Annotated in this window: 48 protein-coding genes, 1 other RNA gene, 1 pseudogene and 1 riboswitch (2 of these 51 running past the window's edge); of the genes and pseudogenes, 38 read left to right on the top strand and 12 right to left on the bottom strand. The window is 60.0% G+C overall.

Annotation, left to right across the window (positions count from 1 at the left end; genetic code table 11):
* Together G8764_RS22965 and pyk are read right to left on the bottom strand one after the other, a co-directional pair.
* Positions 1–747, bottom strand: the 5' portion of a protein-coding gene (locus tag G8764_RS22965; protein WP_166165005.1) for a methyltransferase. 402 nt of this gene lie to the left of the window's left edge; the window shows 747 of its 1,149 coding nt (coding positions 1–747); it begins with the start codon at positions 745–747; the stop codon falls past the left edge of the window.
* Positions 748–799: 52 nt separating this feature from the next.
* Positions 800–2,200 (bottom strand): pyruvate kinase, encoded by a 1,401-nt coding sequence (gene pyk, locus G8764_RS12705; RefSeq protein WP_166165004.1) that lies wholly within the window; start codon positions 2,198–2,200, stop codon positions 800–802.
* Between the two features lie 348 nt (positions 2,201–2,548).
* Here pyk and G8764_RS12700 point away from each other — a divergent pair, with 348 nt between their 5' ends.
* The 6 genes from G8764_RS12700 to G8764_RS12675 all read left to right on the top strand — a co-directional run bounded on the left by G8764_RS12700 (position 2,549) and on the right by G8764_RS12675 (position 8,295).
* On the top strand, positions 2,549–4,543 hold the full coding sequence (locus G8764_RS12700; RefSeq protein ID WP_166165003.1) for an FAD-dependent oxidoreductase: 1,995 nt from the start codon (positions 2,549–2,551) through the stop codon (positions 4,541–4,543).
* A 42-nt stretch (positions 4,544–4,585) separates the two neighbouring features.
* Positions 4,586–5,899, top strand: a complete 1,314-nt coding sequence (locus G8764_RS12695; protein ID WP_207951857.1) for a cytochrome c3 family protein — start codon at positions 4,586–4,588, stop codon at positions 5,897–5,899.
* A 39-nt stretch (positions 5,900–5,938) separates the two neighbouring features.
* On the top strand, positions 5,939–6,511 hold the full coding sequence (locus G8764_RS12690; protein WP_166165002.1) for a Tll0287-like domain-containing protein: 573 nt from the start codon (positions 5,939–5,941) through the stop codon (positions 6,509–6,511).
* 163 nt (positions 6,512–6,674) lie between these two features.
* Positions 6,675–6,926, top strand: coding sequence for a c-type cytochrome (locus G8764_RS12685; protein WP_166165001.1), 252 nt, complete (start codon positions 6,675–6,677; stop codon positions 6,924–6,926).
* A gap of 36 nt (positions 6,927–6,962) precedes the next feature.
* The gene (locus G8764_RS12680; RefSeq protein ID WP_166165000.1) at positions 6,963–7,316 is read left to right on the top strand and encodes a group I truncated hemoglobin; all 354 of its coding nucleotides are present in this window, start codon (positions 6,963–6,965) and stop codon (positions 7,314–7,316) included.
* Between the two features lie 4 nt (positions 7,317–7,320).
* The gene (locus tag G8764_RS12675) at positions 7,321–8,295 is read left to right on the top strand and encodes an FAD-binding oxidoreductase (RefSeq protein WP_166164999.1); all 975 of its coding nucleotides are present in this window, start codon (positions 7,321–7,323) and stop codon (positions 8,293–8,295) included.
* A 291-nt stretch (positions 8,296–8,586) separates the two neighbouring features.
* Here G8764_RS12675 and ubiG read toward each other — a convergent pair whose 3' ends face one another.
* Positions 8,587–9,345, bottom strand: a complete 759-nt coding sequence (gene ubiG / locus G8764_RS12670) for a bifunctional 2-polyprenyl-6-hydroxyphenol methylase/3-demethylubiquinol 3-O-methyltransferase UbiG (RefSeq protein ID WP_166164998.1) — start codon at positions 9,343–9,345, stop codon at positions 8,587–8,589.
* Between the two features lie 1,661 nt (positions 9,346–11,006).
* Positions 11,007–11,100: riboswitch (TPP riboswitch) on the top strand.
* 111 nt (positions 11,101–11,211) lie between these two features.
* On the opposite strand from ubiG, the gene thiC reads away from it, so the two are divergent.
* From thiC to thiS, 5 genes are read left to right on the top strand one after another with little or no spacing between them, the layout of a single operon-like run.
* Complete coding sequence (gene thiC, locus G8764_RS12665; protein WP_166164997.1) at positions 11,212–13,122, top strand: phosphomethylpyrimidine synthase ThiC; 1,911 nt, start codon at positions 11,212–11,214, stop codon at positions 13,120–13,122.
* A 2-nt stretch (positions 13,123–13,124) separates the two neighbouring features.
* The gene (locus G8764_RS12660; protein WP_166164996.1) at positions 13,125–14,219 is read left to right on the top strand and encodes an FAD-dependent oxidoreductase; all 1,095 of its coding nucleotides are present in this window, start codon (positions 13,125–13,127) and stop codon (positions 14,217–14,219) included.
* Positions 14,216–15,043, top strand: coding sequence for a thiazole synthase (locus G8764_RS12655; protein ID WP_166164995.1), 828 nt, complete (start codon positions 14,216–14,218; stop codon positions 15,041–15,043). The genes G8764_RS12660 and G8764_RS12655 overlap by 4 nt, the downstream gene beginning before the upstream one ends.
* A gap of 7 nt (positions 15,044–15,050) precedes the next feature.
* The gene (gene thiD, locus G8764_RS12650) at positions 15,051–16,568 is read left to right on the top strand and encodes a bifunctional hydroxymethylpyrimidine kinase/phosphomethylpyrimidine kinase (protein ID WP_166164994.1); all 1,518 of its coding nucleotides are present in this window, start codon (positions 15,051–15,053) and stop codon (positions 16,566–16,568) included.
* Between the two features lie 8 nt (positions 16,569–16,576).
* Complete coding sequence (gene thiS / locus G8764_RS12645) at positions 16,577–16,777, top strand: sulfur carrier protein ThiS (RefSeq protein WP_207951856.1); 201 nt, start codon at positions 16,577–16,579, stop codon at positions 16,775–16,777.
* Positions 16,778–16,932: 155 nt separating this feature from the next.
* Here the strand turns inward: thiS and uvrA are convergent, their stop codons facing one another.
* Positions 16,933–19,758 (bottom strand): excinuclease ABC subunit UvrA, encoded by a 2,826-nt coding sequence (gene uvrA, locus G8764_RS12640; protein ID WP_166164993.1) that lies wholly within the window; start codon positions 19,756–19,758, stop codon positions 16,933–16,935.
* A 268-nt stretch (positions 19,759–20,026) separates the two neighbouring features.
* Between uvrA and G8764_RS22540 the strand changes: the two are divergent.
* Positions 20,027–21,630 (top strand): annotated as a pseudogene (locus G8764_RS22540) (methyl-accepting chemotaxis protein).
* A gap of 18 nt (positions 21,631–21,648) precedes the next feature.
* Here the strand turns inward: G8764_RS22540 and dinG are convergent.
* Together dinG and G8764_RS12620 are read right to left on the bottom strand one after the other, a co-directional pair.
* Complete coding sequence (gene dinG / locus G8764_RS12625; RefSeq protein ID WP_166164991.1) at positions 21,649–23,775, bottom strand: ATP-dependent DNA helicase DinG; 2,127 nt, start codon at positions 23,773–23,775, stop codon at positions 21,649–21,651.
* Positions 23,776–23,956: 181 nt separating this feature from the next.
* Positions 23,957–24,925 (bottom strand): polyprenyl synthetase family protein, encoded by a 969-nt coding sequence (locus tag G8764_RS12620; protein ID WP_166164990.1) that lies wholly within the window; start codon positions 24,923–24,925, stop codon positions 23,957–23,959.
* A gap of 359 nt (positions 24,926–25,284) precedes the next feature.
* Here G8764_RS12620 and rplU point away from each other — a divergent pair, with 359 nt between their 5' ends.
* The 5 genes from rplU to G8764_RS12595 all read left to right on the top strand — a co-directional run bounded on the left by rplU (position 25,285) and on the right by G8764_RS12595 (position 29,472).
* On the top strand, positions 25,285–25,596 hold the full coding sequence (gene rplU, locus G8764_RS12615) for a 50S ribosomal protein L21 (RefSeq protein ID WP_166164989.1): 312 nt from the start codon (positions 25,285–25,287) through the stop codon (positions 25,594–25,596).
* An 18-nt stretch (positions 25,597–25,614) separates the two neighbouring features.
* Positions 25,615–25,872 carry a 50S ribosomal protein L27 gene (gene rpmA / locus G8764_RS12610; protein ID WP_166164988.1) on the top strand — a complete coding sequence of 86 codons (258 nt, stop codon included), beginning with the start codon at positions 25,615–25,617 and terminating at the stop codon, positions 25,870–25,872.
* Positions 25,873–26,066: 194 nt separating this feature from the next.
* Complete coding sequence (cgtA, locus tag G8764_RS12605) at positions 26,067–27,272, top strand: Obg family GTPase CgtA (protein ID WP_166164987.1); 1,206 nt, start codon at positions 26,067–26,069, stop codon at positions 27,270–27,272.
* A gap of 11 nt (positions 27,273–27,283) precedes the next feature.
* Entirely contained in the window at positions 27,284–28,405 is a 1,122-nt protein-coding gene (proB, locus tag G8764_RS12600) for a glutamate 5-kinase (RefSeq protein ID WP_207951855.1), read from the top strand.
* Between the two features lie 14 nt (positions 28,406–28,419).
* The gene (locus G8764_RS12595) at positions 28,420–29,472 is read left to right on the top strand and encodes a pyridoxal phosphate-dependent aminotransferase (RefSeq protein WP_166164986.1); all 1,053 of its coding nucleotides are present in this window, start codon (positions 28,420–28,422) and stop codon (positions 29,470–29,472) included.
* Positions 29,473–29,578: 106 nt separating this feature from the next.
* Here G8764_RS12595 and rpsT read toward each other — a convergent pair whose 3' ends face one another.
* Complete coding sequence (gene rpsT, locus G8764_RS12590) at positions 29,579–29,845, bottom strand: 30S ribosomal protein S20 (protein WP_166164985.1); 267 nt, start codon at positions 29,843–29,845, stop codon at positions 29,579–29,581.
* Positions 29,846–30,119: 274 nt separating this feature from the next.
* Positions 30,120–30,476 (bottom strand): HopJ type III effector protein, encoded by a 357-nt coding sequence (locus G8764_RS12585; protein ID WP_166164984.1) that lies wholly within the window; start codon positions 30,474–30,476, stop codon positions 30,120–30,122.
* 278 nt (positions 30,477–30,754) lie between these two features.
* On the opposite strand from G8764_RS12585, the gene G8764_RS12580 reads away from it, so the two are divergent.
* Together G8764_RS12580 and G8764_RS12575 are read left to right on the top strand one after the other, a co-directional pair.
* Positions 30,755–31,183, top strand: coding sequence for a biopolymer transporter ExbD (locus G8764_RS12580; RefSeq protein WP_166164983.1), 429 nt, complete (start codon positions 30,755–30,757; stop codon positions 31,181–31,183).
* A gap of 249 nt (positions 31,184–31,432) precedes the next feature.
* Complete coding sequence (locus G8764_RS12575) at positions 31,433–31,660, top strand: acetyltransferase (protein ID WP_166164982.1); 228 nt, start codon at positions 31,433–31,435, stop codon at positions 31,658–31,660.
* A gap of 63 nt (positions 31,661–31,723) precedes the next feature.
* Here the strand turns inward: G8764_RS12575 and G8764_RS12570 are convergent, their stop codons facing one another.
* From G8764_RS12570 to G8764_RS12555, 4 genes are read right to left on the bottom strand one after another with little or no spacing between them, the layout of a single operon-like run.
* Positions 31,724–32,299 carry a BON domain-containing protein gene (locus G8764_RS12570; protein WP_166164981.1) on the bottom strand — a complete coding sequence of 192 codons (576 nt, stop codon included), beginning with the start codon at positions 32,297–32,299 and terminating at the stop codon, positions 31,724–31,726.
* A complete protein-coding gene (locus G8764_RS12565) occupies positions 32,296–32,883 on the bottom strand; it encodes an SIS domain-containing protein (protein ID WP_166164980.1) in 588 nt (195 codons plus the stop codon). Before G8764_RS12565 ends, G8764_RS12570 begins: the two co-directional genes overlap by 4 nt.
* Positions 32,884–32,931: 48 nt before the next feature.
* Positions 32,932–33,309 carry a YraN family protein gene (locus G8764_RS12560; protein ID WP_166164979.1) on the bottom strand — a complete coding sequence of 126 codons (378 nt, stop codon included), beginning with the start codon at positions 33,307–33,309 and terminating at the stop codon, positions 32,932–32,934.
* Between the two features lie 33 nt (positions 33,310–33,342).
* A complete protein-coding gene (locus G8764_RS12555; RefSeq protein WP_166164978.1) occupies positions 33,343–35,214 on the bottom strand; it encodes a penicillin-binding protein activator in 1,872 nt (623 codons plus the stop codon).
* A gap of 69 nt (positions 35,215–35,283) precedes the next feature.
* On the opposite strand from G8764_RS12555, the gene rsmI reads away from it, so the two are divergent.
* The 19 genes from rsmI to lpxC form a co-directional block, all read left to right on the top strand.
* A complete protein-coding gene (rsmI, locus tag G8764_RS12550; RefSeq protein ID WP_166164977.1) occupies positions 35,284–36,123 on the top strand; it encodes a 16S rRNA (cytidine(1402)-2'-O)-methyltransferase in 840 nt (279 codons plus the stop codon).
* Positions 36,124–36,511: 388 nt separating this feature from the next.
* Positions 36,512–38,926, top strand: coding sequence for a TonB-dependent receptor (locus tag G8764_RS12545; protein WP_166164976.1), 2,415 nt, complete (start codon positions 36,512–36,514; stop codon positions 38,924–38,926).
* A 122-nt stretch (positions 38,927–39,048) separates the two neighbouring features.
* Positions 39,049–39,413: RNase P RNA component class A (gene rnpB / locus G8764_RS12540), an RNA gene on the top strand.
* 968 nt (positions 39,414–40,381) lie between these two features.
* Complete coding sequence (gene mraZ, locus G8764_RS12535) at positions 40,382–40,837, top strand: division/cell wall cluster transcriptional repressor MraZ (protein WP_166164975.1); 456 nt, start codon at positions 40,382–40,384, stop codon at positions 40,835–40,837.
* Positions 40,838–40,846: 9 nt separating this feature from the next.
* On the top strand, positions 40,847–41,776 hold the full coding sequence (gene rsmH / locus G8764_RS12530; RefSeq protein ID WP_166164974.1) for a 16S rRNA (cytosine(1402)-N(4))-methyltransferase RsmH: 930 nt from the start codon (positions 40,847–40,849) through the stop codon (positions 41,774–41,776).
* 18 nt (positions 41,777–41,794) lie between these two features.
* Positions 41,795–42,079 (top strand): cell division protein FtsL, encoded by a 285-nt coding sequence (gene ftsL, locus G8764_RS12525; protein ID WP_166164973.1) that lies wholly within the window; start codon positions 41,795–41,797, stop codon positions 42,077–42,079.
* Positions 42,076–43,833 (top strand): peptidoglycan D,D-transpeptidase FtsI family protein, encoded by a 1,758-nt coding sequence (locus G8764_RS12520; RefSeq protein ID WP_166164972.1) that lies wholly within the window; start codon positions 42,076–42,078, stop codon positions 43,831–43,833. The genes ftsL and G8764_RS12520 overlap by 4 nt, the downstream gene beginning before the upstream one ends.
* Positions 43,833–45,404: a UDP-N-acetylmuramoyl-L-alanyl-D-glutamate--2,6-diaminopimelate ligase gene (locus G8764_RS12515; RefSeq protein WP_166165044.1), complete on the top strand. Its 1,572-nt coding sequence runs from the start codon at positions 43,833–43,835 to the stop codon at positions 45,402–45,404. The genes G8764_RS12520 and G8764_RS12515 overlap by 1 nt, the downstream gene beginning before the upstream one ends.
* Positions 45,397–46,812 (top strand): UDP-N-acetylmuramoyl-tripeptide--D-alanyl-D-alanine ligase, encoded by a 1,416-nt coding sequence (locus tag G8764_RS12510; protein WP_166164971.1) that lies wholly within the window; start codon positions 45,397–45,399, stop codon positions 46,810–46,812. Before G8764_RS12515 ends, G8764_RS12510 begins: the two co-directional genes overlap by 8 nt.
* Entirely contained in the window at positions 46,812–47,894 is a 1,083-nt protein-coding gene (gene mraY / locus G8764_RS12505) for a phospho-N-acetylmuramoyl-pentapeptide-transferase (protein WP_166164970.1), read from the top strand. The genes G8764_RS12510 and mraY overlap by 1 nt, the downstream gene beginning before the upstream one ends.
* Before the next feature lie 34 nt (positions 47,895–47,928).
* Positions 47,929–49,278 carry a UDP-N-acetylmuramoyl-L-alanine--D-glutamate ligase gene (gene murD, locus G8764_RS12500; protein WP_341806385.1) on the top strand — a complete coding sequence of 450 codons (1,350 nt, stop codon included), beginning with the start codon at positions 47,929–47,931 and terminating at the stop codon, positions 49,276–49,278.
* The gene (gene ftsW / locus G8764_RS12495) at positions 49,275–50,519 is read left to right on the top strand and encodes a putative lipid II flippase FtsW (RefSeq protein WP_166164969.1); all 1,245 of its coding nucleotides are present in this window, start codon (positions 49,275–49,277) and stop codon (positions 50,517–50,519) included. The genes murD and ftsW overlap by 4 nt, the downstream gene beginning before the upstream one ends.
* The gene (murG, locus tag G8764_RS12490; protein ID WP_166164968.1) at positions 50,516–51,616 is read left to right on the top strand and encodes an undecaprenyldiphospho-muramoylpentapeptide beta-N-acetylglucosaminyltransferase; all 1,101 of its coding nucleotides are present in this window, start codon (positions 50,516–50,518) and stop codon (positions 51,614–51,616) included. Before ftsW ends, murG begins: the two co-directional genes overlap by 4 nt.
* On the top strand, positions 51,609–53,030 hold the full coding sequence (gene murC / locus G8764_RS12485; RefSeq protein ID WP_166164967.1) for a UDP-N-acetylmuramate--L-alanine ligase: 1,422 nt from the start codon (positions 51,609–51,611) through the stop codon (positions 53,028–53,030). Before murG ends, murC begins: the two co-directional genes overlap by 8 nt.
* Before the next feature lie 59 nt (positions 53,031–53,089).
* Entirely contained in the window at positions 53,090–54,016 is a 927-nt protein-coding gene (locus G8764_RS12480) for a D-alanine--D-alanine ligase (RefSeq protein WP_341806384.1), read from the top strand.
* Positions 54,016–54,873 (top strand): cell division protein FtsQ/DivIB, encoded by an 858-nt coding sequence (locus tag G8764_RS12475; protein ID WP_166164965.1) that lies wholly within the window; start codon positions 54,016–54,018, stop codon positions 54,871–54,873. The genes G8764_RS12480 and G8764_RS12475 overlap by 1 nt, the downstream gene beginning before the upstream one ends.
* 84 nt (positions 54,874–54,957) lie before the next feature.
* Positions 54,958–56,196: a cell division protein FtsA gene (gene ftsA, locus G8764_RS12470; RefSeq protein WP_166164964.1), complete on the top strand. Its 1,239-nt coding sequence runs from the start codon at positions 54,958–54,960 to the stop codon at positions 56,194–56,196.
* Between the two features lie 94 nt (positions 56,197–56,290).
* Positions 56,291–57,445 carry a cell division protein FtsZ gene (gene ftsZ / locus G8764_RS12465; protein WP_166164963.1) on the top strand — a complete coding sequence of 385 codons (1,155 nt, stop codon included), beginning with the start codon at positions 56,291–56,293 and terminating at the stop codon, positions 57,443–57,445.
* A gap of 214 nt (positions 57,446–57,659) precedes the next feature.
* Positions 57,660–57,671 carry the beginning of a UDP-3-O-acyl-N-acetylglucosamine deacetylase gene (lpxC, locus tag G8764_RS12460; protein WP_166164962.1) on the top strand. Its footprint extends 903 nt past the window's final position, so only the first 12 of its 915 coding nucleotides appear in the window; the start codon lies at positions 57,660–57,662; its stop codon lies off the right edge, out of view.

The raw sequence follows: 57,671 nt of genomic DNA, 5'->3' as shown, positions 1-57,671 counted from the left end.
GTTGCCACACCCCAAATCGATAATTTCGCGCGTCGCGCCCAGGTCGGGCAGGTTTTGCAGCAGGAAACGGCTGCCGATATCCAGCCCTGCCCGGGAGAACACCGCGGCGTGGTTGCAGAGCGTGAGCTCGGTGTTTTCCAGCGCGTAGTAACTGGGATAGGGGGAGTCACCGCGCCAGTCCTGCGGCGCTGGCTGGCAAAAGATCAGGCGTGCCTTTTTCTGTGCCAGCGAGGTGTGGGTGGGGCCGAGTACCCTGGCAAACAGTTGCAAGGTGCTGTTGTGGATGGTCTTGGTCATGCCGGCGCCCACCACTTTGGCGCCGGGGCTCAACAGCGGCCGCAAACGGTAGAGCTGGTCTTCGAGCAGGGCCAGGCTTTTGGGGATTTTCACCAGCGCCAGCTCAATGGCCGCGGTGGGTGCTTGCAGGCTGTCCAGCAGCTGGATGTCGTCCGCCGGGATAGCGTTGGCAGCGAGATTGGCGCGGCAGCCGAGCTGTGCCAGCACCGAGTCGCTTTGGCTCCAAAGGGGCGTATGACTGAGGCTGACGGTCAGCGCGCCAAAGCTGTCGTTGACAATCAGGGTGGCGGCCGCGGTGCGCGGCAGGCCTTGCTGGTGCAACCACTGCAGCAGGTATTCATCGGCGGCATCCCAGGCCCGCAGTGGCTGCTGCTTGTCGGCACTGCCGGTGGGCCTGGGGTAGCGTTGCAGCGGGTAGCTTCCAAACGCGGTAGTGAAAATCTCGGGCACGGTGGGCACTTATTGAAAAGCGCCGATTATACCGCTGTCGCCCGCGGCCGTCTCAGGGGATTTGCCGCACTTGCACGGCGTCTACGCCCGAACCGGCAATAATGTCGGATACCACCACCACCTGGTCGCCACTCTCGAAACCGGCTTTTTCCTTGAGCATAGTAAAGGCATTGAGCAGGGTCTTTTCCGGATCCAGGCTGAACTCGGTGCGAAACGGATAGAGGTTGCGATTCAGCACCAGCTGGCGCCGGGTGCGGCTGTCATTGCTGAAGGCGTAGATGGGAGTGTGGTGGGGCTGGCAATTGGTGACCATATTGGCCATAAAGCCGCGCCGGGTGATGACCACAATGCCTTTCGCTCCCAGCGACTCTGCCAGGTCGACGGTGGCGGAGGCGAGGTGCTGCTTTTCGGTAAGCTTTTTCAGGTTGCGGGAAAAATCCAGCCCCTGTCCATGCTCGCTGGCTTTGGCAATCTTGACCAGGGTCTCGACACACTTGACCGGGTACTTGCCGACCGTGGTTTCGCCGGACAGCATGATGGCGTCGGCGCCCTCGTAAATGGCATTGGCAACATCGGTCACTTCGGCGCGGGTGGGGATCGGGTTTTCAATCATGGACTCCAGCAGGTGTGTGGCGACGATGACCCGCTTGCCGTTTTCGATGCACAGGCGCACCATGCGGCGCTGTTCATTGGGCAGCAGTTCGATGCTGATTTCCACCCCGAGGTCACCGCGGGCAACCATGACCCCGTCGGCCGCGTGGATGATGTCTTCCAGGTTGGTGAGCCCTTCCTGGTCTTCAATTTTGGCAATGATTTTGGTTTTGCTGGCTTTCTTGCCCAGCAGTTCACGCAGCTCCTCCACATCACTTGCCCGGCGCACGAAGGAAAGGGCGATAAAATCCAGCTCCTGCTCCACGGCGAACTCGATATCGCGCCGGTCTTTTTCGGTAATGGCCGGCAAGTTGACCCGAATGCCGGGCAAGTTGACGTGGCGCTTGCTCTTCAGCACGCCGCCATCGATGACCTTGCAGCGCAATTGACGATCCAGTTTCTCCAGTACTTGCAAGTTGATCAGGCCGTTATCCACGGTAATCACATCGCCGGTGCTGACGCTGTTGACCAGGTCGTCGTAGTTGATGTGGATGGAGGTCTCCTCGACATTTTCGCTGCCGCGCACCGTAATGGTGACCTCTGACCCGGTGTGCAGCTTCAGTTCTTCGGCGATATCGCCGGTGCGAATCTCTGGTCCCTGGGTGTCGAGCAGGATGGGTACCGGGAACTTGACCTTTTTATTGAGCGTGCGGATCGAGCGGATGACCCGGGCGTGGGATTCGTGATCGCCGTGGGACATATTCAGTCGCACTATGTTCATGCCCGCGTGGTAGAGCTTTTCCAGCATCTCGTAGGATTCGGTGACAGGACCGATGGTGCAAATGATCTTGGTTTTACGCATAAAACAATACCAGCCTGGTGGTGAACGAAAATTGAAGTGCAGCCTACACCCGCGGTGGTGCCGGTTTCAACAGGGATGCCCGCTACCGGGCAATTAAAGTCGCTGCGGAGCAAATTGTTGCACCAAAACAGTGGTCGCCGTGCAGCGCGAAAAATTAATTGGCGCGATTTTTGTTGAAGTGTGGTGCAAATTCTCGACAATGCGCCTCTTTCTGAAGCGCGATTTCCGCCTATTCCGCCCGAAATGACCGACAAAAGACAGTGGCACAATTCGTGCTGTGCACAATATCGGGGTCTTTGCGTAAGTCAGTTTGCCGCAGCCCGGGAGCCATTGGGGAACACTGTTTATATGTTGGTCGATGTTCAATTAGACAAGCGGGATGAGATTTGCGGCTGGCAAGGACTGCCCTTGGGCAAGACCATTGTGGTCGGCAGTGGCCCGGTCGGCATGCGCCTGGTGGACGAAATCTTGCGCCGCCAGCCCGCGGCCCGTGTGCATCTGTTTGGCAATGAACCGTTTCAGCCCTACAACCGGGTGTTGTTGTCGGCGTTACTGGCGGGGGAGAAAAGTGCCCGGGCCATCGAGATACCCGTGCCTGATCCAGGTCTCCATCCCAATTTCGAATTTACCGTTGCCGCCATCAAGCGCATTTTTCCCGCCCAACAATACGTCGAGGATGCCCTTGGCGGCCGGCACTACTTCGATCACCTGGTGCTGGCAACCGGTGCGCGGGCGCACGTACCCAATATACCCGGCAACCAGAGCCGCGGTGTTTACACCTTTCGCAGCATGAAAGATACCGAGGCGCTCTATTCGCGCATGGCCAGTGCGCGCCACGTGGTCGTGGTCGGCGGCGGCGTGCTCGGTATTGAAGCGGCGCGCGGCTTGTCGCGGCTCAATACCCAGGTGACCCTGGTCCAGCAGGGCAGTCGTCTGATGAACCGGCAACTGGACAGTGAAGCCGCGCAGCTGTTGACGACAAAAGTCAGCGCCCTTGGTATTCGGGTGATCACCGACTCCGGTGTGCGTGAAATCTATGCCGGGGCGCGAGTGACCGGGGTGCGCATTTACTCCGGCGAAGAGATCGAGTGCGATACGGTGCTGTTGAGTGCCGGCATCCGCCCCAACCTGGAGCTGGCGCGCGAGGCCAATCTGAAAACTGCCACCGGTGTCGTGGTTGACGACCAGCTGCAAACGTCGCACCCGAATATTTACGCCGTCGGCGAGTGCAGTGAGCACCGCGGTAAAACCTATGGGCTGGTGGGGCCCGGTCTCGAGCAGGCCGCCATAGCAGCGGAAGTGCTGAGCGGCGGCAAGCCGGTGTACCAGGGCTCGACCACTGTCAGTCGCCTGAAAGTTATCGGTGAAGACGTGGTCAGCCTGGGTGAAGTGGTTGAATTGATGGATCGCCCGCGGCAGCGGGAGGTTCGCTGGGGCGGCCAGAAAAAATCGAGCTACCGCAAAATTGTGGTGCACAAGGGCAAGTTGATCGGCGCCGTAGGTTACGGTCGCTGGCCGGATTTCAGCCGCGTGCAGGAGCTGTTCCAGTCGGGGCGCCGGGTCTGGCCCTGGCAGATGCTGTGGTTTTGGCTGTGCGGGCGCCTGTGGTTTTCCGAGAGCGCCGGCGATGTCAACAAGTGGCCGGCCACTGCCATAGTGTGCCAGTGCAACCAGGTTTGCCAGGGGGAACTGCTCAAGGCCAAAGCCCAGGGCTGCACCACGGTTGCCAGTCTGTCTGGCACAACCCGCGCCGGCACCACCTGCGGCTCGTGCAAGCCGTTGCTGGCGCAACTGGTTGGCGCCAGGCCGCAGCGCGCCGAAACCTGGCAGTGGCTGTTGGGGGGCAGTACCCTGGCGGCGGCGCTAGTGGCTCTGGTGGTGTTGATGCCAGCTGAGAGCGTGGCGCAGTCGGTGCAAACGCAGCACTGGTTTGAAAAAATCTGGAACGACAAGGGCTGGAAGCAGGTGACCGGCTTTTCCCTGCTCGGCCTGGTGGCGATCGGCATGCTGATGTCATTGCGCAAGCGTTTGCAGTGGAACTGGATGGGCAGTTTTCCCGGCTGGCGCTTGCTGCACGTAGCCTTGGGTGTTGCGAGTGCGGTGTTGCTTGTCTTTCACACCGGCTTCCACCCGGGTGAAAACCTCAATCGCCTGCTGTTGCTGACTTTTTTGCTGGTGCTGGTCATGGGCGCGTTGGCCGGCACGGTTACGGCGCTAGGTCACAGGCTGGCACCGGGGCGCGCACAAGCAGTGCAGCGCGGCTGGAGTTTGTTGCACATAGTAGCCGCCTGGCCGCTGCCGGTGTTGTTGATGGTTCATGTGCTCAGTGTTTACTACTTCTAGGTGGCCAAATTGAAACGATGGTATTGGTTCGCCTGGATCCTTTTGACACTGTTAATTGGCGGGTACTTTCTCTACGTTATGTTGGCAGCAGAAGACAAAAGTGAGTTATTGATTGGCGAGGCCAGTCACGGTCATTTCCAGATCGAGTTGGCCTGCAGTTCCTGTCACACCGACGCATTCGGCGGCGGTGAAGTACTGCAGAACGCCTGCGTCAATTGTCATGGCGAGGAGCTGAAAACCGCGCGCGACTCGCACCCGAAAAAGAAATTTACCGACCCGAGAAATGCCAATTTGCTGGAGGTTCTCGATGCTCGCTACTGCGTCAGTTGCCACACCGAGCACCAAAAAGAGCAGACGCACCCGATGGGATTGACCATCGCTGGCGATTACTGTTTTCACTGCCATATCGATATCGGCAAGGATCGTCCAAGCCACAAGGACCTGGCGTTTGATTCCTGCGCCAGCGCGGGCTGTCACAATTTTCACGACAATCGGGCGCTGTTTGAAGATTTTCTGGTCGCCAATGCAGGCGGCCATTGGTTGGGCGCAGTTGCCGAGTTAGTAACAGCCAATCACGCTGGGAAAAATGCGCCGGCAGTAGTGCCTGGGCCGCGGGTGGATGCCACCGCGCAGGTCGCCCGGCACCCGCAAATACAGCAGCAGTGGTCGCTCAGTGGCCACGCGCAGGCGGGTGTCGATTGTGCCGGTTGTCACAGTGACGACGACGGTGACTGGCTGGAGAAACCGGCCCTGGCACAGTGCCAGAGTTGCCACGGCCAGGAAGCGCAAGGGTTTTTGGCGGGCAAGCACGGTATGCGCCTGGCAGCGGGTCTGCCCGCCTTACAGCCCAAAATGTCGGCGCTGCCGTTTAAGCAGGACGCGTTGACTGCTGAGCACGGTTGCACCGGTTGCCATGCTGCCCATGAGTTCGATACCCGGGTGGCAGCAGTAGAAGCGTGCCTGAGCTGCCATGACGACAGCCACTCCCGCGCTTTCCCGCAATCCCCCCACGGCCAGTTGACCCAGCGGGCATTGCAGGGCGAGATCAGTTGGGGCCAGGCGGTAACCTGCGCGACCTGTCATATGCCCAGAATCGTGCACGACAAGCCGGAGGCGGCGGTTGACGTAGCCAGTCTGGGCGCCGCCGCTGAACGCGCAGTAATCAGCGTTGAACACAACCAGAATGCGATGTTACGGCCGAATGAAAAAATGATTCGACCGGTGTGTATGAGTTGCCACAGCCTTGAGTTTTCCATCGACGCACTCGCCGATGAAAACCTGATAAATAACAATTTTAAGGGTAAACCCCAAAAGCATATCCCATCGATAGATTGGGCTATTAAACGAGCGCAGTAATTTTTAACTGGCAAGTTGTTAACTAACGAGGAAGAGACCATGAAGAAGACTTTAATTTCAGCAGCGTTAGCCGTTTCTGTTGTAGGGATGGTGGGATGTGGCGAGCCGGAAAAAGTGGGTATCGATCCCAAGATTTACACCGACTCCCTGTTCGCCGTCATGAAGGCGGATCGGACCAATTACACCAAACTGGTGGTCGCCCGTCTCGGACCGGGCGGCTCCAATGTGGTCAAGCCCGATGAACATTGGGAAGAGTACGAAAATGGCACGCTGCTGCCGGCCCAAATGTTTCGCGCAGGTGCAGAGGCAGTGGCCGAGTTGACTGACGACTTTACTTATTCACTGCAGTCGATTTGGCCAATCAACAAGCAAAATGCGCCCAAGACACCCGTGGAAAAAGCCGGTCTGGAGTATATCGCGGCTAACCCCGGGGATAATTACTACGGCGAGGAAACCCTGGGCGATACCACCTATTTCACCGCGGTTTATCCCGACGTGGCGGTTTCGGAGGCTTGCACTTCCTGCCACAACGAACACAAGGATTCCCCCAAGGATGACTTCGCCCTGGGTGAAGTGATGGGCGGTGTTGTCATTCGTGTGCCACTGAATTAAGCAGCATCCTTTTAAATGGCATATGTGGCTGCCAGCTGCGCTGGTGGCCTGATAATTTGAGAAGGAAGTCATGAGTATAGTGAAATCGGTTCTAGCGATCACTTTGGCCAGTAATTTATTGTTGCTGGTTGGTTGTGGCGAGGGCGCTGAAAAGGCTGAGGCAGTGCAGCAGCTCGCGCTTGGTGAGGAGCTGTACAAGAAAAACTGCAAGGTTTGCCATGCCCAGGGCCTCAATGGTGCGCCCATTGTTGGCAATAAAAAAATGTGGGGGCCACGGGCGGAACAAGGCCTGGAAACCCTCGTCGAACACGCCACTAACGGGTTTGGTCTAATGCCGGCCAAAGGTGGTAAAACCGAACTTGCCGATAGCGATATTTCAGCAGTAGTGAAATATATGCTGTCGCAAATTCAATAATTTTTTTTTCAATACCATTCAGGTAAGGATAAAGCTATGTCTGTTTACGAGAAAATTGGTGGTGACGCGGCGGTCAATGCGGCTGTGGATATTTTCTATCGCAAGGTGCTGGCGGACGATCGCATCAGTGACTTTTTTGATACCGTTGATATGGATGCGCAACACGCCAAGCAAAAAGCCTTTTTGACCATGGCCTTTGGCGGGCCAAACAGCTACACCGGCAAGGATATGCGTGAAGCGCATAAAAATATGAAACTGACCGATGTGCATTTTGGCGCGGTGGCTGAGAATCTCGTCGCCACTTTGCAGGAGCTGGAAGTACCACAGGAGTCCATTGACGAAATCGTCGCTATTTGTCTGTCCGTCAAGGACGACGTGCTCAACGTTTAAGACGATGAACGCGGTCGTTTTTGAGGGTGAGCCAGTCGCCCTGGCCGACGGGGAGTCGGTACTCGACGCCCTCTTGCGCCAGGGGCACAGTATCCCCAACGGTTGTCGGGCCGGGGTTTGCCAATCCTGTTTGTTAGGTGCTGAGGATGATGTCCATATCGGTGCGGCGCAAACCGGGCTGTCGGACGCGCAAAAGCAATTGAATTATTTTCTCAGTTGCCAGTGCGTACCCGCCGAGGTGATCAATGTGCGCCGGGTCGATACGGCCGGTAGTCGGGTCGAAGGGGTGGTGGTGGAGAAGCGGCAGCTGAACGAACAGGTTTGGCTGTTGCGGCTGCGGGCAGATTTTGATTACCTTCCCGGTCAATATGTGACGCTGTGGCGCGATGATTCGTTGGCCAGGAGTTATTCACTCGCTTCACTGCCCTCCGCGGACGGCGTCATCGAGTGTCATATTCGCCACTACCCGGGTGGGCAGTTTTCGTCCTGGGTGGCCAATGAGGCGCAAGCTGGCGATCGGGTGGGAGTGCAGGGGCCGCTGGGTAAATGTGTTTACAGTGGGGATTCTGAACGGCCGCTGTTGCTGGCCGCCATTGGTACCGGTCTGGCGCCAATTTGGGGAATCTTACGTACCGCGTTGGCACAACAACATCGCGGCGCTATTAATGTGGTGGTGGGAGCGAAAGCGCCCAGTGACTTCTATTTGCACAACGAGTTACAACTTATAGCCGCAATGCAACCCAATGTCGCGGTCCACCTGGTGTGCCAGGATGAGCTTGCCGGAACGGAAAGTTTCGCTGTGCAGCAGGCGGATATTTATCAGTACTGCAAGCAGCAATTTGCTGATATGAAAGGCTACGGGGTGTATTTGTGCGGGGCACAAACCTTTGTCAGCAAGTTGCGCAAACAGTGCTTTCTGGCGGGTGCGAATATGGCGGATATTAACGCTGATATTTTTATACCTTTCGGCGGTCCTTGATTGTTTTAAGTTGCGGTTATTACTTGAAACGGCGTTGTAGAGCTGTTGAGAAACGTGGCGTTTGTTGGGGCGAAACCTTCGGTGCCAGTGTGTGACGGTTGATGGGGTGAATTAAAACGCTGCTACCAGACTCAGCTTTGTTGGTTTCGCATTTTTAGTCTGTAGAGCTGCAGGTCCATTGCGTGTGCTGACAGAATCGACTGGCAAAATGATTGAACGGGCCGCGCGTTGAGCCCGACGTTCGCCCCTCATGCGCTTGGCAACACCATGGAAGTTTGCAGGACTCTTACGTCAGAGACCTGCCGCCACAGTGCGTTTCGCGCACAGCATATAGTTGACGAGGGTATGCTGTACGATCGACATCTTTCGAGTAAACGGGTTGACTTTAACGCCTGCGAAGTCTTCCACAGTCAAGGCATCCCGCGCGAGGCACTTTCTGATTTCGGTGGGCTTGCGTAATTTATGGTAGTGGTGGGTGCCGCGCGGCAGCCATTGCAAGATGTATTCTGCACCGAGTACTGCGATTAACCACGCCAACCAGTTGCGGTTGATGGACGCAACAAACATTATGCCGCCGGGTCTGACCATGCTATTGCACGCGGCCATAAAGGAATTCAAGTTGGCAACATGCTCGACAACTTCCATGTTGAAAGCTACGTCATAGGTTGCACCGCGTGCAGCTTCGTCCTCCGCAGTGGCCAAGCGATAATCAATGTTGAGGCCGCTTTTTCCCGCGTGAGCGCGGGCGATGGAAAGATTTCTCTCGACAATATCAATGCCGGTGACCTGTGCGCCGAGCTTGGCCAGTGATTCACTCAATATGCCGCCGCCACATCCTATGTCGATCACGCGCAAGCCCGTCAATGGCCGTCCTCCGCCGCTGGTGAGCCCGGCTTGGTGTAACCGTTCCTTGATCCATTCAAGGCGCAGGGCGTTGAGACTGTGCAGGGGCCAGAAAGGACCTGTTTTATCCCACCAGGTCTCAGCCAGTGCTTTGAAGTGCTCGACTTCGCGTGGATCGACGCTGGAGTTGTGCAGTTCATTTTCCATCACTGCTGTCCTCATGTTGGTTTCTAAAGCACGGACTCAGCTGTAAAAGCCGTCGGTTGGATGGCATCCCCCGGGGCAGTTTTCATAGCGCAGGTTTTGCTCGCACGTCTCGCGAGCCTGTCCCAGGTTGCATCGATCGCTTTGGCTCAGGCTTCCCGATTCAACTGCCAGATGCATACGGAGGCGTGACTGTATTTGTCTGCCCGAACCTTTTGGACCTTTGTATTCTGCCCGTCCCGTTTAATAAAAAAGGTGATTAGTGCACCGAGAGCGACCAGTAAGGCAGAGACCCAAAAAGCTGCCACGGTACTGGCGAGCATTGCCGTTCCAGCCACGGTGCTCCACACTAAGGCGAGGACCTTGGATTCTGTTTGTGCGGCGTAGTCCAGCTCACTGGATGTGTATGATTTGCTTGTAGTAAACGTTTGCATAACAGCTACTCCTCTTTATTGTTCAAATCATTTACGGCGATATGTCGGGTTTAGTTCACAAAAGCCCTGGATACGACGGCTCCTTCCAGCGCGCATGTGTACATCGAGCAAAAATTTCTGTTCGATTGTGCTGGCTGGTTTTTACGGGGCGGCGGGTCATGTTGCGATTGAGAGTCTGGGGTTCAGAAGCGTGCTTTTTTAATCATTCATACGGCACATTGGCGGTTGAATTGCCCTGCGCCTGATCAATCCAGACACGCCGTGAATCCGTACACGTTCTCCTCCTCGTTTGCAAGGCCTCGTATCAGATGTAAAGTCAGGTTGCTTCCATATATCCGGCCTGTTTTAGGAGCTTGTTTGCTCCTGGCCTTGATGAAGTTTAGCGCGTACTGTCCTTACCATCCCTACGGTAACTTGGGTGCCTATGGGTTTATCAGGTTTTCAGTACGCCCGTTTTACCTGTTTTGTCATCTGGTTTACGTTGCCATCGCAACCTGTAGGAAGGTTAATGTTTACCCATCAAATTATTGCTCAAACTACTAACTTCATTCACTGGGTTTGTTGCACCTAGTGGCTGGTGGCTGGTGACTGCTTGCTGTTGTTTTGTGTAGGTGTCGGTTAGCGAGGTTACGCAGCTGACGCGCTTAAACCCGTCCATGGGTCGCTCGACTGCCGACACCCCCCAGGGGGCCCTCTCTCAAAGCTGCGCTTTGATTCACCTTGTCCATGTCGGCAGACGGTCAGCCGCGCAACCTCGCCAACCGCCACTTCGACCATCGCAGCGAGGTTAGAGTTAAACCCAAAACCCAAAACCCAAAACCCTAAGTTCCAATTGATGCTTATCCACTGAGCTAATTCCACACCCCTAGTCGAAAATTCGCATGAATATTTAACTTCATTGACAGCCTTTGAAATCTGTATGTTGAGGGTTCTGGCCTTTTTAATCTGGACGTCGGCACAGTGGTCGTTGAATTACCCTGCGCCTGAGCGATCCAGACCTTCTGTGGCCATGGATGGCCACAGAGAGCCCCCAGGGACGGGTTCACGGCGTGTCTGGATCGCTCAGGCGTAGGGTAATTCTGGCAGCTGATTTGATCGAATACCGAATCCCAAGAGGAGACTTCATTGCTCAGGCGCAGGGCAATTCTGGCAAGTAACATCAGTACACTAGCAACAAAGTTTGCTACTGCTCCCCCTTGTATTGCCAATATAAAACCCGGTACACTCGGCGCTCACTTGTCGGGGAGCCTGTACACAGGCTGAGAGTTTACCCGTTGAACCTGATTGGGATTATACCTGCGTAGGGAACAAGTTGGTGCCGAGGATGCGCGTGCGTGCGTCTGTAGCTGGCGCCGCTCTGTATCTGTTGGTCTATCTTTCCTGTCTGTTTCATCTGGCTCCCCGCGTTATTTTTCAGACGCAGCGAAGGGATCCGATGAACGCCAAAACGCCATACAAGCCCCCCCATCTCGACAGCACCTGTTTGCAGCCGTTACCCGCCTCCAGGAAAGTTTATGTCCCTGGCAGCAGCGCCGATATCCGGGTGGGTATGCGGGAAATCGCGCTGTCACCGAGTTTATTGAAGCAGAGCGATGGCAGTGTGGTAACTGCAGCGAATCCACCGCTGCGGGTTTACGATACCTCCGGCCCCTACACGGATCCCGCCGTGAACACGGTGATTACTCGCGGCCTGCCGGCCTTGCGCGAAAGCTGGATCGAGCGCCGCGAGGACACCGAACAGCTGGACAACGTTAACTCCGAATATACCCGCAGCCGTCTCGCCGACAGCTCGCTGGATCACTTGCGTTTTGATCTCAAGCGCCGGCCGCGGCGGGCTCTGCCGGGGAAGAATGTCAGCCAGTTGCACTATGCCCGGCGCGGGATTATTACCCCGGAAATGGAGTATGTGGCGATACGGGAGAATATGGCGCTGCAGCAGGCGGCGCAGAGCGAGGGGTTTAGCCAGCACCCGGGGATGCCGCTGGGGGCGCGGATTCCGGCGCAGATAACACCGGAATTTGTGCGCGCTGAAATCGCTGCGGGGCGGGCGATTTTGCCGGCCAATATCAATCATCCGGAAATCGAGCCGATGATTATCGGGCGCAATTTCCTGGTCAAGATCAACGGCAATATTGGCAACTCGGCGCTGGGCTCATCGATCCAGGAAGAGGTGGAGAAGCTGGTGTGGGCCATTCGCTGGGGCTCGGACACCATTATGGATTTGTCCACCGGCAAGAATATTCACGAGACCCGGGAGTGGATCGTGCGCAATTCGCCGGTGCCGGTGGGCACGGTGCCCATCTACCAGGCGTTGGAAAAAGTCGATGGCATCGCTGAAGACCTGACCTGGGAAGTGTTTCGCGACACGCTGATCGAGCAGGCGGAGCAGGGGGTGGATTATTTCACCATTCACGCCGGGGTGCTGTTGCGCTATGTGCCGCTGACCGCCGACCGGGTTACGGGGATCGTCTCGCGCGGTGGCTCGATCATGGCCAAGTGGTGCCTGGCGCACCACCGGGAAAATTTTCTCTACACCCATTTTCGCGAGATCTGCGAAATTATGGCCCAGTACGACGTCAGTTTTTCCCTCGGCGATGGCTTGCGCCCGGGCTCTATTGCCGACGCCAATGATGCGGCCCAGTTTGGCGAGTTGCAGACGTTGGGTGAGCTGGCGAAGATTGCCTGGGAGTACGATGTCCAGGTGATGATCGAGGGGCCCGGTCATGTGCCCATGCATATGATCAAGGACAATATGGATAAGCAGCTGCAGCTGTGCCACGAAGCGCCGTTCTATACCCTGGGGCCATTGACTACCGATATCGCCCCCGGTTACGACCACATTACCTCCGGCATCGGCGCGGCCATGATCGGCTGGTATGGCACCGCCATGCTTTGTTACGTGACTCCCAAGGAACACCTTGGCCTGCCCGACAAGGATGACGTCAAGACCGGCATTATCACCTACAAGCTGGCCGCCCACGCCGCCGACCTGGCCAAGGGGCACCCCGGCGCCCAGCTGCGCGACAACGCTCTCAGCAAGGCGCGCTTTGAGTTTCGCTGGGACGACCAGTTCAATCTGTCGCTGGATCCGGATACCGCCCGCAACTTTCACGACCAGACCCTGCCCAAGCAAGCGGCCAAGGAGGCGCACTTCTGTTCCATGTGCGGGCCGAAGTTTTGCTCCATGAAGATCTCCCAGGAAGTGCGGGACTACGCGGCACAACAGAATGGTCCGGGCAGCGAGGCGGTAGCCAGTGACAGCATCAGGCTGCTGGATATTGACGCCGAGATGCAGCGCAAGGGCGAGGCCTTTCGCCAGCTCAGCGCCACCGGCAGCGAGAGCTAGCGGTGCGCATTGGTATCGCCGGGGCCGGCTTGTGCGGTCGCTTGCTGGCCTGGCAGTTGGCGCGCCAAGGCCACAGCGTGACGCTGTTTGATCGCGACAGCGGCGCCGGTGAGCAGTCCGCCGGGTTGATCGCGGCGGCGATGCTGGCGCCCTACAGCGAGTCTTTGCGCGCCGGCAACAAGGTATTTCAGCTGGGCTGTCGGGCGCTGCGCCAGTGGCAGGGGTTACTGAGCCTGCTCTGCCATGATAGCGGCGTCAAGGTTGAGTTGCGCCACAGCGGCAGTATCGCGGTTGCCCACCGCGCCGATGCGCTGGAGCTGGACGATATGAGCCGGCGTTTGCAGGCTCTGCCGGCAGTTGATTTGCAGCGGCCCTACTGGCTTTCCGCCAGCGAGCTGCGGGCCGCGGAGCCGGAACTGGATAACTTTGAACGGGGCCTGTATCTGCCTGGTGAAGGTTGCCTGGACAATCGGGCTCTGTTCGCTGCGCTGGGGCAGGCTATCGATAAGGCCGGCGGCCGCTGGCGGCGGCAACAGCAGGTTGAAACGGTGGGCGCAGGCTTTATTCGCAGTGGCGGCGCCAGCCATCGCTTTGACTATGTGTTCGACTGCCGCGGTTTTGGCGCCGGTACCGACTTGAGAGAGCTGCGCGGCGTGCGCGGCGAGTTGCTCTGGGTGCGGGCAACGGAGGTCAAACTCAGTCGCCCGGTGCGCCTTATGCACCCGCGCTATCAAATCTACATCGCCCCGAAGCCGGATCATTTTTACGTGGTAGGTGCCACCGAGATTGAGAGTGAATCGCTGGCGCCGATTACTGTGCGCTCGGCACTGGAGCTGCAGTCCGCCCTTTACACCCTGCATACGGGTTTTGCCGAGGCGGAAATTGTGCAGGCCAGCAGCCAGTGTCGGCCGGCGTTCGAGGACAATCTGCCGCGCATCTACCAGGCCGAGGGCTTGATGCGGGTCAACGGCCTGTATCGCCACGGTTACCTGTTGGGGCCGACCCTGGTGGCCAGGGCGTTGGCGCTGTTCGAAAATCGCGCCGTTGACCCTGGCAACGGCAGTCTGGAGGAAGCAATCAAGGTGATACCAGCATGAGTGAAAATAAAAATAGCCGCGTTCGGGACAGTGACGCGAACGACACCTGGACGGTCTACGGCCAGACCCTGCACAGTCGTTTGTTGCTGGGAACCGCGCTCTACCCGTCGCCGGCGGTTATGGCGGCGGCGATCGAGGCCAGCGGCGCGGAAGTGATTACCGTGTCCCTGCGTCGGCAAGCGCCAGCCAGCGGTGGCGGCAATAACCTGTGGGATATGATTCGCCAGCTCGGCAAGCAGCTGCTGCCCAACACTGCCGGTTGCCGCAATGCGCGCGAGGCCATCGCCCTGGCGCATATGTCGCGGGAGCTGTTCGCCACTGATTGGATCAAGCTGGAAGTCATCGGCGACGATTACAACTTGCAACCGGACCCGTTTGAATTGTTGAAAGCCGCGGAGCAATTGCGCAGAGACGGCTTTGCGGTGTTTCCCTATTGTACCGATGACCTGGTGTTGTGCCAGCGTCTGGTCGATGTGGGCTGTGAAGTGTTAATGCCCTGGGGCGCGCCGATCGGCACCGGCCTCGGCTTGCTCAACCCCTACGCGCTGGCAACACTGCAGCACCGTCTACCGGAGGTGCCGAAGATTATCGATGCCGGGCTCGGGCGCCCGTCCCATGCCTGCCAGGCAATGGAGGCCGGCGCCACGGCGGTACTGCTCAATACTGCCGTGGCGCAAGCGGCGCAACCGGTGTCCATGGCGGAGGGTTTCAAACTCGCCGTAGCGGCGGGCCGGGCCGGCTTTTGCAGCGGCGCCATAAGTGCGCGGCCTACCGCCAATCCCAGTACCCCGGTGACGGGTACTCCCTTTTGGCACCAGCAGTAGGCCTGTAATGAAGCACTCTCCCTATCAGGTTAGCGCCTGCACTATCGCCGGCTCCGATTCTGGCGGTGGAGCCGGTATCCAGGCGGACTTGCACAGCTTCGCCGATTTTGGCGTGCACGGCTGTACGGTGATTACCGCGTTGACGGCGCAGAACAGCACCGGTATTGAGCAGGTGACCCGCACGCCACTGAGCCAATTGCAGGCGGAGTTGCGGGCGGTGTTCAGCGACCTGCAGCCGGCAGCGGTAAAGCTGGGCATGCTGGTGGATACGGAAACCATCGAGTGCGTGGCCCGGGCGCTGCAAAAGCAGGCCGCGGCGGTGGTGTGTGACCCTGTGATGGTCGCGACGACGGGCCAGCGCTTGCTGGACAAGTCGGCCCTGGATGCGTTGCGGGCACTGCTGCCCCGGGTGGACCTGCTGACGCCCAACACCCACGAGGCGGGCCTGTTGACCGGCGTTAAAATTGCAGCCGCGGCGGACGTGCAAGCGGCGGCGCGACAGCTGTTGGCCACGGGGGTGAGGGCGGTGCTGATCACCGGTGGACACCTGCTGTCCGCGGCGAACTGCTGCGACGATTTTTACCTTGATGGAACGCAACACTTCTGGTTGCGCTCGCCGCGACAACGGACTCCCCACAGCCACGGCAGTGGCTGCACCCTGTCGGCGGCGATCGCCGCAGCCCTGGCGCGGGGCTACGCTATTGCAGATGCGCTGGTGCTGGCGAAAATGTACCTTAACAAGGGCCTGGCCCGGGCGCGTAGTTTCGGTCGTGGCCCGGGCCCGGTGGCACACACTGGCTGGCCCGACGACTTGCAGTATTTGCCGCGCCTCTATCGCGAGCTGCCCGGGTATCGTGAGCTGCCCGGGCCGAACGCGGCGTCGCATTTTCCCCGCTGTGAGCACAGCCCACTGGGCTTGTATCCGGTGGTGGACAGTGTCGACAGCTTGCAGCGAGTGCTGGCGGCCGGGGTAAAAACGGTCCAGCTGCGCGTCAAGTTCGCTACCGAAATGGCCCTGCGCACCAGTGTTCAACAGGCGGTGGAATTGCAGCGTCGTTACCAGGCGCAACTGTTTATCAACGATCACTGGGCGCTGGCCATTGAATACGGTGCTTACGGTGTCCACCTGGGGCAGGAGGATCTCGACAGCGCTGATCTTGAGGCCATCGCCGCCGCCGGCTTGCGCCTCGGGGTGAGCAATCACGCCTGGTATGAGATCGCCCGGGCCCATGCCATTGCGCCGTCCTATATGGCGCTGGGGCCGGTGTTTGAGACCACCACCAAGCAGATGCGCTTCGATCCGCTCGGCATAAGCCAGTTGGCGGAGTGGGTGCGGCTGCTGCAGCCCGCTTATCCCACCACGGCCATCGGTGGTATTAACCGCAGCAACGCGGCCGCGGTGGCCGCTACCGGCGTCGGCAGTATCGCTGTGGTGCGGGCCATCACTGAGGCGGACAACCTGGCCCAGGCTGTCAGTGGGCTGAATAGCGCACTCGCGGGCGTGGGCGCGCCGGAATCAAATTAGGGAAGGTAATGATGCAAGTGTTAGTCAACGGGGAAGTAACCCACACTGAGGTCGAGACCCTGGCGGATTTGCTGGGGCAGCTGGACTACACCGGCGCCAGTGTCGCCACGGCAGTGGACTGCGAGTTTGTGGCTGCCGGGCAGCGCGCCGCCTGGAGGCTGCAGGAGGGGCAGCGGATTGATATAGTGGCGCCCATCCAGGGGGGGTGACAAGAAGCAGTCTTTATGGGCGGGCACCAGATCGCAGGTCGGGTACTACCTGGTGTTGATGTGGAAACTTATTTTTTGTCGTCCGCTTGCAGGCGCCGGACCGTCGCCTGCAAGGGAGTGACGTTTATGCAAAAAGCGCAGTTGCTGGCTGGACTCTATCGCGCCAGCAACGGCTTTAAAAAACGCCCGGTGTGGGACTGCTTCATTTTTGCCACCTGCTCGGGGGTTCCCTCCGCAATAATCTGGCCGCCGCCGCTGCCACCCTCCGGACCCAGGTCCACCAGCCAATCGGCAGTCTTGATCACGTCCAGGTTGTGCTCGATCACCACCACGGTATTGCCGTGGTCGCGCAGTCGGTGCAGCACGTTGAGCAGCTGCTGGATATCGTGGAAGTGCAGGCCGGTGGTGGGCTCGTCGAGAATGTACAGGGTTTTGCCGGTGTCGCGCTTGGACAGTTCCTTGGCCAGCTTGACCCGCTGGGCCTCACCGCCGGAGAGGGTAGTGGCGGCCTGGCCGAGGCGAATATAAGACAGGCCCACATCGATCAGGGTTTGCAGTTTCTTCGCCACCGCCGGTATGGCATCGAAGAATTCCCGCGCATCTTCCACGGTCAAGTCCAGGGTTTCGTGGATGCTCTTGCCCTTGTATTTCACTTCCAGGGTTTCGCGGTTGTAGCGCTTGCCCTTGCAGATGTCGCAGGGTACGTAGATGTCCGGCAGGAAATGCATCTCCACTTTCACCACGCCGTCGCCCTGGCAGGCCTCGCAGCGGCCGCCCTTGACGTTAAAGCTGAAGCGGCCGGGCTTATAGCCCCGCGACCGGGCTTCCTGGGTGCCGGCAAACAGCTCCCGGATGGGGGTGAAGATGCCGGTGTAGGTGGCCGGGTTGGAGCGCGGTGTGCGACCGATCGGGCTCTGGTCGATGTCGACGCACTTGTCGAACAGGTCCATGCCCTTGACGCTCTTGTGGGGCGCGGCGGTGAGGGTGGTGGCGCCATTCAGCTCGGTGGCGGCCAGGGGATAGAGGGTGGCGTTGATCAGGGTCGATTTGCCCGAGCCGGAAACGCCGGTGACGCAGGTCATCAGGCCGGCCGGTATTTTCAGGGTCACGTCCTGCAGGTTGTTGCCGCTGGCGCCGGTCAGCACCAGTTCCTTTTTCTTCGGGTAGGGTGTGCGTTTGGCGGGCACCGCAATTTTGACTTCCCCCGACAGGTACTTGCCGGTGAGGGAGTTGGGGTTGTCCATAATCTGTTGCAGGCTGCCCTGGGCCACCACTTCGCCGCCGTGCACACCGGCACCGGGGCCGATGTCGACCACGTGGTCGGCCTGGCGAATGGCGTCTTCGTCGTGCTCCACCACGATCACGGTGTTGCCGATATCGCGCAGGTGGGTGAGGGTGCGCAGCAGGCGGTCGTTGTCGCGCTGGTGCAGGCCGATGGAGGGCTCGTCGAGAATGTAGAGCACGCCCACCAACCCGGCGCCAATCTGGCTGGCCAGGCGAATGCGCTGGGCCTCACCGCCGGAGAGGGTTTCGGCACTGCGATTGAGGGTCAGGTAGTTCAGGCCCACGTCCACCAGGAAGCGAAAGCGATCGCGCAATTCCTTGAGGATTTTTTCCGCCACCGCCCCCCGGGCGCCGGGAAAGGAGAGTTTGGAAAAGTAGTCGAAGGCGTCGCCCACCGGCAGGTCGGTAATCTGCGGCAGGGTGCGCTCGTCGACGAAGACGTTGCGCGCGTCGCGGCGCAGGCGGGTGCCCTCGCACTCCGGGCAGGCCTGGCTGGACACATACTTGGCCAGTTCCTCGCGCACGCTTTGCGATTCGGTCTCCTTGTAGCGGCGGTTCATATTGTTGATCACGCCTTCGAAGGCGTGGTTGCGCTGGAAGATGTCGCCCTTGTCATTGCTGTAGGAAAAATTGATCGCCTCGTCACCGGAGCCGTAGAGAATGGCTTGCTGGTGGGCTTTTTTCAGCTTCTCCCAGGGAGTGTCGATGGAAAAGCCGTAGTGCTGGGCCAGCGAGGTGAGCAGGTGGAAGTAGTAGAGGTTGCGCCGGTCCCAACCGCGGATGGCGCCTTCGGCCAGGGAGGATTCGGGAAACTGCACCACTTTCTTGAGATCGAAAAACTGGCTCACGCCGAGGCCGTCACAGCTGGGGCAGGCGCCGGCGGGGTTGTTGAACGAGAACAGGCGCGGCTCCAGCTCGGTCAGTGAGTAGTCACAAACCGGGCAGGCGTGCTTGGCAGAGAAGGTACGCTCCTCCTGGTCGCCGTCCATAAAGCTGATGGCGGCCAGGCCCTCGGTCAGCTGCAGTGCGGTTTCAAAGGATTCCGCCAGCCGGATCTGCAGGTCCGCGCGCACCTTGAAGCGATCCACCACCACTTCAATGGTGTGTTTCTTTTTCTTGTCCAGCTCCGGGGTGTCGTCCAGGTCCACGACCACACCGTCGATGCGAGCGCGAATAAAGCCGTCGCGGCGCAGTTGTTCGAAGGTGTGCAGGTGCTCGCCCTTGCGATCGCGCACGACCGGTGCCAGCAGCATGATCTTGGTGCCTTCCTCCAGCGCCAGCACGTGATCGACCATTTCACTGATGGTCTGGGCCTTGAGTGGCTCGCCGTGAATCGGGCAGCGCGGTTCGCCCACCCGGGCGTACAGCAGGCGCAGGTAATCGTAGATCTCGGTGATGGTGCCGACGGTGGAGCGCGGGTTGTGGGAGGTGGATTTTTGCTCGATGGAGATGGCCGGGCTCAAACCCTCGACGTGATCCACATCCGGTTTTTCCATCATCGACAGGAACTGGCGGGCATAGGTGGACAGGGATTCAACGTAGCGCCGCTGCCCCTCGGCATAGAGGGTATCGAAGGCCAGCGACGACTTGCCGGAACCGGACAGGCCGGTGATCACGATCAGCTTGTCGCGGGGCAGGTCGATGTCGAGGTTCTTGAGGTTGTGGGTGCGAGCACCGCGTACGAGAATTGTATCCACAGATTTAGAGATTCCAGTTCGGACAAACCAGCAAGTATACGCGGATTTTGTGACGCAGGCACAGTGGCACCCGGTCGAGGAGTTAGCCGGGAGGCGCTCGCCGCCGGCAGATTGGTTTATTTGGACTAGAATTACCAGAACCGGTGTAGAGAACGGCAGGGACGCACGGGACGCAGGTGTGTCCATTGTAATAAAAGCTTCATTTAACCAACGGAGAATTTCACCGCTACCTTAAAAGCAGGCAAGTGGCAGGTGTGGTGAAAATATTATGCTAAAAGTTCGGACCAAGTTAATTGTGCTGACCCTGGTCCCCATGGTGGCGGTGTGCTGTATCGCGGCCCTGGCACTGGGCAGCCTGATGAGCGTGTCCAGCACCGCAACCCGGCTCACCGAAGAGCGCCTCAGCCCGATTCTGCATTTGAACCAGATCGCCAGCGAGTACACCGGCAATGTGGTTGACCTGGCGCACAAGACCCGCGGCCAAATGTTGCTGTGGAGTGAGGCGGAAACCCAGTTGGCGGCGGCCCGGCGGGCGATAGAGCGTGGCTGGGATCTCTATCTGCAGGGGGAGTTGGGGGCCAGCGAGCGGGACCTGCTGGCCCGATACCCCGAGGCCATAGACCAGGCGGCCGATGTTATGGCGCAGTTGCAGGGCTTTATCCAGCAGCAGTCCGGCTACGCCATGGGCAATTTTATCGACCTGGAGTTGTATTCGCAGATGGACCCGGTGCTGGCGCTGATCGATGCGCTGGTCGGGGTGCAGAACGATATGGCCCGGGCCGGCGCGGCGCGGGCGAGCAGTGTCGCCGCCGACGCCGGGCAACTGCTGTTAGTGGCGGTGCTGGTGCTGCTGTTGGCGGTGATTGGCCTGGCCTGGTGGTTGAACCAGGGCATCACCCGGCCCATGGATCGGATGCTGGCAGTAATCTCCAATATCCAGGGCAGCAAGAACCTGACCCTCAAGGTTGGGCTCGAGAGCCGCGACGAGTTTGGCGAGATGGGGCGCCATTTCGACAGCATGATGGCCGAGCTGTCGGAGCTGATTGCCGAATCCCAGGCGGTGGAGCGGCAGTTGATCACCGCCGCCACTACCCTGCTGCAGGTGAGTGAAGCCAACCAGCAGCAGTCGGGCCAGCAAAACGGTGAAATACAACAGATGGTCCGGGGCGTTGAGCAGGTGCAGGCCTCGGCGGAAGTGGTGCTGCACAACGCCCAGGTGGCGGAAGATGTCAGCCAGGAAGCCCAGCTGCGGGCGCAGCAGGGGGACCAGAAAGTACAGGACAGTATCGCCACCATCGAAGACCTGGTGGCCGTGATCAAGTCCGCCACCGACGATATGCTGGGGCTAAAAGAACACAGTGAGCAGATCGGCAAGGTGCTCGATGTGATTAAAGCCATCGCCGAGCAGACCAATCTGCTGGCCTTGAACGCGGCTATCGAGGCGGCCAGGGCCGGGGCTTCGCCGTGGTTGCCGATGAAGTGCGGCAGTTGGCCAGCCGTACCTCGGTGTCTACCCGCGAGATTCAAATAATAGTCAGCAATATCCAGCAGGGTGCCCAGCGGGTATTCAGCCAGATGTCAGACGGCGTCGCCGCCACCGATGCGGCGGTGGTGCAGGCCCAGGATGCCGGCGCAGCCATTCACAGCTTGCTGCGCGGCTACCAGACCATCAAGGATCGCACCCTGGACATCAAAACCGCGTCGGTGGAGCAGAGTAAAACCGTGTCTGGCGCGGTGACCCATGCCGGTCGGGTGGATGAGCTGGCGCGCACCGGGCAGGAACTGTCGCTCGAGGCGCTGCACACCAGTCGCGCGGTGATGGCACTCGCCGAGGATCTCGGCAAAAAACTGAAAGTCTTTTCCAGCTTGTAGCCCGGTCCCGGGCGGCGCTCAGCGAATATCCTGGCGAAACGGCGGCAGGGAGTTGAGGATCGCCTTGCCGTAGCGACGGGTGACAATGCGGCGGTCGAGCAGGGTGACCGTGCCTCGATCGCTCTCGCAACGCAACAGGCGGCCGCAGGCTTGCACCAGCTTGATGGCGGCGTCCGGCACGGTAATTTCCATAAACGCATTGCCGCCGCGATCCTCGATCCACTCTGCCAGTGAAGCCTCCACCGGGTCGTCGGGCACCGCAAACGGAATCTTGGCGATCACTACGTGGCTGCAGTAGTCGCCGGGCAGGTCGACGCCTTCGGCAAAGCTGGCGAGGCCGAAGATGATGCTGCCGTCCCCCTGGTCGATACGCTGCCGGTGTTCGTCGATGAGCGCCTGCTTGGAGCGGTCGCCCTGCACCAGCACCTGGCTTTTCCAGTCCATGGGCAAATTGTCGAACACTTCCAGCATCTGCCGGCGGGAGGAGAACAACACCAGGCTGCCGGCATTGATGTCGAGTATTTCTGGCAGGGTGGTGACCAGCGCCTGGGTGTGGGCGGCGGCGTTACCGGCGTCCACGGCCTGGGGCGGCACTTGCAGGGTGGCGGCGTTGGTGAAATCAAACGGGCTCGGCACCACCTGGTAGAGACTGTCGGCGGGGGTGCCGGCACGCATCTGGAAGCGGCCGAAGTTGCCCAGCGCGGTCAGGGTGGCGGACGTGACCACCGCGCCGCAGCATGCGTTCCAGAGGCCGTGCTCCAGGGTGCGGGCGGCGAGTATGGGGCTGGAACAGACTTCGAAATCGAGGTTGCCGCCCTGTTCTACCAGGGTAAACCAGCGCGCCCGGGGGGGAGCACCTTTAGCGTCTGGCTGGGTATAGCTGGCCCACAGTTCACGATTGGCCTCGGCCCGGGATTGCCAGGTGCCGATTACCGGGTAGGCGCTTTCCAGGTCGACTTTTGGCACGGGGCAGTGGGACTCTTCCATGGCCTGGTTGATCTCTTCGGTGAGTTTGCCGAGCAGTTCGGCCAGGCGGTCGAAGGCCCGCTTGACCTCCAGGCTGGCGCGCTGCATGGGGTCCGGTATAACGCCGTGTTGAAAGCGGTAGCGCGGCGCCTGCTCCTGTACGTCGATCTGGTCGGCCAGGCTTTGGAATATGGGGATGATCTGGTCCAGTTGCTGTTTGGCGTCCAGCAGGGCCGCCGGTACCTGTTCGCCAAAGCGGTCCACCTGGCCGGCACCGCTGATCTGGGCCAGCAGGCCGCTGAACGGTTTTTGGCTCTGCTCCAGCCATTTGCTGGTGGCCAACAGGCGGCTGTGGTGGGCGAAATGGTTGAGGGCCTTGTCCGGCAGGTGGTGGCCCTCGTCGAAGATATAGATGGTGTCTTCCGGGGCTGGCAGGATGGCGCCGCCGCCCAGGGCCAGGTCGGCCAGCACCAGGTCGTGATTGGTGACGATGCAATCCACATTGCCGAGGTTGTCCCGGGCCCGCATAAAACTGCAGGCGGAGACGTTGGCGCAGCGGCGGCCGGTGCACTGGCGGTGGTCGGTGGTGACCCGCTGCCAGTCCTCGTCGTCGACCCCGGCACTCCAGCTGTCGCGGTCGCCGTTCCACTGGTTGGCGGCCATGGCATCCATCATCGATTGGTAGATCTTGACCCCCTGTTCGCTCACCTGGGGCATTTCGTCCTCGTACAGGGCGCGGGTGGGGTCGGCGGCGAAATCGACCTCGCCCAGCAGGCGGTCGAGTTTCGACAGGCACAGGTAGCGGCCGCGACCCTTGGCCAGGGTGACCTTGAATTGCAGGCCGCTGTGGCGCAGGATCTCGGGGATGTCCTTGTTGATGATTTGTTCCTGCAGCGCCACGGTGGCGGTAGACACCACCAGTTTTTTGCCCAGCGCCTTGGCGATGGGCAGCGCGGCGAGCAGGTAGGCGACGGTTTTGCCGGTGCCGGTACCCGCTTCCACCACGCAGATGTGGCCGCTGCTGTCGCGCTCACCTTCGTCGTTTAGCTGGATGGTGCCGAGGGTCTTGGCGATCTCGGCAATCATCAGTTTCTGGCCGTAGCGGGCTTTCAGCTCCTTGTTGTTGAGGAATTCGCTGTAAGCGCCCTGGATGGTTTTTTTCAATTGATCGGTGAGCATCTGGTCCCGGGCTTCGGTCGCCTTGTTTAGCCAAACTGTCTGGCTATGATAGCAGTGCCGCAGGCGCAATAGGCACGGTTAACAAGCAGTTTTCTCCACTGTGCGGTTTTTATTGCCGCAAAGGCATAAATAGGTACCAATTAGTGTCCTGCAAAACCCGCGGCTTATAGAAGGGTTGCGGTTAGTAGCTGCGGCTGATGGAAAACTCTGCCAGTTCAGCCATTGCCTGGCGAAACCTGTTGTCGGGCAGGAACTGCAGTTGCGCCAGCGCCAGGTCGGCCTGGTCGCGAGCCAGTTTGCCGGTGTAGGTGAGTGCACCGGTGGCCTGGACAATGCTGACCACTTCCTGCAGCTGTTCGGCAGCGCAATTGCGAATGGCGTCGGCCACCACCTGCGCCTGGGTGTCGCTGCCCTCGCGCATGGCATAAATCAGCGGCAGGGTCGGTTTGCCCTCGGCCAGGTCGTCACCGACGTTTTTGCCCAGCTCGGCGGAGTCGCCCTCATAGTCGAGCACATCGTCCACCAGCTGGAACGCCAGCCCCAGGTGATAGCCGTATTGTTTCAGTGCCTGGCGCTGTGCGGCGCTGGCCCCGGCCAGTACCGCTGTGGTTTCGCAGGCGGCCTCAAACAGGGCGGCGGTTTTCTTGTAGATCACCTGCAGGTAGTTGGCCTCGCTAACCTTCGGATTCTTGACGTTCACCAGTTGCTGTACTTCACCCTCGGAAATGGTGTTGGTGGTGTTGGACAGGATGCGCATGATCTCCATATCGCCAATGGCCACCATCATCTGGAAGGCGCGGGAGTAGAGAAAATCCCCCACCAGCACGCTGGGTGCATTGCCCCACTTGGCATTGGCGGTCAGGCGGCCGCGGCGCATATTGGAGATGTCCACCACGTCGTCGTGCAGCAGGGTGGCGGTGTGGATAAACTCGATAATGGCGGCCAGGTTGAGGTGCTGGCTGCCGCGCTCCGGATAGCCCAGGGCATTGGCGCTGAGCAGGGCCAGCAGCGGGCGCAGGCGTTTGCCACCGGCTTCCACCAGGTAGTGACCGATGTTTTCCACCAGCTCGACGTCGGAATGAAGCTGTTCAATGATCAGCTGATTAACGGCGTTGAAGTCGTCTTCAACTGCTTTATGAAAAGGCAACATAGGTGGGGTAACACAGTTCTGGGGTGGATGATGGACCGGGGCTCAGTCTGCCGGGGCTTATTGTCGGGGCTCGGGCTCTTGAAGCGCATGCTAGGGGTCCCCGTAAACCCTGTCAAGCTGGCACGTAATCCCGTCTCTTTAGCTTGCAGTGCGGGGGTGATTGCCGTAGAATCCGTGCCCCTGCCAGTGCTGGGTCCGTCTGTTGGCTTGATTTTACGACGGCTCGGGCAGCGAGTGAATAGCCGCTGACCGCTGGTATTAAACATTGTTATTAATTAAACGACGCAAGCTTGGTGCAAATGCGCTGGTTCCAGAAGGCGCTGCTTCGTGTCGTCCAATACGTGAATTGGAGCAAATGAATGTACGCTGTTATTAAGAGCGGTGGCAAGCAGCATCGCGTGGTTGAGGGTGAAACCCTGAAACTGGAAAAGCTTGAAGTAGCCACTGGCGAATCTATCGACTTCGACGAAGTGCTGATGGTTGCCAATGGTGAAGAGATCAAAATTGGTGCGCCAGTTGTTGCCGGTGCCAAGGTGACCGCCGAGGTGGTTAGCCACGGTCGCGGAGACAAGGTGAAAATCATCAAGTTTCGTCGCCGCAAGCATTCTATGAAGCGCCAAGGTCACCGTCAGTGGTACACCGAGGTGAAAATCACTGGTATTCAAGGTTAATTCAGGGGAGTTTGACTCATGGCTCATAAAAAAGCTGGTGGTAGTACTCGTAACGGTCGCGACTCAGAGAGTAAGCGATTGGGTGTAAAGCGCTTCGGCGGTCAAAACGTTGTTGCGGGCAATATTCTTGTGCGTCAGCGTGGCACCAGGTTTCACGCGGGTGAAAATGTAGGTATTGGCAAGGATCACACTCTGTTCGCAAAGTCTGACGGCGTTGTGAAGTTCGAAGTGAAAGGCGCCAAAAATCGCAAGTTTATCAGCATCGTTGCTGCCTGATTGCGGTTGCGGGCCTTCGGGCCTGCGCCTGTCGGAAGACAAGAAAAGCCCTGTCGATCGCGATGGGGCTTTTTTGTTTGCGCTGGCGTAATCTGTGCGGAATAGCTGGACGTGCCGCACACTGTTTTTTGTTTTAGCTGGTGATTTGGGTTGGGGTGCAGCCTGCATTGGTGATTGATTGTTGGAGATAGCTCATGAAGTTTGTTGATGAAGCCCCTATTTTTGTTGCTGCGGGCAACGGCGGTAATGGCTGCATGAGCTTTTGGCGGGAGAAGTTTGTCGCCAAGGGCGGGCCCGACGGCGGTGACGGCGGCGACGGTGGCAGTGTCTACCTGGAGGCCGACAGCGAGCTCAATACCCTGGTCGATTACCGCTACCAGCCCAAGTATCGGGCCGAAAACGGCCAGTCGGGTCGGGGCGCCAATTGTACCGGTGCCCGCGGCGCGGACGTGATCCTGAAGGTGCCGGTCGGCACCACTGTGCTGGATGTGGATACCGATGAAAAGCTGGGCGACCTGACGCAGCCGGGGCAGCGCCTGATGGTGGCGCGTGGCGGTTTTCACGGCATCGGCAACGCCCGCTTCAAGTCCAGCGTCAATCGCGCGCCGCGCCAGACCAAGCCGGGTCAGCCCGGCGAAGAGCGCAATTTAAAGCTGGAGTTGCGGGTGCTGGCGGACGTGGGGCTGCTGGGGCTGCCCAACGCTGGCAAGAGCACCTTTATCCGCTCGGTGTCCGCGGCCAAGCCGAAAGTGGCGGATTACCCTTTTACCACCCTGGTGCCGAACCTGGGGGTGGTCAAGGTGCAGGCTCACCGCAGCTTTGTGGTGGCGGATATCCCCGGTTTGATCGAGGGTGCGTCCGAAGGGGCCGGCCTCGGCATCCGCTTCCTTAAACACCTGACCCGCTGTCGCCTGTTGTTGCACCTGGTGGACATGTTCCCCTATGACGGCACCGAGCCGGCGGAGAACGCCCGCACCATTATCGAAGAGCTGGAAAAATTCTCCCCCACCCTGGCGGGTCGGGAGCGCTGGCTGGTATTGAACAAGGTGGATATGCTGCCGCCGGATGAGGTGGAGCAGCGCTGCCAGGAGGTGGTGAAAGCGCTGGGCTGGACTGGCCCCGTGTTCTCCATTTCGGCCCTTAACAAGCAGGGCACCAATGAGTTGTGTGGCAAGATTATGGCGCAGCTGGAAAGCCGCCGCGAGGCCGAAGCGCAGGATCCGGAGTTGCAGGAGGCCGAGCGCGAGTTGCAAGAGGCCATGCAGGAGGAGGCGCGCGAGCGTATTGAAGAGTTGCGCGCCAGGCACCGGGCGCAGCGGCGTGCGGCACGGGGCGCGGACGATGATGACGATGACTTCGATGACGACGATTACGATGTCGAGTATGAGTATGTACCCTAGGGGCTAGGCGGATGAGTGTGCGGGAAAAATTGCCGCTCACCAGTCGGTGGGTGGTGAAGATCGGCAGTGCCCTGTTGACCAATAATGGCCAGGGCCTGGATCTGGCGGCGATCGCCGGATGGGTCGAGCAGATGGTGAATTTGCAGCGCCAGGAGGTGGAGCTGGTGCTGGTGTCTTCCGGCGCGGTGGCGGCCGGTATGAACCGGCTCGGCTGGGTGGAGCGGCCCGATTCGATTCACGAGTTACAGGCTGCCGCTGCCGTGGGGCAGACCGGGTTGGTGCAGGCTTACGAGCAGGAGTTTCAAAAGTACGGCTTGAATACCGCCCAGGTACTGCTCGACCACGACGATCTCTCCAATCGCCAGCGCTACCTGAATGCGCGCTCAACCCTGAAAACCCTGAATCGGCTGAATGTGATTCCGGTGGTCAACGAGAACGATACGGTGGTCACCGATGAGATCCGGTTTGGCGATAACGACAGTCTGGCGGCGCTGGTGGCCAACCTGGTGGAGGCTGAGGTGCTGGTGATCCTCACGGATCAGGACGGCATGTACTCGGCGGACCCGCGCACGGATCCCGACGCGCGCCTGATTGTCGAGGCCCGCGCCAGTGATGCCTCGCTGGACGCCAAGGCCGGTGGCGGTGGCAAGCTGGGGCGCGGCGGCATGATTACCAAGGTGCGCGCGGCGCGGCTGGCGGCGCGCTCGGGAGCGCACACCGTCATTGTCGGTGGGCGGCTGGAAAATGTGCTCGGCCGCATTCGCACGGGCGAGCCGCTGGGTACCCTGCTGAGTGCCGATCAGCCGCCGCAAACAGCGCGCAAGCGCTGGCTGGCCGGGCACCTGCAGGTGCGTGGCCGGCTGGTGCTGGACGAGGGTGCGGTGCGGGTTTTGCGCCAGCAGGGCAAAAGCCTGTTGCCGGTCGGGGTGCGCTCGGTCGGCGGGGATTTCAATCGCGGTGATATGGTCGCCTGCGTCGATGCCAATGGCCTGGAGGTGGCGCGTGGGCTGGTCAATTACAGTGTGCAGGAGTCGCGCCGCATTATCGGTCGTCCCAGTGAGGAGATCGAGGCGCGGCTGGGGTATGTGGATGAGCGGGAGTTGATCCACCGTGACAATCTGGTGATTTTGTAGCGGGTGTTTTCTGGATGAGCATATTTAAACAGCACATTGATGCTATGTCGGCTTACAAGCCACCGCTCGAGGGGCGCGATCCAAAGGCGTACACGCTGCTGGACTTTAACGAGCGCACCATCGATGTGGCGGAGCATATCAAGGCCGCGCTGAAGGCGCTGGTGGACAGTGGTCGGCTGCAGATGTACCCGTCCTACGGCGATATCACCAGCCGCATTGCGGCCTACAGCGGTGTGGATGAAGACCAGGTGATGATCACCAATGGCTCCGACCACGGCATCGATTTGATTATCCGCTCAGCGGCCCAGGCCGGCGACGAGATTATAATCCCGGGCCCCACGTTTGCCATGTACAGTCAGTGTGCGCGCATCGAAAACCTGGTGATGATTGAGCCGCGCTACACTCGGGAGGGTGGTTATCCGGTGGCAGAGGTCATCGCTGCCGTTAGCGGCAAGACCAGGGTGATCGTGATCTCCAACCCCAATAACCCCTGCGGCACGCTGGTGGCACCGGCGGATATTTTACGCATTGCCAGGGCGGCGCCGGCGGCGGCTATCCTGGTGGACGAGTGTTATTTTGAATACAGCAAGACCACGGTGGCCGACTGTATAGCTGACTACCCCAACCTGGTTATCACGCGCACCTTTTCCAAGACCTGGGGGCTGCCCTCCATTCGTCTCGGCTATATATTGAGTGCAGCGGACAATATCCTGGCGTTGCTGAATGTGCGCGGGCCCTACGATATCAACCAGTTTGCGGTGGCAGCGGTAACTGCGGCGTTGGAGAAGCCGGAGTTGTCGCTCAGTTATGTGGATGAGGTAATGACCGTCTCCAAGCCTATGCTGGAAGCGTTTCTGGTGGCCCGGGGAGTGGATTTCTGGCCCAGCGCGGCCAACTACTTGTGGATCTTTCCCGCCCGCCCGGAGCAGGTCGACAAGGCGTTGGTGGCGAGCCGAATCCTGGTGCGCCCGAAAGTGGATGCCGATGGTCGGCCGGGGCTGCGCATAACCCTGGGTACCCGCGCGCAAACCGAGCGCCTGATTGCGGTGCTGGCATCGGTGCTTTAGGGGCGATATGAGGGTGGCTGTTGAGGCAACAAAAAAACCGGCGTGAGCCGGTTTTTTTTGTTTGATCGCCGGGCGGCGCAATGCCCCCCGGTCGCTGCGACAGATGTTAGGCGGCGAGGGCCTTGATCTGGGCATTCAGGCGGCTCTTGTGACGAGCGGCCTTGTTTTTGTGCATGATGCCTTTGTCGGCGATGCGATCAATGACCGGTACGGCGGCGTTATAGGCTGCCTTGGCGGTCTCGGCGTCACCTGCTTCAATGGCGGCAACTACTTTCTTGATGTAGGTGCGCGCCATGGAGCGCAGGCTGGCGTTGTGCTTGCGAGCCTGTTCACTTTGACGCGCGCGTTTTTTTGCTTGGGGTGAATTGGCCACCGTGTTGCTCCTATAGCTCTACTGTGAGTCCCCACTGCCTGTATCCAGGTGTTCAGGGCTCGGACGTTCAGATTCGGGTGTAAATCAGGACGCGACATTATGCGGTTTTATTTGCTGATGTCAACCGCGGCGAGGCCTGGCGACTGATTTATTTGTACTGGCTGCACCCGGCTCGGGCCCTGGGGCGGTTTTTGGTGTCTGTGTGGCTTGGCCCCGGCCGGGTTGCTGCATTGAAATTGCTGGGTTGAGGTGCCGCCGCCGCGGTATCAGGCCATCACTGCTGTGCTGCTTTTGGGCTCAGGGGCGGGTATTCGAATTGCACGCCGTCCCAGCCGGTCTGCATAAAATTGCGGATGTTCTGGTGGTTGCTGGCGTCGGGCTGGCCCAGCACCTCGTCGCGATAGTAGCGACCAAAGCAGGCCAGGGTTTGCGCCGGGTTGAGCTGCTGCAGGCTGGCAAATGCCAGCAGTTTGCAGGAGCCCTGGTTTTGCTCCGCGGTGTTGTGCAATTCACCGTTGTGGAAAGCGGTAGGGGTGAAGTTGTAGTGGCTGTCGATAAGCTTGATGGTGTCCTCAAAGTCAATGCTTGTCGGGTCGCTGTCCAGTCTGGTCAAAAAGTGTTCGAGCTTCATTCTGTTACCTTTTGTTACGTGAAAAAGTTTCCTAATGACACAAAAAAGTTGCTGTTTGGTGACGTTTCCGGGGTTTAAATACGAGCTAGTGTCTTTCAATATTTTAGCTGTTAAGATGCAGCGCTCCAGTGGTTTATTCTCATTTGCGAACTTTTGTCAGCGCAAAGTGATGACAGGGTGTAGCGAAATAAAACAGGCCAGGCGGCATTATCGTGAAGCCCGGTGCCGTTAAACCCAGTGCCGTTAAGCAAGTAGTATTCAAAAGAGGTGGTTTAAACGTGAGACGTAGAAAGAACAGCGGTTCCGAAGAGGACAACAGCGAAATCGACCTGACCCCCATGCTGGATGTGGTGTTCATTATGTTGATTTTCTTCATTGTGACGGCGTCATTTGTGAAAGAGTCGACCATTGACGTGAATGTGCCGCCCAAGGAAGAGAATCCGCCGCCCCCGACCGATGACGACAACGCTGCTATCGTGGTCAGGGTGTTGGCCAATAACGAAATCTGGATGGAAGACCGCCGCATTGATGTGCGCGCGGTGCGCGCCAACATCGAGCGGATTCACGCCGAGAAGCCCAAGGCGCCCGTGGTAATCAAGGCCGACGCGGCCTCCCACGCCAAGGTGTTTGTGGCAGTGGCCGATGCCGCCCGGGAAGCCAATGTTTACAACGTCTCCCTGTTGGCGCCGGAGAAGAAGAAGCAATAGCCGACTGCAATGCAGGTCTGTGCAAACAAAAAAGCCCGGTTTACACCGGGCTTTTTTCTGCGCCGGGCTTTTCCCTGGCTCCTCGCCAGCGCTTGTCAGTGCGATCAATTAGGCGTTTAATCCTGACTAGGCGTTTAATCGTGAGGTCAATCTGCTGCCGGTAACCCTGGCTCGCGGCAGAGGTAGTCTGTACTCGTCGGGCGGTTTAACGGGCGCCTGGATCCCGGATCAACAATCTGCGAGGCAATTATGTTCCTGAACGAAAAGAGCAGTGGTCATTTGGTGGAAGTGCTGAGTTTGGGCGACCTGTTCAACCCCTTCGACGAGGAGCTGGCGGGCCGTTATCACTACGGCGAAGAAATGCAGGACCCGGAAAAATTCAAGAAAAAGGATTTGGAGTTTCTCTCCGGCGAGCGCTTGCCGCGCTGCTGGACCGACCCCCATTATCGCGATGGGGAAGTGAAAAAAGCGCTTTGACGGCCGGACGAGTCGCGCCGGTTTGCGCCGGCCACTCGATCCGCCCCAGCGGCGGGCGTCGGCCTAGTCAATATACTCCACTGCCTTAACCACTTTCTGCACCCCGCCAATGGTGCTGACCACTTCGGCAGCGCGCTCCGCTTCTACCCGCGACAGCAGGCCGAGCAGGTACACTACCCCCGCTTCAGTGACCACCTTGATGCGACCGCTGTCGATATCCCGGTGAGCCAGGAAGGTGGTTTTTACCTTGGTGGTCAGCCAGCTGTCGTTGGTGCGCGCCAGCAGTGAGGTCTTGCCCTGCACCTGGATTTCATTGAAGACCTGGCGCACCGTGTGAATACGCTGGACCGTCTCGCCGGCCTTGTTGCGCAAGCTGTTGCTCGGTACCTGGCCAGTCAGCAAGATAATGCCGTTATAGGCAACCACCGAAATATGGGATTCTTTCAGCGCCGGGCTGGCCTTGTTGATATTGACCTTGGCAATGGTTTCCAGTTGCTGGTCGTCGATAAAGGCGCCCAGGGTGCGCTTGCCCTTGTCGATCTCGATGGGCTCTTCGTGGGTGGCTTCCAGCACGGTGGCGCAGCCGAGGCTGGCGAGTATAAAGCCGAGCAGAAGTTGGCGCAGCAGCAGTTTGGTCATTCTTCAAGTCCGAATAGTTGTTGGTCAATCAGGTCGCAAATACAGAATATGCTCAGCAGGTGAATTTCGTGCACGCGGGTTACCGACTCCACCGGGACCCGGATCTCCAGGTCATTGGCCTCCAGCACCGAGGCGATGTGCCCCCCCTTGTTGCCCAGCAGGGTGATGACGCTCATGTCCCGCTCGTGGGCTGCAGCGGCGGCCTGGATCAGGTTGTTGGGCTTGCCGCTGGCGCTGATCAGTACCAGGCAATCGCCGGGCTGGCCGAGGGCGCGAATCTGCTTGGCGAAAATCTCGCTGAAACTGTAGTCATTGGTGATGGCGGTGAGCGCGGTGACGTCGGTGCCGAGGGCAATGGCTGGCAGGCTGGGGCGCTCCCTTTCAAAGCGGTTGCACAAATTGGCGCTGAGAATCTGGCTCTTGGCATTGGAGACGCCGTTACCGGCGGTGATGATCTTGCCGCCGTTGAGCAGCGAATGCACCATCATTTCGCTGGCTTCACACAGCAGGGGGGCCAGGTACTCACCGGCCTGCATCTTGGCCTCGATGCTCTCGTGAAAAAGTTCGATTACTCTCTGTTCCATAACTCTCTTGTTCCTGTCGCCGCTGCACTGTGAATAGCCACTGCAGTGCTATCCGGCAGCAAAGGCATTGGTGATCCATTCGATGGTGTTGCTATCGCCTTCAATGGCGATGACATCGAAGCGGCTGGGTAAACGCTCGGAGTCCTTGTCTTGCAACAGGTAAAATTGGGCTGTTTTAATCAGCTTTTGCTGTTTGCGGAAATCCACGCTCTCCACCGCTGAGCCAAAAGCCCTGCTTTTGCGGTAGCGAACCTCGACAAAAACCCGGGTGTCGCCGTGCTGCATGACCAGGTCAATTTCACCCAGTTTGCATTGGAAGTTGCGCACCAGCAGCTTCAGACCCTGCTGTAACAGGTATTGTTCCGCCAGTCGCTCTTTTTGATCCCCTTTGCGCCGTGGGCTGGGGCGCTGTGTCTTTCTGGGCATGAGGTCCTGTCGGGTTGTGGTGGCGGTGGGGCGTCAATCGTGGCTGACCAGCATGGGCAGCGGGCGGGCGCTGCCGTTGACGATTTCGGCCCACACCTGGTCGCGTTCGATGCGGCGCTGGGGCGACAGGCTGAGCGAGCCGGTGCTGCCATAAAAGCGCGCCAGCGGTGACTGTTCCAGCTGCTGCAGGCGCGGGTAGAGGTGGAAGCTGTCGATCCCCAGGGCGTAGAGTCGCTGATAGGACGGGGCCGGATTGACCGTGGCTTGAATGGCGCGTTTCTCCGGGCTGGACTTGTCGAAATACCAGGGCAGGGTGGAAAACTTGATGCCGTTCAGGTCGCGGTCGCCTTTGCCGTCTTCGTCGCCGTCGAAGATATAGCTGGTGGCGAATACCGGCAACTGGCTGGCGTAGTGAAAGGCCAGGGTGGGGTTGATCTGGCGCGCCTCCTGGGAACGGGCTACAAGGAAGAGCATGTCGATATCCTGGCGCCGGCGGGGTTCAAACTCCAGGTTGCGGTTGAGCAGCCCGCGCATGGCTTTGGCTCGCTCCTCGCTCTGGTTAATGTGCAGGGCGCGACTGATCAGTTCGGAGAAATTTTCCCGTTCGCGAAAGCGGTGGTCCGCCACTACCGTGCCGCCCAGGGCTTGCCAGCTGTCGCGGAAGGTGTCGGCGCCGCGGCCGCTCCAGTCACTGTCGGCGGCCAGAATCATGGCGCTGCGGTGCCCTTCGATCCAGGCTCGCTGGGCGGTCTGGCGCGCCTCATCCTCCACCGCGAGGCCAAACTGGTAGAGACCCGGGGGCGGCTCTGAGCCGTTGTCGGTATAGTTGACTGCCAGGGTCGGCACCGGCAATGTATCCAGTTTGCTGAGCAGTTCGACGTTGGCTTTATCGAGCGGGCCGATGACCAGCTCTGCCCCTTCGTCCACGGCCTGCTGGTAAGTGGCGAGAATGTCGCCCTGGGATGAGTCGTAGGTTTTGATTAGCGGGACCTTGCTCTGCTGCAGGCGCGCTTGGTAGTAGGCGGCCAGGAATCCGTCCCGCACGGCATTGCCGGCTTTTTCCAGCCGGCCCTGCTGCGGTAACAGCAGCGCCACTCGCTGCGGGCGCTCGGCCAGCAGGCGCTGCAGCAGCTGCAGGTCCTTGGGCAGGCGCACACTGGCCGGGTGCCGGGGCCACTGGCTGCGCCACATATTTACCTGGGCCAGTTGTTTTTCCATGTTGGACTGGTTGTTTTTACTGATCAGGGCGAGACTGAACCAGCCCTGCAGTTCGGGTTTTTTGCTCTCCCGGCTGAGTTGTTCCAGCCGCGCCGGGGAGAGGGTCATCAACGATTGCCAGAGGTTGTCCTGGTTGCTCAGGGCCCGGGGTGATTCCGGCTCCAGCAGGGCCTGCAGCTGCAGGCGTTCATTGATGCTGGTTTCGGTTTCCCCCAGCAGCATAAAGACATCGGCGCGGCGCTGGCGCAGGGTGACCTGTTGCTCGAGGTCCAGCGATTGCCACTGTCGATCGAGGCGGGGGTTGGTTAGAATGCGCTCGGCGAGAAAATAGGCGTCGTCAAGCAGGGCGATATCGCTAAACAGCAGCGTGTATTGGATATACTGGCGGCTGTTCAGTGAGCTCGCATCGATGCCTTGCAGCAGGGTGCTGGCCCGTTTGTTCCTGCCCTGGGTCTGCAGCAGCTCGGCGGCCTCCAGCAGCAGGCTTGCTTTTTGTGGCGAAGTGCTGGTCTTGGCTTCGGCTAGCAGGCGATTGATTTCGGCTTGCGGGTTGGCGGATGGCGCGGGCTCTTGCACTGGCAGGGTTTCCTGGCCGGCGCAGGCGACCAGGCCGAGGACCAATAGGGTGCTCAGCAGTGTTGGCAATAACAACCGGGAGTGCCGGCTGCGCGGTATTGGAAATATCATGATTTGCGGACCCCAAACACACCGTTTAACAGATGTGATCCTATTGATCACCAGCAGGAAAACCCCACTATGACAGAGCCAACGCTCTACGTCGTCGCAACCCCGATCGGTAATTTGCGCGATATGGTACCGCGAGCCGTCGAGGTTCTACAAACGGTAGATGTTATTGCTGCGGAAGATACCCGCCACAGTGCCCGCTTGCTGGAACATTTCCAGGTGACAACCCGGCTGCTGGCCTACCACGACCACAGTGATGAACAGCAGGTGGAGTACCTGGCGGGTCTGTTGCAGTCGGGGCAATCCCTGGCGCTGATCTCCGACGCCGGCACGCCGCTGGTGTCCGATCCGGGCTACCGGCTGGTCAACCGGGTGCGGCAACTGGGCATCCGGGTGGTGCCCATACCCGGAGCCTGCGCCCTGATCGCGGCGCTCAGTGCCTCCGGCCTGCCGTCCGATCGCTTTGCCTTCGAGGGGTTTCTGCCGGCTAAAAGCGGGCAGCGCTGTAATCGCTTGCAGCCTCTGGCAGCGGAGGAGCGCACCCTGATCTTTTACGAGGCGCCACACCGTATCGCCGCTAGCCTGGCCGATATGGCGGCGGTATTTGGAGCTGGGCGGGAAGCGGTACTGGCGCGGGAACTGACCAAGACCTTTGAGACCATCGCCGGTGGCTCGCTGGTCGAGCTGCAGCAATTTGTCGAGGCCGATGCCAATCAGCGCAAAGGCGAGATGGTAGTGATCGTGCGCGGTAAAGTCCGCGCCGCGGAGCGCACCCTGGACGCCGAGGCCGAGCGGGTAATGTCGATCCTGCTGCGCCAGTTGTCGGTCAAGCAGGCCAGTGAGCTGGGGGCGGAGATTACCGGTCTGAAGAAAAAAGCCCTCTATCAGTGGGCGCTGGAGCAGCGGCAGTAGGCGCGGGTCTCACCGCGGCTGCCAATAGAGTATTGCTGTTGTTCTCTGGCCAGTGTTGCCGCCCTTTTAAATATGGTGCGAAAGTCTCCCTGTTGGCACACAACACATCTCGCCTGAAGGTCGCGTATGACAGCCCGTAAAAAGGTGCCGTTAAGGGAGGGTAAAGGCACGTACTTAAGCGAATCATATTGCCGGCCGCTTGCTTATACTAAAAAAGCCTAACAAACCACCTTAAAGTATTACATTAAAAACCCCGGTTAAATTGTGGTTGTCAGCGGCAAGCTTTTGGACAACACTTGGCTTAAGGGTTATCCATACGCCCTGCCAAAAAATAAAGCCATACCTGTCTTATATAATGATAAACAAAAATAACTACAGGAGTTAGACAATGAGCCGAACAGCGATCCCTTGCCTGTTATTGCCCACAGTAATGGCCACGGCAGTTGGCCTGTCAGTACCGCTGCACGCGGAAACTTATATGCTCGAAGAGGTTATAGTCACAGCCCAGAAGCGGGAGGAAGGCTTGATGGAGGTGCCGATCTCCATTAACGCGGTCAGCGGCGAAAAAATGGACGATGCCGGTATCACCAATCTGGAGGGCATGACCGCCTATGTGCCCAACCTGACCATGAATCAAACCGGTATTGGTACGATTATCGCCATCCGCGGTATCAGTTCAGGTATCAACCAGGGCTTTGAACAATCGGTCGGTCAATATGTGGATGGTGTCTACTACGGACGAGCGCAATTGGCGCGGGCTCCGTTTATGGATTTGGCTCGGGTAGAGGTCTTGCGCGGGCCGCAGGGCATACTGTTCGGTAAAAACAGCATCGCCGGCGCGATTGGCATGCACACCGCCAAGCCCACGGATGAATTTGAGGGCAGTCTTTCGGCCCTCTATGAGCCGGACCACGGCGAGACGGATTTACGCCTGATACTGTCCGGCCCGCTCAGTGAGACCCTGGCGGGTCGCCTGGCGGTGCTGGATCGCAGCATCGATGGCTACTATCAAAACACCACCCTGGGGCGGGATGAATCCGATGAGGAGGAGCGGGTGATACGCGGCCGTCTGCGCTGGACCCCAAACGATGACCTGGAGGTCAATCTAAAAGTCGAGGATGGCTCCTTCGATACCAAAGGCCGCTTTCTCGAAGTGGTCAATCCGGCCGGGCTGCTGCCCTACAGCACGGTATTGGCTGTCCTGACTGGTGGCGCCTACGTGCTGGAAACTGACCAGGACTTCCGGCGCCAGTCCAACGGCGACAGCAGCATCAACGACACTGAGAACGTGACGCTGAAAATTGACTATATGATCGGTGATTACCAGTGGACCTCGGTGACCGGGTATAACGCCTATGAGTACGCCGAGGTGTGCGATTGTGATTACGTCGGTGCGTCCGTGTTCCAGGCCACTTCGGGCGAGGAATTCGACCAGTTCAGCCAGGAGCTGCGCATCACCTCTCCGGCCGGCGAAACCCTGGAATATATTGCCGGCGTCTATTACCAGAGCAGCGATTTGAGCTTTCGCGATTCGCTCAATATTCCCACTGATTCGGTCCTGCTGCCGGCCTTTGCGGGTACTTTGGGGCAGTTGGGAATCAGTAATCCGGCGATCATCCTGAATTCATCCAGCAAGCGTAACTTCAAGCAGCAAACCGACCTGTGGTCAATGTTCGCCCAGGTGACCTGGAACATCAGCGATGCCACCCGTTTGACCTTTGGCGGTCGCTACACCGATGAAAGCAAACAGGCATCCCGGCGCCAGTTCCATGTGGATAGCAGCGGTGTGGTGCAGCCCGCCGGTACGGTGACCGATGAGCTGAACGTGATTTACGGCCTGTTTCGACTGGAACCCTACGATAAAGTCAGTGGCCAGCACAGCGAGACCGCCTTCACCCCACTCGTGACCTTGCAGCACCACCTCAATGACGATGTCATGCTCTACGCCACCTACACCACCGGCTTCAAATCCGGCGGCTTCGATGTGCGCTCCAACGCTCACCCGGATCCGGCGGTGGTGAACGCGCTGCGCTTCGGCAGGGATGCTCAGGGCAATGTTAGCATTCAAGATTTGCTGGGCGTATTTGAGTTCGAGGAAGAGGAGGCCGAGAGTATCGAGCTGGGCGGCAAGTTTACCCTCGCCGGTGGCGCAGCGGAGTTGAATGCGGCCATTTTCCGCACCAAGTACACCGATTTGCAAACCAGTCAGTTTGATGGCGCCATCGGCTTTAATGTCACCAACGCCGGGGCGGCCACCAGCCAGGGGGTTGAGCTGGACGGGCGCTGGCGACTGACACAGGGCCTGACCCTGTCGGGCTCCTTTGCCTACCTGGATTTCGAGTACGACAAGTTTCCCAATGCCGAGTGCTTTTTCGGCCAGAACCCCAACAGCGATAAGTCGCTGTATCCGCTTTTATGCGATGTGTCCGGTCAGCGGCGCGAGTACACCCCGGAATACCAGGCCAGCCTGAGTGCCGAGTACATCCATCCGGTTGGCGCCGACCTGGAGCTGACTACGGCATTTGACCTGATCTACAGCGATGACTATTTCGCCAGTGCCACCCTCGACCCCAACCTGGTGCAGGAATCTTTCACCAAGGTCAATGCCCGCATCGGGATCGGCGCCAACGATGGCAAGTGGGATCTGGCGCTGGTGGGCAAGAATCTCACCGACGAAGAGGTCGTGAGCTTTGGCAATACGACGCCGCTGGCCACCACCCTGACCCAGGGGAATGGCGCGGTCTACTACGCCTTCTACGATCGGCCGCGCAGTATTGCCCTGCAGGCCAGGCTCAGGTTCTAAACCGGTCAGGCTTCGGCCTTTAGCCCGGCGCCAGCGGCACTCCTTGTGGGGTTGATGCTGGCGCTTGGGGTTATTGACAATAACCCTTGCGGTTTGCAGGCCGGGTCTATAGTCTTGCCGCCGGAGTTGGTCAGGCAGTCGCCGCTCGGCGCATCTTTGGGTGCAATGGGGGGAGGAAAGTCCGGGCTCCACAGGGTAGAACGCCAGGTAACGCCTGGGGGGCGCGAGCCTACGGAAAGTGCAGCAGAGAGCAGACCGCCGATGGCCTCATCGAGGCACAGGTAAGGGTGAAAGGGTGCGGTAAGAGCGCACCGCGCAGCTGGTAACAGTCTGTGGCATGGTAAACCCCGTTCGGAGCAAGACCAAATAGGCCTTCTATGGTGCGACCCGCACTGAAGGCGGGTAGGTCGCTCGAGGCCAGTGGTGACGCTGGCCCTAGATGAATGACTGTCCACGACAGAACCCGGCTTATCGACCGACTCCAATTATGTTTCCAGCCCCCGCGATACGGGGGCGGGGGCATTCCCTCCTCCGTACAGGGGCAGTTTAGCCACCTGCATGTTGCGCGCTGCAACTACTGCAACTCATACCGCTCTAGTCAAGTTTCGGGTTAGCCTGGTGTCATGCCCAAACGGTGTATTATCAACTACCGTCATTCCCGCGTAGCGACGGCCCGCTGCCAAGAAAGCTTTAGGTTTCAAAGGATTAGTGGATCCCCGCCTGCGCGGGGATGACTTGTCAAAGAGGCCAATCAGGTCGGAAACGTGCAGTGGATCCCCGCCTGCGCGGGTATGACAAGAAACGGCGTTTCTGGACGGGCGCCGCCTTGACGGAAGGTTTCTGCCTGGGGCGCACTGTTGTGGGCATTACCCCCAGTTCATGGCTGCGGCAATAACAAGGCTGTTCCCATCACGAGGCTATTCCCATCACACGGCTGTTGCAATAAACAGCCCGGTTGCGGCAAGATAGGCGCCGCTGGCGTCGAAAGCCACAGGTAATGTCTGCAGTAACGACCACAGTAGTGGCCATGACAACGCAATACCGGTTCCGGTGGCTTATGTCATGAGTCTTGGTAATTGTGCGAGCTGTATGGACATACAGTAGCGAGTGGTGTTACGCTGTTGCCAGGTTTAGAGTTAGTGCTTTTTCCAGCCAGTTTCTGCCATTTTCCAGTGGCCAGGCTTCCGGTTAATCCCCCAGTATCCAGTAAATCCCCTGCACTTAATGTAATACTTTAAGTGTCTCTCTTATCGTCTTGTAATTTATCTTCTTTTTCTTTTTTTGGTGTTTTAGTTGCGGGCGTGGGCTGGCAACTTCGCCGCAGTTACCCGCCAGATAACGCCTTTTAGCCGCCTATTTCCTTGACTTTGCGGCCGCGACTCTTATAGTGGCAGTTGTGGTAAAAAGTGTATTTTTGTGTGTTTTTGTGGGTAATTCCTCTTGGGGTGGAAATAAGTGTATTCGGGCAGTCATTCTATCAGCATGGACGCCAAAGGGCGTATAGCGGTGCCGACGCGCGTCCGCGAATTGCTGATGGAAGAGTGCGAGGGGCGCATTGTTGTCACCGCGAACCCCGAAGCCGATGTGGCGGAGCGCTGCCTCTGGGTCTACCCGGAGAGCCAATGGGGTGAAATACAGCGCAAATTAGAAGAGTTACCCACCTTTAATAAGCTTGCCCGTCGTACCAAGCGGCTGTTGATTGGTCACGCCACCTCACTGGAGCTGGATGGCAATGGTCGGGTGCTGTTACCACCCACGCTGCGCACATACGCTGGCCTGGATAAAAAGCTAATGCTGGTTGGCCAGGGCAATAAGTTGGAGCTGTGGGCGGAAGAGCGCTGGCAGCTTTGGCTGGATGACGTCGGGGAGGATGAAGAAGTCCCGGCGGAAATGCTTTCCCTCACACTGTAGGTTGCGTCCATGTCAAATGAGCATGCAACAGTCCTCCTGAAGGAGGCCGTGACCGCCTTGGTATCGAATACCTCGGGCTTGTACGTGGACGGGACCTTTGGCCGGGGCGGGCACAGTCGCCACATTCTGGAGCATCTGTCGCCCGAGGGCCAGCTGCTGGCCATAGACAAGGACCCGCGCGCCATTACGGCGGGCGCAGAGCTGGCGGCGCTGGACCCGCGCTTCAGCATTCGCCACGGCTCGTTTGCCGAGCTGCAGGTAATGCTGGAGGCCAGTGGCCAGGCCGGCGCCGTGGACGGGATACTGGTGGATTTGGGGGTGTCATCGCCGCAGTTGGATGAGTCCGAGCGCGGCTTCAGCTTTCTGAACGACGGCCCACTGGATATGCGCATGGACTGCTCCGCTGGCATGAGTGCTGCCGACTGGGTCAACAGCGCCGGCGAAGATGAAATTGTGCACGTCCTGAAAGCCTATGGAGAGGAGCGCTTTGCGCGCCGCATGGCGCGGGCCATTGTGGCGGCCAGGCAGGTCGCGCCGATCCTGCGCACGGTGCAGCTGGCCAACCTGGTGGCTGAGGCCAACCCCGCCTGGGAGAAGGGCAAGCATCCGGCGACCCGTGCGTTCCAGGCGATTCGCATCAAGGTAAACAACGAGCTGGGTGACCTGGAAGATTTTCTCGACCAGGCGCTGGAGGTATTGAAGCCGGGCGGCCGTTTGGTGGTGATCAGCTTTCACTCGTTGGAAGACCGGTTGGTGAAACGCTTTATTCGCGATCAGGAGCGGGGCGCCAAAGTGCCTGCGGGCCTGCCGCTGATGGAGTCGCAAATGAACCGCCGGATGAAGTCACTGGGCAAGGCCATAAAAGCCAGCGCGGCGGAAGTGCAAATGAATGTCAGGGCGAGAAGCGCGATTATGCGCGTCGCCGAAAAAATACAATAACGGCTAACAGGCGAGGTTATGCGAGCAGGCGAAACTCCAAAATTGCCACTGTTAACCGGGCTCTTGTGGCTGCTGGTGATTATCAGCGCGCTGCTGGTAGTGCGCACCACGCACGAGGCCAGAACACAATTGAATTTGCTGGAAGTGAAAAAGCGCGAGGCCGCGGCTTTGCATGTGCAGTGGGGACAGTACCTGCTGGAGCAAAGCGCCTGGGCCTCGCTGGGGCGTATTGAAAAGGAAGCAACTGAGAAACTGAATATGGTATTGCCGCAAGGTGAGCAGCTGATCGTGGTGACCCCATGAGTGCAGTTCGCCGCCACCCGCAACCTGGATTGACAATAGCCCGCTGGCGCTTCTCGCTGGCGGTTTTGCTATTGGTGCTGCTGGCTGCCGCACTGCTTTGGCATGTCGCCCTGTTGCAGGTGGTGCCGGGCGAAGACCGCGGCTTCGAGTTCCTGCAATCCCAGGGCAATGCCCGCAGTGTGCGCGAAGAGATCATTCCGGCCCACCGCGGAGTGATCACCGATCGCAATGGCGAGCCGTTAGCGGTCAGCACCCCGGTGATCTCGCTGTGGGCCAATCCCGCCGAGTTTTCCGCCGAGAGCCCCTACACCGGTGCCCTGGCCAAGGCGCTGGGCTTGCGAGAAGTCGACCTGCGGAAAAAATTACAGCGCTACGCCGAGAAGGAGTTTGTCTATCTGCGTCGCAACCTGGCGCCCCAGGACGCGGAGCTGATCCTGGCGAACGGCTGGGAGGGCGTCTATGGTCGCACCGAGTACCAGCGCTTTTATCCCGCCGGTGAAGTGGCCGCCCACGTGGTGGGCTTTACCGATATCGACGAGTTGGGTCGCGAAGGGGTGGAGCTGGCCTTTGACCAGTGGCTGGTGGGGCAGCCGGGCTCGAAGCGGGTACTGAAGGACCGCAAGGGCAGGATCATCAAGGACGACGGGCTGGTCCGGGCGCCGGTGTCCGGCCGCGATGTGCAGCTCAGTATCGATCTGCGCATGCAGTACCTGGCCTACAAGGAACTCAAGCAGGCAGTGACCGAGCACCGGGCCCGCTCCGGCAGCCTGGTGATGCTGGACACGCGCAGCGGTGAAATCCTGGCGATGGTGAACCAGCCCTCCTACAACCCCAACAACCGCAGCGACGTCAAGTTGGCGGCACTGCGCAATCGGGCCGTGACCGACCAGATTGAGCCCGGTTCGACCATGAAGCCGCTGACCATCATGGCAGCACTGGAAACTGGCCGCTATCACCCGCATACCATCATCGATACCAATCCCGGCTGGATCCACCTGGACCGCAAGACCCTGGTGGACCCGATTAATTACGGGGTTATCGACCTGACCCGGGTGATCACCAAGTCGTCCCAGGTGGGCATCAGTAAAGTGGCGCTGGATCTGCCGCACGAGCAGATTCGGGAGATGTTTCTGCGTCTCGGGCTGGGGCAGGGCACCGCCATCGGCTTCCCTGGCGAAAGTGTGGGCCTGCTGCCCAATCGCCAGCGCTGGTCCCGCATCGAGCGCGCCAATTTCGCCTTTGGCTACGGCATGAGTGTCACTCCGTTGCAGCTGGCCCAGGCCTACGCGGTGGTGGCCAACCGGGGGATTAAAAAATCCGTGAGCCTGGTGCACCAGAGTGAACAGCCGGCCGGGCAGCGGGTGGTGGACAGTAAAGTGGCCAGCCAGGTGATCGATATGCTGAAAACTGTTTTGCAGGCAGATGGCACCGCCAAGCGTGCCCAGATCGAGGCTTACCCGGCGGCGGGTAAAACCGGCACTGTGCACCGGGTCAGCAATGGCAGCTACGCAGCCGACAGCTACCGCGCCGTATTCGCCGGTATGGCTCCGGCCAGTGACCCGCGAGTCGCGGTGGTGGTGGTGATTGAAGAGCCGGGATCAGGCAAGTATTTTGGTGGGGACGTGGCGGCGCCGGTGTTCGCCAAGGTGGCTGAAGGAGCGCTGCGCCTGATGCATGTGCCGCCAGCGGCCACCGCGGAAAAAGCCGCCCTGGCAAAAGCCGTTAAACCTGCACAGCGGGGTCCGTTATCGTGATGCCTGAGTTCGCTGGAAAAAATGCAATCACCCTCGCCCAGCTCTTCCCGACCCGCGAGCTGGGCAAGTACGCCAGTTTGCCAGTGGGGCCACTGCGGCTGGATAGCCGCGAAGTAACCCCCGGCGATACCTTTATTGCGGTCACCGGCAGCAGTCGCGATGGCGCGTCTTTTATCGCCTCGGCAACCACCAATGGCGCCGCGCTGATCATCGCCGAGGGCAGCGATTTTATCATTGACGACTGTGGTGCCCTGCCTGTGGTCAGGGTGCCGCAACTGCGCCGCCAGATCAGCGAAATTGCTGCCCTCTGGTTCGGTCGGCCGTCGGCCCGGATGGATTTGATCGGCATCACGGGCACCAACGGTAAAACCACCTGTTGCCAGTGGTTGGCGCAGCTGTTGAACGGTATGGCGCTGGCGGCGCGGCCCCGCCGCGAGCGCAAGTCCCGCTCCGCGGCGGCCGTCAAGGCGGCCACCATTGGCACACTTGGTTATGGGCTGGTGGGCGATCGCCTGGCGGACACCGGCTTGACCACGCCGGACGCTGTCAGCGTGCAGGCGATTTTGGCGGAACTGCTGGCCGCGGGCGCCAACACGGTGGTGGCAGAGGTGTCCTCTCACAGTCTCGACCAGGACCGGGTCGCGGCGGTGGACTTCGACGCGGCGGTATTTACCAATATTGGGCGCGACCACCTGGATTATCACGGCAGCCTGGCCAACTATGTGGCGGCCAAGGCGAGGCTGATGAAGTTCAGCTCGCTGAAAGCGGCGGTGATTAACCTGGACGATCCCTACGCCCCGGATTTCCTCCAGCAGACCGGTGCCAATGTCACCACCATCAGCTATTCGATCGAGCGCGAAAGGGCCGATTTCAGCGCCCGCAAGATTCGCTACCACGCCAGTGGTACCGAGGCCAGGTTGCTCAGTCCGCAGGGCGAATTTGCCCTCGCGGTACCGATCTGGGGCGAGTTTAACCTGCGCAACCTGCTGGCGGTTTTAGCCGCCGGCTACGCCCTCGGTTACCCGGTGGCGGAACTGGTGAAGCGGCTCAATTCGATTCGCCCGGTGCCGGGGCGCCTCGAGTCGGTGGGCGTGGCAACTGATATCACCGTGTTAATCGATTACGCCCATACGGCCGATGCCCTGCAATCGGTACTGAGCGCCGTGCGCCAGCACATCAAGGGCAATGTCTGGTGTGTGTTTGGTTGCGGCGGCGACCGCGACAAGGGCAAGCGACCGCTGATGGCCCAGGTGGCCGAAGCCCTGGCGGATTACGTGGTGGTTACCAGTGACAACCCGCGCAGCGAAAACCCTACCACCATCATCGATGACATCGTCAGCGGTTTCCAGCGCCCGCAAGCGGTGCACCGGATCGAGGATCGCGAAACCGCCATTCGTTTCGCGGTGGAGCAGGCCGCGGCCGGGGATTGTGTGCTGCTGGCTGGCAAGGGGCACGAGGCCTACCAGTTGGTCGGCTCCAGACGCCTGCCGTTCAGCGATTCGGCGGTGGCGAGACTGGCCCTGCAGGTCCGGCCGGCGACAACGCGATTGTCCGGGGGGCACGATGATTAAGCCCATTAGCCTGGCCGAATTGGCGGCCCCCTTGCAGGCCCATATCTACGGCAGTCGCCCGGACAAGGTCAGCTTTACCCGCGTCAATACCGACAGCCGCAACTTGCAGGCCGGGGATCTGTTTGTGGCGCTGAAAGGCGAGCGCTTTGACGCTCACGACTATCTCCCGCAGGTGGTTGCTGCTGGCGCCTGCGGCCTGGTGGTGGAAGCGCGGGACAGCAGCATTCGCTGCCCGCAAGTGGTGGTGGCTGACACCACCCGGGCGCTGGGGCAAATTGCCGCCCTGAACCGGGATTTTTACGCCGGCCCGCTGGTGGCACTCACCGGCAGCAGTGGCAAGACCACCACCAAGGAAATGTTGGCCAAGGTATTGTCGGGCTGTGGTCGGGTGCATGTGACCGCCGGCAACCTCAACAATCATATCGGGGTCCCGAAAACCCTGTTGGCCATGAGCGCCGGCATCGACTACGCAGTGATTGAGATGGGAGCCAGTGGCCCTGGTGAGATCGCTTACCTGGCGGCCCTGGCGCGGCCCACTGTCGCCCTGGTCACCAACGTGATGGCGGCCCACATGCAGGGCTTTGGTTCACTGGCGGGCGTGGCGCGGGAGAAATCCAGTATTTATTTGCACCTGCAGCGCGGCGGCGTTGCCGTGCTCAATATCGATGTGCCCCAGGCCGGCGGCTGGATCAGAGAGCTGCAGGAGCAGCGTCCGGATATTCGCCGCCTGAGTTACTCCATGCGCGATGCCTCCGCCGATGTCAGCGCCACCGATATTCGCTTGTTGGACAGCGGGTGCTACCAGTTTCAGCTCAATACCGCCGCTGGCAGCGCGGCGGTGACCCTGCCGGTACTGGGCCGGCAGAACGTCGCCAATGCCCTGGCGGTAAGTGCTTGCAGCCTGGCGCTGGGGCTGTCGCTGGAGGCGATCGTGGCGGGACTGCAGTCCGTCGCAGCAGTACCGGGCCGCATGTACCCGCGGCGCGGCTTGCACGGCGCCCTGTTGATCGACGACAGCTACAACGCCAATCCGGGTTCAGTGATGGCGGCGGCAACCCTGCTGCAGGATTTCCAGCGCGCCGACCGCGATACCCTGCTGGTGCTGGGCGACCTGGCGGAGCTGGGTGATAACGCTGAGGCCACCCTGGCGGCCCTCGGCGCGGATATACAGACGCTGGGTTTGCCGCGCCTGGCAACCCTGGGAGACAACAGCAGTTTTATCGGGGAGGGCTTCAAGGCTCTCGCCGGCAGCGGGCAGACAGCCACTCATTTTTCAACGCGGGAAACGTTGATTGAATTTATCAAACAGCAGTTAACCAATAACAGTGTGGTGTTGGTGAAGGGGTCCAGAAGCGCGCGAATGGAAGGCGTTGTGCAGGCGATCGCCCCAAGTGGAGAGCATCAATAATGCTTTTGTGGCTAGCGGAATATCTGCAGCAATATATGTCGCTGTTCGCGGTATTCAAGTACCTGACCTTGCGCGGCATTCTCGGGGTACTGACCGCGCTGGCGATTTCACTGGTGCTGGGGCCGTGGATGATTCGCCGCCTCAACTACCTGCAAATCGGCCAGTCGGTACGCGACGATGGGCCGCAGTCACACCTGAGCAAATCGGGTACGCCGACCATGGGCGGCACCCTGATCCTGGCGGCGATATTTATCAGCGCCCTGCTTTGGTCGGACCTGTCCAATCGCTATGTGTGGGTGGTGCTGGTGGTGACCGCGATATTCGGTGCGGTGGGCTGGGTCGACGACTACCGCAAGGTGGTGGAGGCGAACTCCCGGGGGCTGCCGGCGCGCTGGAAATACTTTTGGCAGTCGGTGGCTGGCTTCGGCGCGGCGCTGTTTCTGTATTACACCTCGGTCAGCCCGGCCGAGACCCAGTTGATTGTGCCGTTCTTTAAGAGTGTGGCCCTGGATATGGGCCCGTTTTACATCCTGCTCACCTACCTGGTGATTGTTGGCTCCAGCAATGCGGTCAACCTCACCGACGGCCTCGACGGCCTGGCGATTATGCCTTCGGTGATGGTAGGTGGTGCGCTGGGCATGATCGCCTATTTGGTGGGCCACAGTGAATTCGCCGATTATCTGCACATTCCCTATGTCGCCGGCGCCGGCGAACTGATTGTATTTTGCGCCGCCCTGGGCGGGGCGGGGCTGGGCTTTCTCTGGTTTAACACCTACCCGGCGCAAGTATTTATGGGCGATGTCGGCGCGCTCGCGCTGGGTGCGGCGCTGGGTGTGATTGCGGTGATTGTGCGCCATGAAATCGTGTTTTTTATTATGGGCGGGGTTTTTGTGATGGAAACCGTGTCGGTGATCCTGCAGGTGGGCTCGTTCAAATTGACCGGCCGGCGCATCTTCCGCATGGCGCCCCTGCACCATCATTTTGAACTCAAGGGTTGGCCGGAGCCGCGGGTGATAGTCCGTTTCTGGATTATCACCGTCATGCTGGTGTTGTTTGGTTTAGCGACGTTGAAGTTGCGCTAATGAATATCGATTTTCTGGGGAGCAGGGCAGCGCAGTGAGCGGGATAATCGCACAAAGTAATATCATCGTGATTATCGGTATGGGCGTTACCGGGCGCTCGGTCGCGCGTCATTTGCGTGCCCGGGGCAAGGCTTTCGTGTGGCTCGATACCCGCGCAGCGCCCCCGGCCCTGGCAGAGATCCAGCAGGAGTTTGGCGAGCTCAACTTCGAGCTCGGGGAGTTGCAGCTTGACACCCTGATGGCCGCCAGCGAGATCATCCTCAGCCCCGGCGTACCAGCGGCGACGCCGGCACTGCGCGCGGCGGAGCAGGCCGGTATCCCGGTAATCGGCGATATCGACCTGTTCCTGCGCGAGGCCAAGGCCCCGGTGGTTGCCATTACCGGCTCCAACGCCAAGAGCACCGTGACCACGCTGGTGGGCGAAATGGCCGTTGCCAGCGGGCGCCAGGTGGCGGTCGGCGGCAACCTCGGGGTGCCGGTGCTGGAGTTGTTGCAGGAGGCCGGCACCGATTTGTACGTGCTGGAACTGTCCAGCTTCCAGCTGGAAACGGTGCAACGCCTCAATGCCGATGTGGCTTGCATCCTCAATATCAGTGAAGACCACATGGACCGCTACGACTCGCTGGCGCACTACCATCGCGCCAAACAGCGGGTCTATTACGGCGCCCGCGCCGCGGTCTACAACCGGGAAGACCCGTTGACCGCACCGCCCCAGGCAGGGGGGGTGAAATATTTCAGTTTCGGCTTGAACCCGCCGGATCGACACGGCTTTGGCCTGGTTCGCGACCGCGACGAAGAGTATCTGGCGTTTGAGTTCAAGCCGCTGATTGCCGCTCGCCGGGTGCGACTTGCCGGCCGTCACAACCTGGCCAACGCCCTGGCGGCGCTGGCCATCGGCTACGCTGCGGGCCTGCCCATGGCCGCCATGCTCAGTACCCTGGAAACCTTTGCCGGCTTGCCCCATCGCTGCCAGTGGGTGGCGGAGCACGAGGGGGTCGCCTGGTACAACGATTCCAAAGGCACCAATGTCGGCGCCACCCTGGCGGCCCTCAATGGCCTGCAGCCGGAGGCCGGGAAAATCGTTCTTATTGCCGGCGGCGTGGGCAAGGGCGCTGATTTCAGCCCGTTACAGGCGGCCGCTGCCGGACTGCGCGCCGTGGTGGTGATCGGCGCCGACGGCGACAAGATCGCCCGTGTGTTCGAACCGCTGCTGCCAGTGCTGCGCGCCGACTCCATGGCTGCGGCGGTGCAATTGGCCGGCCAGCAGGCCGAGTCCGGCGACCGGGTGTTGCTCTCCCCGGCCTGCGCCAGCTTTGATATGTTCAAGGGTTTCGAGGATCGCGGTCGCCAGTTTGAGCAAGCCGTGCGCGAGGTGATTGCATGAGCCTGCTGGCCAAACTGGGACAACCCAAAGGGCTCGGCCTGGCCACAGGCTGGCGCTGGACCGAGGCCATCAACTGGCAGCTGTTGCTGCTGATTTTGGTGCTGTCCTCCGTGGGGCTGGTAATGGTGACCTCAGCGTCCATGTCCTACGCGGAATCCAACTACGGCGACGCCTGGTTTTTTACCCGCCGCTATGCCACTTACTGGTCGCTGGGGGTGATTTTTGCGGTGCTGGTGGCCGCAGTACCGATTGCGGTTTGGGAAACCTATGGCGGTTTGCTACTGGTGGTGGCGCTGGCGCTGCTGGTGCTGGTGTTGATCCCCGGTCTCGGCAAACGCGTCAACGGCAGCCAGCGCTGGTTGCAGTTCGGGCCGCTGGCGCTGCAGGCGTCGGAGTTGGCGAAATTCTGTGTGATTATTTTCTTCGCCAGTTATTTGGCGCGCCGCGGTGCGGAAATGCTGCAGGACCGCTGGGGTGTGCTGAAGCCACTGCTGATACTGGTCACCATCGTGTTCCTGCTGCTGCTGGAGCCGGATTTCGGTGCCTCAGTGGTAATGGCCGGTGCCATTATGGCGATGCTGTTTGTGGCCGGAGTACGGCTGTGGCAATTCCTGGGATTGCTGGTGCTGGGGCTAGGTGCACTGGCGGTGCTGGCGACCCAGTCCAGCTACCGGCTGCAGCGCCTGCAGACCTTCCTTGACCCCTGGGCAGACCAGTTTGATAGCGGTTACCAGTTGACCCAGTCACTGATTGCCTTTGGCCGGGGGGAGTGGTTTGGCCTGGGGTTGGGCAACAGTGTGCAAAAGCTGTTTTATCTGCCTGAGGCGCACACCGATTTTATCTTTGCGATTATCGCCGAGGAGTTGGGGCTGGTGGGGGTTGTGCTGGTGGTGGCCACCTATGCGGCACTGGTGTTCAAAGTTCTCGGGGTCGCCCGCCGGGCCATGAATATGGGTAAGGCTTTCAGCAGTTTTGCCGCTTTCGGCATCGCTGTGATGTTTGCCGGCCAGGCCTTTATCAATATGGGCGTGGCGTCCGGCTTACTGCCCACCAAGGGTCTGACCATGCCGTTTATCAGTTACGGCGGCAGCAGCTTGCTGGTTTCCTGTGCACTGCTGGCGCTGGTGTTGCGCATGGATTGGGAGCTGTGCCTGGCGGCTGTGGCCAAGCCGGTGCACTCCCGCGGGCAGGGACGTTCAGCGAAAGAGCAGGTCCGGGAAGTGGAGGGTGTGCTGGTATGAACGCAGACACTCCGGCACTGAAAATCGTGATTATGGCCGGCGGCACCGGTGGCCACGTGTTCCCGGCGCTGGCGGTGGCGGAAAAGCTGCGCGCTCGCGGCGTCACCCTGAACTGGCTCGGTACCGCTCGGGGGCTGGAGGCAGAGCTGGTGCCAAACGCGGATATTACACTGCACTGCCTGCCCATCGAGGGCGTGCGCGGCCGGGGCCTGGCGGCCAAGCTGCGGGCGCCCTGGTTGCTGCTGCGGGCGGTATTGCAGGCGCGCAAGATACTGCAACAAATCGATCCGGATGCGGTGCTGGGCTTTGGTGGCTTTGCCTCGGGGCCGGGCGGGGTGGCGGCCTGGCTGCTGGGCAAGCCGCTGCTGATTCACGAGCAGAACGCGGTGGCCGGTACCACCAACCGCTGGCTGGCGCGGCTGGCGAGCAAAACCCTGGCGGCGTTTCCCGGCAGTTTGGCGGGCGCGGTACAGGTGGGTAACCCGGTGCGCGAGAGTATTGCCGGGGTCAAGCCTTTGGCCCTCGACCAGTCGCGGCCGCTGCACCTGCTGGTGCTGGGTGGCAGCCTCGGCGCGCTGGCGCTCAACCAGTTGCTGCCCGAGGCCATCGCGCTGCTGCCCCACAGCCAGCGCCCGGAGGTAAAACACCAGTGTGGCCGGCGCCATGTGGAGGTGACCGAGAGCGGCTATAACAATCGCGGCGTGGAGGCCGAGGTCATGGCGTTTATCGACGACATGGCGGCGGTGTACGAGTGGGCCGACCTGGTGGTCTGTCGCGCCGGAGCCCTGACCATCGCCGAACTGACCCTGGCGGGCCGGGGCGCCTTGCTGGTGCCTTATCCGCATGCCATCGATGACCACCAGACCCGCAATGCGCAGTGGCTGGAAGACAGTGGTGCGGCGCTGCTGCGGCAACAGTCCGACTTGAGCGCCAGTATGCTGGCGGAATTTATTGAGGAAGTCTCCGCCGACCGTCCCCGCCTGCTGGCCATGGCGCAGCAGGCCAGGTCCCTGGGGCGTGCCGACGCGGCCAAAACCGTGGCCGATTACTGCGAGCAAACAGCCCGGGAGGGCTTGAGGAAGGTGGCTCATGGTTGACAAGAAAATTATCAGTATTCCGGAAATGCGGCGCATCAAGCGCATTCACTTTATCGGGATCGGCGGCGCCGGCATGAGCGGTATTGCCGAAGTGTTGCTGAACCAGGGCTATGCCATTTCCGGGTCTGACCTGCGCGAGTCGAAAGTCACCCGGCGCCTGGCGGATAAGGGGGCAACGATTTTTATCGGCCACAGCGAGAGCAACGTCAGCGGCGCCGACGTGGTGGTGAACTCCTCCGCGGTGGACGCGCACAACCCGGAAATGATCGGTGCCAGGGAGCAGCGCATTCCGGTGGTGCGGCGGGCCGAGATGCTGGGTGAGCTGATGCGCTACCGGCACGGCATCGCGGTGGCCGGCACCCACGGTAAAACCACCACCACCAGTTTGCTCGCCTCGGTACTGGCCTGCGGCGGCCTCGACCCGACCTTTGTTATCGGCGGTTTGCTCAACAGCGCCGGCGCCAACGCCCAGCTCGGGGCCAGCCGCTACCTGGTGGCGGAGGCGGATGAAAGTGACGCCTCCTTCCTGCACTTGCAGCCCATGGTGGCGGTGGTGACCAATATCGATGCCGATCACATGGACACCTACGGCGGTGATTTTGCCAACGTCAAAACCACCTTTGTGGAGTTTCTCCACAACTTGCCGTTTTACGGCCTGGCGGTGGTGTGCGGCGACGACCCGGTGGTGCAGGAGATCATTGGCGATATTGCCCGGCCGGTCATTACCTACGGTTTTAACGAGGGCAACGATTACCGCGCGATCGACGTCAAGCAAACCGGGCTGAGTACCTGTTTTACCGCGCTGCGGCCCGACCAGCACAGCGACCTGCAGGTCACGGTGAACATGCCTGGCTTGCACAATGTGCTCAATGCCCTGGCCGCGGTGGCGGTGGCGACCGATGAAAAAGTGGCGGATGAGGCCATTCAGCGCGGGCTGCAGGAATTCCAGGGGGTTGGGCGCCGCTTCGAAGTGTACGGCAATTTCCCGGTGGCGGGCGGCGAGGCGATGCTGGTGGATGACTACGGTCATCACCCCCGGGAAGTGGCGGCCACGATTGCCGCCATTCGTGCCGGCTGGCCCGAGCGCCGGCTGGTGATGATCTACCAGCCGCACCGCTATACCCGCACCCGGGATTTGTACGAGGACTTCGTCGAAGTTCTGTCCCAGGTGGACAGCCTGGTACTGCTGGAGGTTTACAGTGCCGGTGAGAGCCCCGTTGCCGGGGCCGACAGCCGCCACCTGTGCCGCAGTATTCGCCTGCGCGGCCAGCTGGATCCTATTTTTGTGGAGGGCATCGATGGTGTGCCGGAATTGATTCGGGACCTGGTGCAGCCCGGCGATATCGTCTTGACCCAGGGGGCCGGTAACGTCGGCCTGCTGGCGGCGGAACTGGTGAAGAGAAAGTTGCAATAAACCTATGTTGGCAGGTGAGAAAAGTTGGCAGGTGAGAAAAGTTGGCAGGTGAGAAGAGCGTGAAAGTCAGTGCAGAGCAATTGGGCCGGGTCGCGGTGCTTTACGGCGGCACGTCGGCCGAGCGGGAGGTGTCACTGAAAAGTGGCAGCGAAGTGTGCGCGGCACTGCGCGGCGAGGGTGTGGACACCATTTTGATCGATGTGGACGCCAATATCATTGAGCGGCTGCAAGCGGAGCAGCTGGATCGCGTGTTTATCGCCCTGCACGGCGCTGGCGGTGAAGATGGAAGAATCCAGGCGCTGCTGGAGTTTTTCAACCTGCCCTACACCGGCAGCGGGGTACAGGCGTCGGCGCTGGCCATGGACAAGTGGCGCAGCAAGCTGGTGTTTTCAGCGGCTGGCATCAGCACCCCGGATTACCGGGTCCTGCAGGCCGACAATCTCGCCGCGGTGGTGGCCGAACTGGGGCCGCAGTTAATGGTCAAGCCGGCCCATGAGGGTTCCAGCATCGGCATGTCGAAAGTGAGCTCGCTGGAACAGTTGCAGAGCGCCTTTGTGGAGGCCTCCAAATTCGACAGCAGCGTTTTTGCGGAGCGGTTGATCACTGGTGCCGAGTACACCGTGGCGCTGCTCAATGGCCGGGCGCTGCCGGCCATCAAACTGGAAACCGATCACCAGTTTTACGATTACGATGCCAAGTACCTGGCCGATGATACCCGCTACCTGTGCCCCTGCGGCCTGTCGGCCAGCGACGAGGCGCAGTTGCAGGCGCTGGCCCTGCAGGCGTTTGAGCTGTTGGGTTGCAGCGGCTGGGGGCGGGCCGACTTTATGGCGGACGAGCAGGGCCGTTTCTACCTGCTGGAAGTCAATACGGTGCCCGGTATGACCGACCACAGCCTGGTGCCTATGGCGGCCAGGGCCAGTGGTTTGTCGTTTGCCGAACTGTGCCTGGAAATCCTGGCCCAGACCCTGGAGGAAGCGCGCTGATGGCGGCCAATGGCAGGGGTGCCAGCAGCGACCGCTCGCGTCGCGGCGGGCGACGACCGGTGGAGAAAAGTCCGGCAGTGCGCAAGCAGGGCGCCAGCCGTCGCGGTCAAAAAGTGACGGTCGATTGGCGCGCCGGGCTGCAGGCCCTGGGGCGCTGGTGCAAGCGCGGGGCCGTGTTAAGTGTGCTGCTGGGCGGTCTCTATTTTGGCTACAGCGGCGCGGTCGGCTGGCTGGATAAGCCGGTTGCCAGCGTCAAAATCAATGGCGAGTTCACCCACGTCAGTCGTGAGTTGGTGGCGGAGCGGGTCTACGGCGCCATGGGCAGCAGCTTTATGAAGTTGAAGCTGGAGGATATTCAGGCCGCGTTGCACCGGGAACCCTGGATTGACCGGGCCCGGGTCGAGCGGCGCTGGCCGGACGGGCTGGAGGTGACGGTGGTCGAGCACAAGCCGATTGCGCGCTGGGGCGACAGCGATGCGCTCAATCATCGCGGCGAGATTATTCGCCTGCAAGTCGGCCAGGGTAATGCAAGTCTGTTACAGGGGTTGCCGCGGTTGTCCGGCGCCGACGGTTTGGAGCAGGAGGTGATGGCGCAGTACCGGGCGATCAGCAACCTGCTCAAGCAACAGAAAATGGTGGTGCAGCAGTTGACCTGTGATGCCAGTCGTAGTTGGTCACTGGCACTGCAGGACGGCGTGGTCATTGAAATCGGTCGCGACCAGGTGATCAACCGGGTGCAGCGCCTGCTGACGGTGTATGAGAGTCATTTGCACGAGCGCTGGTCCCAGCTGCAACGCATCGACCTGAGATATTTCAACGGTTTGGCGGTGCAGTGGAAGGATGAGGTGAGTGCCTGATGAAATGGGAAGTTATGAAAGTACGTTTTGAAGCAATGCGGCCGGCACAAGCCTGTCGTCCAGCGCTGGTTATGAGGATGGGCAATGGCACCGGCAAATGATAGTCGAATGATCGTAGGGCTGGATATTGGCACCTCGAAGGTGGTGGCCATCGTCGGTGAAATTGCCCCGGATGGCGAACTTGAGATCGTCGGCATCGGCACCCATCGTTCCTCCGGTTTGAAGAAGGGGGTGGTGGTCAATATCGAGTCCACGGTGCAGTCGATCCAGCGGGCAATCGAAGAGGCGGAGTTGATGGCGGGTTGCCAGATCCACTCTGTCTATGCGGGCATTGCCGGCAGCCATATTCGCAGCCTCAACTCCCACGGTATCGTCGCCATCAAGGACCGGGAAGTGTTCAGCCAGGACCTGGAGCGGGTCATCGATGCGGCCCAGGCGGTGGCCATTCCGGCGGACCAGAAAATCCTCCATATCCTGCCGCAGGAATACCTGATCGACGAGCAGGAGGGGGTGAAAGAACCGTTGGGTATGTCTGGTGTGCGACTGGAAGCCAAGGTGCACCTGGTGACCTGCGCGGTAAACGCCGCCCAGAATATTGAAAAGTGTATTCGCCGCTGCGGCCTGGAAGTGGAAGACATCATTCTGGAGCAGCTGGCGTCCAGCTATTCAGTGCTCACCGAAGACGAAAAGGAACTGGGTGTGTGCATGGTGGACATTGGTGGCGGCACCACCGACATCGCCATCTTCACTGAGGGCTCCATCCGCCACACCGGTGTGATCCCGATTGCCGGCGACCAGGTCACCAATGATATTGCCATGGCGCTGCGCACGCCGACGCCGCACGCCGAGGAAATCAAGATCAAATACGCCTGTGCGCTGGCCAAGCTCACCGGCCCGGATGAAACCATCAAGGTGCCCAGTGTCGGCGACCGCCAGCCGCGGGATTTGTCCCGCCAGGCACTGGCGGAGGTGGTGGAGCCGCGCTACGACGAGCTGTTCACCCTGGTGCAGGCTGAGCTGCGTCGCAGTGGTTTCGAAGACCTGATTGCCGCCGGCATAGTGCTGACCGGCGGCACTTCAAAAATGGAGGGCGTCATTGAGCTGGCGGAGGAGATCTTCCATATGCCGGTGCGCCTGGGAACGCCGCAGAATGTGCGGGGGTTGACCGATATCGTCAACAACCCGATCTATTCCACCGGAGTGGGGTTGTTGCAATACGCTCGCCTGCAGCAGTACGAAGGGCGACGACCGCAGTCCAACAACAAGGCAGCAGGGAATACTTTTTGGGGCCGGGTGAAAGCCTGGTTCCAGGCCAGTTTCTAGGGCGCGAGCCCGGGAGCGGTCCGGTTTAATTGGGGGCAGTAAAACGCACGTTGTTAGTCATTTAAATTCTGGTAAGGGAAACAAGGGGTAATTTATGTTTGAACTGGTAGATAGCGTACCGCAAAACGCAGTAATCAAAGTCATCGGAGTCGGTGGTGGTGGTGGCAATGCCGTCACTCACATGATTCTCAACCAGGTAGAAGGCGTGGACTTTGTCTGTGCCAATACCGACGCCCAGGCGTTGAAAAATATCGATACTCGCACGGTGCTGCAGCTGGGTAACTGCATTACCAAGGGGCTCGGTGCCGGCGCCAATCCGGAGATCGGTCGCCAGGCGGCGATGGAAGACAAGGAGCGTATCGCCGAGGTGCTGAGCGGCGCCGATATGGTCTTTATCACGGCCGGCATGGGTGGTGGTACCGGTACCGGCGGTGCACCGGTGGTGGCCGAAGTGGCCAAGGAAATGGGCATACTGACCGTGGCGGTGGTCACCAAGCCGTTCCCGTTCGAGGGTAAAAAGCGTCTCGCCATCGCCGAGGCCGGGATTCGCGAGCTGCAAGAGCATGTGGATTCGCTGATCATTATCCCGAACGAAAAGCTGCTCGCCGTACTGGGCAAAACCACCAGCCTGCTGGATGCCTTCAAGGCCGCCAACGATGTATTGCTGGGCGCAGTGCAGGGTATCGCCGACCTGATCATCCGCCCCGGTATGATCAACGTGGATTTTGCCGATGTGCGCACGGTGATGTCGGAAATGGGCATGGCTATGATGGGTACCGGTCACGCCCGCGGTGAAAATCGCGCTCGCGAAGCCGCTGAAGCTGCTATTCGCAGTCCGCTGCTGGAAGATATCAACCTGGAGGGCGCGCGGGGCATCCTGGTCAACATCACCGCCGGTCTCGACCTGTCGCTGGGTGAGTTTTCCGAGGTGGGTGATACCGTCGAGGAGTTCGCCTCTGCCGATGCCACAGTGGTGGTGGGTACAGTTATCGATCCGGAAATGAGCGATGAGTTGCGCGTCACTGTCGTGGCGACCGGCCTTGGCGGCCTGGTCGAGTCGGCCAAGGTTTCAGCCACCAAAATGGTGGTCGACAACACCCTGCGCACCACCGGCCAGCCGGATTACGCCGCCCTCGACAAGCCCACCATTATGCGCAAGGCCCAGGGCAATGCCGCCCGCAAGCCAGTGGACGACAAGGATATGGAGTACCTGGATATCCCGGCCTTCCTGCGTCGCCAGGCGGACTAGTGCCTGGGGGTAAAAACGCGACAGTCCGGGCCGCTCCGACCGGGGTCTGGCTGGCGCGTTACCGCTCGGCGGCAGATTGGCCCGCTACAGCGCCAGTTGCTGATTGCGACTGCAGATGATTTTGCTTGCATAGGTATGCAGTTAGTAGTGTGCAGGGGCTAATTTTGGTACTATTCGTCGATTAACTGTCACATACATGGGTTAAGTGATATCAATGATTAGACAG

The sequence above is a fragment of the Pseudomaricurvus alcaniphilus genome (genome assembly GCF_011440395.1).
Taxonomy (GTDB): Bacteria; Pseudomonadota; Gammaproteobacteria; order Pseudomonadales; family Cellvibrionaceae; genus Pseudomaricurvus; species Pseudomaricurvus alcaniphilus.
This window is presented reverse-complemented; position numbering and strand designations above follow the sequence as displayed.

Coding starts and splice junctions, on each gene's coding strand:
- ftsL (WP_166164973.1), top strand. CDS start 41,795: ATGCGAGCAGGCGAAACTCCAAAATTGCCACTGTTAACCGGGCTCTTG.
- G8764_RS12570 (WP_166164981.1), bottom strand. CDS start 32,299: ATGACCAAACTGCTGCTGCGCCAACTTCTGCTCGGCTTTATACTCGCC.
- G8764_RS12595 (WP_166164986.1), top strand. CDS start 28,420: ATGAGCATATTTAAACAGCACATTGATGCTATGTCGGCTTACAAGCCA.
- proB (WP_207951855.1), top strand. CDS start 27,284: ATGAGTGTGCGGGAAAAATTGCCGCTCACCAGTCGGTGGGTGGTGAAG.
- G8764_RS12520 (WP_166164972.1), top strand. CDS start 42,076: ATGAGTGCAGTTCGCCGCCACCCGCAACCTGGATTGACAATAGCCCGC.
- dinG (WP_166164991.1), bottom strand. CDS start 23,775: ATGCTCACCGATCAATTGAAAAAAACCATCCAGGGCGCTTACAGCGAA.
- G8764_RS12620 (WP_166164990.1), bottom strand. CDS start 24,925: ATGTTGCCTTTTCATAAAGCAGTTGAAGACGACTTCAACGCCGTTAAT.
- cgtA (WP_166164987.1), top strand. CDS start 26,067: ATGAAGTTTGTTGATGAAGCCCCTATTTTTGTTGCTGCGGGCAACGGC.
- rplU (WP_166164989.1), top strand. CDS start 25,285: ATGTACGCTGTTATTAAGAGCGGTGGCAAGCAGCATCGCGTGGTTGAG.
- rsmH (WP_166164974.1), top strand. CDS start 40,847: ATGTCAAATGAGCATGCAACAGTCCTCCTGAAGGAGGCCGTGACCGCC.
- thiS (WP_207951856.1), top strand. CDS start 16,577: ATGATGCAAGTGTTAGTCAACGGGGAAGTAACCCACACTGAGGTCGAG.
- thiC (WP_166164997.1), top strand. CDS start 11,212: ATGAACGCCAAAACGCCATACAAGCCCCCCCATCTCGACAGCACCTGT.
- rpmA (WP_166164988.1), top strand. CDS start 25,615: ATGGCTCATAAAAAAGCTGGTGGTAGTACTCGTAACGGTCGCGACTCA.
- G8764_RS12565 (WP_166164980.1), bottom strand. CDS start 32,883: ATGGAACAGAGAGTAATCGAACTTTTTCACGAGAGCATCGAGGCCAAG.
- murC (WP_166164967.1), top strand. CDS start 51,609: ATGGTTGACAAGAAAATTATCAGTATTCCGGAAATGCGGCGCATCAAG.
- G8764_RS12690 (WP_166165002.1), top strand. CDS start 5,939: ATGAAGAAGACTTTAATTTCAGCAGCGTTAGCCGTTTCTGTTGTAGGG.
- ftsZ (WP_166164963.1), top strand. CDS start 56,291: ATGTTTGAACTGGTAGATAGCGTACCGCAAAACGCAGTAATCAAAGTC.
- G8764_RS12475 (WP_166164965.1), top strand. CDS start 54,016: ATGGCGGCCAATGGCAGGGGTGCCAGCAGCGACCGCTCGCGTCGCGGC.
- G8764_RS12700 (WP_166165003.1), top strand. CDS start 2,549: ATGTTGGTCGATGTTCAATTAGACAAGCGGGATGAGATTTGCGGCTGG.
- ftsW (WP_166164969.1), top strand. CDS start 49,275: ATGAGCCTGCTGGCCAAACTGGGACAACCCAAAGGGCTCGGCCTGGCC.
- G8764_RS12655 (WP_166164995.1), top strand. CDS start 14,216: ATGAGTGAAAATAAAAATAGCCGCGTTCGGGACAGTGACGCGAACGAC.
- pyk (WP_166165004.1), bottom strand. CDS start 2,200: ATGCGTAAAACCAAGATCATTTGCACCATCGGTCCTGTCACCGAATCC.
- mraY (WP_166164970.1), top strand. CDS start 46,812: ATGCTTTTGTGGCTAGCGGAATATCTGCAGCAATATATGTCGCTGTTC.
- G8764_RS12510 (WP_166164971.1), top strand. CDS start 45,397: ATGATTAAGCCCATTAGCCTGGCCGAATTGGCGGCCCCCTTGCAGGCC.
- rsmI (WP_166164977.1), top strand. CDS start 35,284: ATGACAGAGCCAACGCTCTACGTCGTCGCAACCCCGATCGGTAATTTG.
- ubiG (WP_166164998.1), bottom strand. CDS start 9,345: ATGGAAAATGAACTGCACAACTCCAGCGTCGATCCACGCGAAGTCGAG.
- G8764_RS12585 (WP_166164984.1), bottom strand. CDS start 30,476: ATGAAGCTCGAACACTTTTTGACCAGACTGGACAGCGACCCGACAAGC.
- G8764_RS12515 (WP_166165044.1), top strand. CDS start 43,833: ATGCCTGAGTTCGCTGGAAAAAATGCAATCACCCTCGCCCAGCTCTTC.
- ftsA (WP_166164964.1), top strand. CDS start 54,958: ATGGCACCGGCAAATGATAGTCGAATGATCGTAGGGCTGGATATTGGC.
- G8764_RS12680 (WP_166165000.1), top strand. CDS start 6,963: ATGTCTGTTTACGAGAAAATTGGTGGTGACGCGGCGGTCAATGCGGCT.
- thiD (WP_166164994.1), top strand. CDS start 15,051: ATGAAGCACTCTCCCTATCAGGTTAGCGCCTGCACTATCGCCGGCTCC.
- G8764_RS12575 (WP_166164982.1), top strand. CDS start 31,433: ATGTTCCTGAACGAAAAGAGCAGTGGTCATTTGGTGGAAGTGCTGAGT.
- G8764_RS12545 (WP_166164976.1), top strand. CDS start 36,512: ATGAGCCGAACAGCGATCCCTTGCCTGTTATTGCCCACAGTAATGGCC.
- G8764_RS12675 (WP_166164999.1), top strand. CDS start 7,321: ATGAACGCGGTCGTTTTTGAGGGTGAGCCAGTCGCCCTGGCCGACGGG.
- G8764_RS12555 (WP_166164978.1), bottom strand. CDS start 35,214: ATGATATTTCCAATACCGCGCAGCCGGCACTCCCGGTTGTTATTGCCA.
- G8764_RS12560 (WP_166164979.1), bottom strand. CDS start 33,309: ATGCCCAGAAAGACACAGCGCCCCAGCCCACGGCGCAAAGGGGATCAA.
- murG (WP_166164968.1), top strand. CDS start 50,516: ATGAACGCAGACACTCCGGCACTGAAAATCGTGATTATGGCCGGCGGC.